Below are 44,815 nucleotides of genomic sequence, written 5' to 3' on the forward strand. Positions count from 1 at the left end.
TTAGTACTGCTGGCCATCATCATTTTCCAGGACCCTACGTTCTTAAGCCTGTTGAACCTGAGTAACATCCTGACCCAATCCTCCGTGCGTATTATCATTGCGCTGGGCGTAGCGGGCCTGATCGTCACCCAGGGGACAGACCTTTCTGCCGGTCGCCAGGTCGGCCTGGCGGCGGTTATCGCGGCAACCCTGCTGCAGTCGATGGAAAACGCCAACAAGGTCTTCCCGGAAATGGCCACCATGCCCATTTTCGTGGTGATCCTGATTGTCTGCGCCATCGGTGCGGTGATTGGTCTGATCAACGGTATTATCATCGCCTACCTGAACGTGACGCCATTTATCACCACGCTGGGTACGATGATCATCGTTTACGGTATCAACTCCCTGTACTACGACTTTGTCGGTGCGTCTCCTATTTCGGGCTTTGACAGCGGCTTCTCAAGCTTTACGCAAGGGTTTATCGCGCTGGGCAGCTTCCGCCTGTCGTATATCACCTTCTATGCCCTGATTGCGGTGGCCTTCGTCTGGATCCTGTGGAACAAAACGCGCTTTGGTAAAAACATCTTCGCTATCGGGGGTAACCCGGAAGCGGCGAAAGTCTCCGGCGTCAACGTTGCCCTGAACCTGCTCATCATCTATGCCCTGTCCGGGGTGTTCTACGCCTTCGGCGGGATGCTGGAAGCGGGCCGTATCGGCTCTGCCACCAACAACCTTGGCTTTATGTACGAGCTGGATGCGATCGCAGCCTGCGTGGTGGGCGGCGTCTCCTTCAGCGGTGGTGTGGGTACCGTACTCGGCGTGGTGACCGGTGTGATCATCTTCACCGTCATCAACTACGGGCTGACCTATATCGGCGTAAACCCGTACTGGCAGTACATCATCAAGGGCGCCATCATCATCTTCGCGGTCGCGCTGGATTCACTGAAATACGCGCGTAAGAAGTAAGCCTCACTCGTCTCCTCTGGCCCGCTCAACGAGCGGGCTTTTTTATGCCCTACGCCAGATTTGACTCCTCCCGGGTCACAATGCGCTCAAACCAGTCGAGTTCTGAGAGCTTGCAGGCAACCCACTGTTCAGAAAAGGCCTCACCCAGGCTGTCGGTGAGATACTGACAGCGGGCGAAGGTCTCAATCGCTTCCTGCTGAAACAGCGGCAGGTCGGGTTGGTCCTGCTGCGGTTCAGCCAACGCCTCCTCGTCGATATTTTCCAGCCCGTACAGCATGCCGGTCAGGAGGGTTGCAACCACCAGATAGGGATTAGCATCAGCTCCGGCCAGACGGTACTCAATGCGACGGTTGCTGTCATCCGAGCAGGGGATCCGCAGGGCGGCGGTACGGGTGTTATAACCCCAGGAGTGAAAGAGGGGCTCCGTCAGGTTTTTACGCAAACGACGAAACGCGTTGACGCCCGGCGCAAGAATGGCGACGGAGGCGGGCATCAGCGCCAGCTGGCCCGCGATACATAAACGCATCATGCTGTTAAGCGCATTCACCGGTGAGGCAAAGAGGTTGTTGCCGCGGCTGTCATTGAGGCTGAAGTGGACGTGAAAACCGCTGCCCGAGAGCTGGCTGAAAGGCTTGGCCATAAAGTTGGCCTGCAGGCCGTGTTTTTCCGCCGCGTATCGGGCCAGGCGGCGCAGCGCCAGCACGTTATCACAGACCTCAACAACGTGATGGCTATGCTTCAGGTTTAATTCGTACTGACCGGGCTCGGCTTCCGCCACGATCCCGGTGAGCGGAATGCGCTGAAGGTGTGCCAGCTGTTCCAGTTCGTCAAACAGCGCCGCGTGCGCGCTCGGGGTATCCATATGAAAGCAGCCCGGATTTTGCGAATCCTGTCGCCCCTGTTCCGTCAGGTAGAACTCGATTTCCGGGGCAATAACCGGGAAGAGCCCGTGCTGGTGGAAGCGGGAAAGTATAGTCTGCAGGATCACACGCGGCTCAAGCGGGCAGGGTTTCTCGTCGCTGTCTTTCATCGTCAGCAGGATCTGCGCGTTGTGCTGTGGATCGTGTGGACAGGGACGCAGGGAGCCGGCGACGGGGACGCAAAGGCGGTCGGGTTCATCAGGCAGCGAAGCGGCGATTTGTCCTTTCTGGTCCATCGAATAGACGGAGAGCGGAAAATAACAGCCGTTTTCCAGCGTCAGCATGCTCTCTACCGAGAGGCGTTTGCCGCGCATCGTGCCGTTGATATCATTCAGATAAACGTCAACGTGCTTCGTCTGCGGGTAGCGTTCCAGGTAATCGGCCACTTCCACGGCAATGTTGTGCTGCAGGGCATCAATTTTTTCATCAAGCCAGAGACCGGAATTCAGCGCGCCGGGGAGTGATAAACCGGGAAAGTTAAAATACGGGCGGAGACTTTTCAGGAAAAACGCATTCATTATCGAGTTCATAGTCATTCTTCAATGAAGCCGTAGCGGCAGTGAACTCAGCGTAAAAGAGCCGGCGTAAAGGCGGGATAAAAAGCGTCACGCCCGGCGTAAAGAAAGTATAAAGGCGGGCTATTTTTTCTCTTTTTTCTGCATATCAAGCAGTTGCTCTGGCGTCACCGCCGGGTAACCCTGAGCGTCTTCAGGCACTTCATGCATCGCCGGAATCGGCACCAGCGGGCCTAAGAAGCGCGGTTCGCGTTTGAAAATATAGAGGTCTGCCAGGGCGCCAAAGCGGGCACCAAATTCGCGAACGCGCACGCTGAGCATATCTTTTGGCGATGGCACCGCGTAGCACTGCGCCTGAATACCCATATGCAGGGCGATAAACAGCGCGCGCTCGCAGTGGAAGCGCTGGGTGATGATGATGAAGTCGTTGGTGTCGAAGACTTTGCGCGTGCGCACGATGGAGTCGAGGGTGCGGAACCCGGCGTAGTCGAGGACGATATCAGCAGGGTCCACCCCCGCGGCAATCAAATCCTTACGCATCGTCACCGGTTCGTTATAGCTTTGCAGGGCGTTATCCCCGCTTAACAGCAGGTAGTTCACTTTGCCGCTGTTGTAGGCGTTCAGCGCGCCCTGAATGCGGTAACGGTAATACTGGTTGATGACGCCGGTGCGGTAATACTTGGCGGTGCCGAGCACCACGCCCACCTGACGGTAAGGCAGGTCCTGCAGGTCATCAAAGATGTAAGGGGCGGTTTTCCAGCTCATCCAGCGGTCGAGACCAAGCACGATCAACAGCAGTATGCCGACCAGGACAGACAGGCTGTAAAACACGCGCTTTAACATGCAGATGGCTCGTACCGAAGATGAAATTTAACTCAGGCTACTTTACCCGCCTGGTTAGCGCAAGAAACAGCGACTCAACTGAGGGGTTTTTCAGCAAACTGGCGGGCATTTCTGCCCGCCGGAAGGAATCAGGCAAGCAGTACGCGGTCAATCGTCGTACAGCCCAGCGCCTTGAGCGTCGCGGCGGTGGCATCCCACTGAATCAGCGGCGCATCGGCTCTCTCTGCCAGAATGGCGCGCTGAATGTCAGGATAGTCATAGCCGTTCAGGCTCAGCAGGTTGAGGGCACCCTGCAGTGGCGGCAGCGTTGGGTTAAACGCCGCGTTCTCCGCATAGCTGCCGCTAAAGATGCGCCCATCGCGGCACTGTAGCGCCACCCCGCTCGGGGACTTGCTGTACGGGGTATGGCTCTTGTTGGCAGCGCGAATGGCCGCCTGGGACAGGTCATCGCCAGACAGGGCGAAACCGTGGTCCTGCTCGTCCATCAATAGCGTTTTGATCTCCAGATCTTTCGGGCCAAACGCGTCTGGCAGGTAATCCGCCAGCGTGTGTGGCGCGCGGCCCGGCAGGTTGATGCGCAGCTGCAGACCGCTGTTCAGCTCGTTCATGAACTGACGGCAGTGACCGCAAGGGGTGTAGTTCACGGTAATGGCGCTCAGCGCTTTTTCACCGCGCAGCCAGGCGTGGCTGATGGCGCTCTGCTCGGCGTGAACGGTTTGCTGCATGGTTGCGCCCAGAAATTCCATATTGCCACCGAAGTACCAGGTACCACTGACCCCACGTGCAATGGCGCCGACGTTGAAGTGGGAAAGATCGGCCCGCGCGCAGGCGGCGGCCAGGGGCAGCAGTGCGAAAGCCAGCGCGTCTTCGTCCAGTCCCGTTGCCTGTTTCAGCATCGTGACCTGCTCCGCCGTCAACAGGGCGGGGAAGTGTGCATCTGCCAGAACGGGAGCCAGGGCTGACTGCAAATTCTCTGCAAGCTGGGCGAAAGCAGCTTGAAAACGTGGGTGCATGGCGTTTGCCTCATAAAGGTTAATGGATCGGTAGTTTACGGAGCCGTTAGGGCTTTATATGTGATCCACTTCTCATTATGTATGCAACTTATGAAATCAAAATGAAATTTGCGCGACGCATCGCAAATTTTAGCCCATCACCGCCAGAATCAGCGGGAAAATGAACGGGGCCAGCAGGGAGGTGATAATCCCGCAGATCACCAGCGCCAGGGAGCTAAACGCCCCTTCCTGATAATCCAGCTCCGCGCAGCGGGCGGTGCCCAGCGCATGCGAGGCGGTACCCATCGACAATCCCCGGGCAGCCTTCGTATGGATACGCATGGCGTTCAGCAGGGTATGACCAAATACCGCGCCAAGAATGCCAACGAAAATCACGCACATTGCGCTGATGGCCGGAATACCGCCGAGGCTGCCGCCAACCGCCATCGCGATAGGCGTGGTCACCGATTTCGGCAGGATAGACGCCGCAATCTGCGGGGAAGCGCCCATCAACAGCGCCACCGATGTCCCTGTAATCATTGCCACCAGGCTGCCGACAAAACAGATGGTGATGATGGATTTCCAGCGAGCGCGGATCTGGTGCAGCTGTTCATATAAAGGAAACGCCAGCGCGACAACGGCGGGCTGCAGCAGGTCGTTGAGGATTTTGCTGCCAGCAAAGTAGCGTTCGTAAGGTATGCCGGTGAGCAGCAGGAACGGGATAATCACCACCATCGCCACCAGCAGCGGGTTCAGCAAGGGCATTTTGAAACGTGCGGCAAGTTTGCGAGCGGCGAAGAACACCACCAGGGTTAACGGCAGCGACCACCAGATATTGGCTATCATTTTTTTGTTTTCTCCCCGATCACGTTGCGTTCACCATGCACCAGATGCGAACTCCAGCTCACCACCAGGAAAACCACCACCGTACTGACCGCGCAGGAGACCACAATCGGGCCGAACTGGGCTTTGAGCAAATCAAAATACTGCATGACCCCGACGCCGATAGGTACGAAAAGCAGCGCCATATAGCGAATAAGGACAAAGCAGCCGGGGTTGACCCACTTTGCGGGCAAAATTTGCAACGCCAGCAAAACAAAGAGGATCAGCATACCGATAATGCTGCCGGGAATAGTGATGGGCAGCAGCGACGCGATGAAAATCCCGGCATACAGGCAGGCGTAAATCAGGACGAATGCGCGCAGATATTGCCAGATAATGTTCAATGATTTACTCATGGTGAAAGTCCTTGCTGAAACGGATTCATCATACAATTAAACCTGAAAATGTGCCACGGATCACATCATGAAATTTGAGCATACCAGACATTCCGGAATGGAACGTCGTGCTTTCCACATACCCGGAGAGCAGATACTATAGCGCGTCTTTTTTTACAGGTACTGCTATGCGTGTCTTACTGGCCCCAATGGAAGGCGTGCTCGACTCCCTCGTGCGCGAGCTTCTGACCGAGGTGAACGATTACGATCTCTGCGTGACGGAGTTTCTGCGCGTGGTCGATATGTTGTTGCCGGTAAAATCCTTCTTCCGCCTGTGCCCCGAGCTGCACAACAACAGCCGGACCTCTTCCGGCACGCTGGTGCGTATTCAACTGCTCGGCCAGTATCCGGAATGGCTGGCGGAAAACGCCGCCCGTGCGGTTGAACTGGGCTCTTACGGCGTGGATCTCAACTGCGGCTGCCCGTCGAAGCTGGTGAACGGCAGCGGCGGCGGAGCGACGTTGCTGAAAGATCCGGAACTGATTTATCGCGGCGCGAAAGCAATGCGTGAGGCCGTGCCTTCGCATTTGCCGGTGACGGTTAAGGTGCGCCTGGGGTGGGACAGCGATGCCCGGCAATTTGAAATCGCCGATGCGGTGCAGCAGGCCGGGGCTACCGAGCTGGTGGTGCATGGCCGCACCAAAGAGGATGGCTATAAAGCCGAGCGCATTAACTGGCAGGCGATTGGTGAGATCCGCAAACGTCTCTCCATTCCGGTGATCGCCAACGGCGAAATCTGGGACTACGAGAGCGCGCAGGCCTGTCTGAACGCCACCGGCTGCGATGCGGTGATGATCGGCCGCGGGGCGCTGAATGTGCCCAACCTCAGCCGGGTGGTAAAATATAACGAGCCGCGTATGCCGTGGGCAGATGTCGTCACGCTGCTGCAAAAATATAGCCGTCTGGAAAAGCAGGGCGACACCGGTTTGTATCACGTGGCGCGAATTAAACAGTGGCTGAGTTATTTACGCAAAGAATATGATGAAGCGCTGGGGTTATTTCAGGAGATCCGGACATTACAAACCTCCGCTGATATTGCCCGGGTTATTCAGTCGAAGTAATTAATTCATTTGATGAATAATTTTCTGTTTATGTAAATGTATAACATTTTACGGATTGCCACGCATTACTAAAAAAACAAATAACATCAAGCGTAATTTGCGCCTTTCTTTTTTGAGTCTATGGCGTAATGAAACGTTCTTTTATTTTATCTCTGAGTGCTCCTCTCGCGTTTGTACTGGTTGCCTGTGCGCCGGAACATGCCACGGTTTCCCCTCTCCAGGCCCGGACGGTAACGGCGTCGGTTAATACGGTTTTGCATCATCAGGACTGGCCGAAAAATGAGTGGTGGAAGGCGTATAACGATCCCCAGCTTAACCGTCTTATTGCAAAAGCATTGAACGATGCGCCGGATATGCAGATTGCCCGCCAGCGTATTACGCTTGCCGAAGCCCAGGCAAAAGCCACGCTGGCTGCCGACGGTCCGCAGATGGATTTTTCAGCGGATGCCGAACGTCAGAAAATGTCCGCCGAAGGGCTGATGGGGCCCTTCGCTATTACTGACCCGGCGGCAGGTACCACCGGGCCGTGGTACACCAATGGCACCTTTGGCCTGACCGCCGGCTGGGATCTCGACCTGTGGGGAAAAAATCGCGCGCAGGTGGAGGCCCGAATAGGCAAAGTCAATGCGCAAAAAGCGGAGCTTGAACAAACCCGTCAGCTGCTGGCCAGCAGCGTGGCGCGGCTCTACTGGGAGTGGCAAACCCAGGCCGCCGCGGAGGATGTACTCGGGCAGATTAAACGCGAACAGGACAATATCATCGGGGCCGACCGCGAGCTGTATCTGCATGGGATTACCTCCTCCGTAGAGGGCGTCGAAACGGATATCAACGCCAGCAAAACCGAAGAGCAGATGGCTGAGGTGAGCGGCAAGATGAAAGCCATAGAGGCGCGTCTGGTCGCGCTGACCAATTCATCCACTTTAACACTTACCCGGCACGCCTTGCCGACGGTGGAGGCCTCGTTACCCTCGACGCTGGGATACGAACTGCTGGCACGCCGTCCGGATCTGCAGGAGGCGCACTGGTACATCGAAGCCTCCATGAGTGAGGTGGAAGCCGCCAGAGCGGCATTTTATCCTGACGTGAACCTGATGGCCTTCTTACAGCAGGATGCCCTCCACCTCAGCGATCTGTTCCGTGCTTCCGCGCAGCAGATGGGCGTGACCGCCGGGCTGACGCTGCCCATTTTCGACAGCGGCAGGCTGAACGCCAGCCTGGATATCGCGCAGGCGCAGAACAATCTCTCGGTGGCGAACTACAACAAAGCGGTGGTGGAGGCGGTTAATCAGGTGGCGCGCACGGCCAGTGACGTCGAAACGCTGACCGCGAAAAACCGTCATCAGCAGCAGGTGGAAAAAGATGCAGCACGGGTGGTGGCGCTGGCGCAGGCGCGTTTTAGCGCGGGAATGATTGCCGGCTCCCGGGTCAGTGAAGCCAGAATCCCGGCGCTTAAAGAGCATCTCGCCGGATTAATGCTGAAAGGTCAGTATGTTGACGCCACGCTGCAGCTGACCTCGGCCCTGGGCGGTGGCTATCATCATGGCTAAAAAAGGCCATTATCTATACTTACCTCTTTGCTGTTTTTCAGGAGGTGAGTATGACCAGAGTAGCGATTGTTACCGCATCGGATTCCGGGATTGGTAAAACCACGGCGCTGATGCTGGCTGAGCGCGGGTTTGATATTGGCGTCACCTGGCACTCAGATGAAAATGGGGCGCTGACCACCTGCCGTGAAATCGAAGCGCAGGGCCAGCGTGCAGAGGCTATCCATCTTGATTTAAGTACTCTGCCGGAAGGCGCTGAGGCGATAGAAACGCTGATTGCGCGTTTTGGTCGACTGGACGTGCTGGTCAATAATGCCGGGGCGATGGCCAAAGCGCCGTTTCTGGATATGCCGTTTGACGACTGGCGGAAAATTTTCACCGTCGACGTTGACGGCGCGTTTCTCTGCTCGCAGATAGCGGCACGTCAGATGGTGAAGCAGAGGGAAGGGGGGCGGATTGTGAATATCACCTCGGTCCATGAGCACACGCCGCTGCCAGAGGCCAGCGCCTATACCGCAGCAAAACATGCGCTGGGAGGGTTAACGAAGTCCATGGCGCTGGAGCTGGTTAAGCACAACATTCTGGTGAATGCCGTCGCGCCGGGGGCGATTGCCACACCCATGAACGACATGGATGACAGCGCGGTGAAAGAAGGTTCATTGCCGGAAATCCCGCTGGCAAGACCGGGGTATACCAAAGAGATCGCAAGCCTCGTGGCGTGGCTGTGCGATGGCGACGCCAGCTATACCACCGGACAATCGTTTATTGTCGACGGGGGTTTTATGCTGGCGAATCCGCAGTTTAAGCCGGAGGGGTAGGTTTCCCCTCACCCTAACCCTCTCCCAAAGGGAGAGGGAACTAAAAACGCCCTCACTCCTCCTCCAGCCTCTTTTCCCGATGCTTCAGCCACAACCTGACCCCAATCACCGCCCCGACCACCAGAATCAACCACGCCCAGTGTTTCAGGTGCTGGTCGAGATTATGCAGCCACGGGCCAATCACTTCGCCCCCCACGTAACCGAGCGTGGTAAAAATCAGCGCCCAGGCAACAGCGCCAACAATATTGAGCGGCAGGAAAATTTTAGGCGGCAGGCGGCTCGCCCCAATCAATATCGGCCCTATGATTCGAAAGCCGTACATAAAGCGGGTGCCAATCACAAACAGGTAAGGGTGGCGCTGGATCAGCCGTTGCGCTCTGCGGATCTTCTTTTGATGCTTAGCAAAACGTTGCAGCAACGCAGGCCCGAAACGCAGCCCCAGAAAATAGAGCAGCTGATCGCCAATCATGCCGCCCAGCGCGACGGCGGCGGCGACCAGCGGGAATTTCAGCAACCCCTGATGTGCGGCGACGCCGCCTAACAGCGTGATGGTTTCACCTTCTGCCACGCTCCCGACCACCAGCGCAGCGTATCCGTATTGTTCAATAAATCCGTTGATATCCATTACGTCAATATCATCTCCCTTAGCATGTCTCGCTTAATCATATACCCCATGAATCAACAGCGGGGAAATCAACGGAAATTTCCCACTGTACATAAAATAATCTAAAGCCTGCATTATACTTAAGGTATCGATGACGGGCCGACAACAAGGGGGCGCTATGAACCATGTCTGGGGACTTTTCTCCCATCCCGATCGTGAAATGCATGTCATTAAAAGTGAGAACGAAACGGTCTCGCATCATTACACGCACCATGTGCTGCTGATGGCTGCGGTGCCGGTAATATGCGCTTTTATTGGAACAACACAAATCGGCTGGAACTTCGGGGACGGCACCGTGGTTCAGCTCTCCTGGTTTACCGGGCTTTATCTGGCCATTCTCTTCTATGGCCTGATGCTGGCGGGTGTGGCGGTGATGGGGCGCGTTATACACTGGATGGCGCGTAACTACCCGCAACGTCCATCGCTGGCCCACTGTATGGTCTTCGCCGGATATGTCGCGACCCCGCTGTTCTTAAGCGGTATTGTTGCGCTCTATCCACTGGTCTGGTTGTGCGCGCTGATCGGTACCATTGCCCTCTTTTACACTGGTTATCTGCTGTATCTGGGGGTCCCAACCTTCCTCAATATCAATAAAGAAGAGGGCCTGAGCTTCTCCAGTTCGACGCTCGCCATCGGCGTGCTGGTCCTGGAGGCGCTACTGGCGCTGACGGTTATTCTTTGGGGTTATGGATACCGTCTCTTCTGAGTTCACTGCATTGCTGGCGTAAATGCCAGCAATGCAGCATCTGTTCACGATTATCCGCTGGCGACAACGCCCGGTGACCGCTATGATGCCGAAGCCAGCCTGTGTTTCTCCGTTGACACAGGCGGTGTACGTCATTACGTGCGTGAATAATTATCAGAAGTCTCACCATGCTGAAATTCCGAGTCTCTTTACTTAGCCTGGCGCTGTTGCTGGGCGCGTCCGCTGCCGTGCCAGCCGTCGCCAAAACGCCCGCGGTGACCACCGCTGCTGCCCAGCCGCAAATTGCCTCCGGCAGCGCGATGATTGTTGATCTCAACACCAATAAGGTGATTTACGCCAGCCATCCGGACCTGGTACGCCCGATCGCCTCGATTACCAAATTAATGACCGCGATGGTGGTGCTTGATGCCCATCTGCCGCTGGACGAAAAGCTGAAAGTGGATATCAGCCACACACCGGAAATGAAAGGGATCTACTCTCGCGTGCGTCTGAACAGTGAAATCAGCCGGAAAAATATGCTGCTGCTGGCGCTGATGTCGTCTGAAAACCGTGCGGCGGCGAGCCTTGCGCATCACTATCCTGGCGGCTATGACGCGTTTATCCGCGCGATGAACGCCAAGGCCAAAGCACTGGGAATGAACAATACGCATTATGTTGAACCGACGGGTCTGTCGATCAACAACGTCTCCACGGCGCGCGATCTGACGAAACTGCTGATTGCCAGCAAACAGTACCCGCTGATTGGACAGCTCAGTACCACCCGTGAAGAGATGGCGACCTTTACAAACCCGGCCTATACGCTGCCGTTCCGCAACACTAACCATCTGGTTTATCGGGATAACTGGAATATTCAGTTAACGAAAACCGGTTTTACCAACGCGGCAGGGCACTGCCTGGTGATGCGCACGGTGTTTAACGGTAAGCCTGTGGCGCTGGTGGTGATGGATGCCTTCGGCAAATATACCCACTTCGCCGACGCGAGCCGTCTGCGCACCTGGATTGAAACGGGAAAAGTTCAGCCTGTGCCGGCTGCGGCATTGACGTATAAAAAGCAGAAAGCGGAACAGATGGCGACGGCGCAGAACGACTGAGCCTCCTGTCAGCGCCGGGTGGCGGCTACGCCTTACCCGGCCTACAAAGGCCTCGACATGTAGGCCCGGTAAGCGAAGCGCCACCGGGCGAAAGCGCCTACTCTGGCAGCGTCCAGTCCCCGTCGTTGAGCGGGCGCTGCATAATCACCGTATCCCGCCAGTCGCCTTTCTTATATCCCACGCTGCGCAGCTGTCCGACAATCTCGAAGCCATGCTTTTTATGCAGGCGCAGTGAGCCGGCATTATTATTGCCGTCTCCCACCACGGCAATCATCTGCCGCCACGGGCCTTGCTCACAGCGTGCAATCAACGCAGACATTAATGCCGAGCCAAAACCGCGCCCGGTGATGCTGGCGTCCACATAAATCGACTCTTCCAGGGTATAGCGGTAAGCGTGTCGCGTCCGGTAAGGGGTGGCGTAGCAATAGCCGACCACAATGCCGCGATACAGCGCGATTAACCACGGTAACCCGTTCTCAGCCACGCTTTTCATGCGATGACGCATTTCATCGATGGTGGGGGGAACTTCTTCAAAGGATGCGCGCCCGTGAAGCACATGCCAGGCATAGATGGCGGCGATGGCATGCACATCATCGGGAAGGGCGTCGCGCACTTCCAGTTCGGTCTCGGATAAAACATCAACAGCCGACATGATGTGCCTGCTCCTCGTGATAGATAGCCGGAGAAACGTTTCTCCGGCGACAGACAGTTACTCTATTACGATTAAGTAGCGCTTAACAATCTCTCAAATTTGGCTGTATGAATTCATCAGACGCTTGCGTTATGCGCTGCTCCGCGTCTGCGCTCTCTTGCCAGTATTTCTTCCGCGTTGTTTTACCGATGCCGGGATTCATGCTGTTTGTAGGGTCATTCTCGCGATAAAACTGCTTAAGTGCGTCCGGAGCTTTATAAAGATGCCCGACGTTGTGTTCCGCAGGATATTGTGCGCCGCGTTCACGCAACAGGGCGAGCATCTGCTCCTTCAGCGCGTGCGCGTCGACCCCTTTTTTGACAATGTAGTCCTGATGGAAGACATAACACATAAAGTGGCCGTAATAGAGTTTGTGCACCAGCTTGCTGTCAATTTCCGGCGGCAGGTGTTCAAACCACTCGGTGTCATTACGGCGCAGAGCGATATCCAGCGCCAGAATATCTTCCACCTCTTCGGAATGTACCGCCTGATAACGGATGGCGGCGCCTGCGGCGGCAAAACGGTGCAGGAACGCTTTGCTGCCCTCTTCAGGCGTACAGGCAAAGAAATCCCCCTCGGCGGTTTTAAAGAATTCGCTCAGCCAGGACTGCGCTTCGGCAATCCCGTCCCCGGCCATTTTTAACAGCAGATGATGCTCGTACTTGTCGCGCCAGGTTTTCATCCGCTCCGGTAAATGTGCCGGGAAAACGTTGCCCAGTTTCTGCATAAAGCGGTCGGTGAAGTGCGGTTTAAACAGGGGCACTTTCTCCAGCATCGCGTCGGTGCGGCCCTTCATGGTGAAGAAGAACGGCATTTTGTCGGTGCCGAGCTTGTCAATCATCAGGAACGTATCTTTGCCGTAACGCTCGGCGATGTCGTAAATGTCCCGGTGCATATACTCGCCCGCCACCGGCAGGTGCGTGAATTCGCCCAGAATGTGGCGGCGGATCGCCGTCAGAACGTCCGGCTGATTAGTCCCGATGTAAAACACCTGCTGCTTTTTCTCGGCCGGGAAGGTGTCGAGACGCACCGCGAACACCGCCAGCTTGCCCGCGCAGCCGGAGGATTCAAACAGGCGATCCGGGTCGGCGTTGTAGCGCGCCGGCGTATCGGCATTGATATCCCGCACGCGGGTCACGTAGTCGTGATCGTGTGCATGACGGCCGTCGTGCTGAACGTCTTCATCCTTCACGCGATCGTCGTCGAGCTTGCTGAGGATCTGCTCCGGCGTGACGCCAAGATCGATACCCAGATGGTTAACCAGCGTCAGCTTGCCGTTTTCATCGATACGGGCAAACAGGGACATCTCGGTATAGGCGGGGCCGCGCTGAACCAGCGAGCCGCCGGAGTTATTGCAGATCCCACCGACCACCGAAGCGCCAATACAGGAGGAGCCGATCACCGAATGTGGTTCGCGGCCCAGCGGCTTAAGCGCTTTTTCGAGGGAGTAGAGCGTCGTGCCGGGGAAGGCGAGCACCTGCTCGCCTTTATCCAGCAGGTGCAGTTTGTCGAGGCGCAGAGTGCTGATGATCACGATGTCACGGTCGTAATCGTTGCCGTTCGGCGTTGAACCTTCAGTCAGGCCGGTGTTCGCCGCCTGCATTAAAATAATCTTGTCGGCAGCGACGCAGGCGCTCAGCACGCGCCACAGCTCCAGCAGCGTGCCGGGGAAAACCACCGCCAGCGCCTCGCCCTGGCCGGAGCGGAAACCCTTACGGTAGCGGGCGGTTTTCGCCGGGTCGGTAAGCAGGTGAGAGGAGCCAACCAGGCGCGACAGTTCGTTAATAAAAGCCGTGTTATCGTTTGTTCGAACAGAAGACATCTTCCACTCCTTGTGGTGGGGCAAATTTCTCGCTGTAAAGCATAGCGCGATTAACTGTTAAGCGGTCGAGTATTCACGAGAAAAATCAGAGAATAACCCTGCAACGTTCAGAGGGTTTGTGGCACACTGCGCTTTTCGCACGGTATGGCCGAGATCGTCCGGCGGTTATTGATGAGAGAGTAAAACGACATGAAATGGCTATGTTCTGTAGGTGTCGCCGTCAGCCTGGCGCTGCAACCTGCGCTGGCAGAGGATTTGTTTGGTAACCATCCGCTCACGCCTGAAGCCCGGGATGCGTTTGTCACGGAATTGCTCAAGAAAATGACGGTCGATGAAAAGATCGGCCAGCTGCGTCTGATCAGCGTCGGTCCGGATAACCCAAAAGAGGCGATCCGCGAAATGATCAAAGACGGGCAGGTTGGCGCCATCTTTAATACCGTTACCCGTCAGGATATCCGCAAGATGCAGGATCAGGTGATGGATCTCAGCCGCCTGAAAATTCCACTGTTCTTCGCCTATGACGTGGTACACGGCCAGCGTACCGTCTTTCCCATCAGCCTTGGCTTAGCCTCCTCGTTTAACCTCGACGCGGTGAAAACCGTGGGGCGCGTATCGGCTTATGAAGCCGCGGACGACGGCCTGAACATGACCTGGGCACCGATGGTGGATGTCTCGCGCGATCCGCGCTGGGGTCGCGGCTCGGAAGGCTTCGGTGAAGATACGTATTTAACTGCCACAATGGGCAAAACCATGGTGGAAGCGATGCAGGGCAAGAGCCCGGCGGATCGCTATTCGGTGATGACCAGCGTCAAGCACTTCGCGGCCTATGGCGCAGTGGAAGGCGGTAAAGAGTACAACACCGTCGACATGAGCCCGCAGCGCCTGTTTAACGACTACATGCCGCCGTACAAGGCAGGGCTCGATGCGGGCAGCGGCGCGGTGATGGTGGCGCTGAACTCACTCAACGGCACGCCAGCGACGTCTGATTCCTGGCTACTGAAAGACGTGCTGCGCGACCAGTGGGGCTTTAAGGGCATCACGGTGTCTGACCACGGCGCGATTAAAGAGCTTATCAAACACGGCACCGCCTCTGACCCGGAAGATGCGGTGCGCGTGGCGCTCAAGTCCGGCATTAACATGAGCATGAGCGACGAGTACTACAGCAAATACCTGCCGGGTCTGGTGAAGAGCGGCAAGGTCACGATGGCGGAGCTGGACGATGCCACGCGTCACGTGCTGAATGTGAAATACGATATGGGGCTGTTTAACGATCCTTACAGTCACCTGGGTCCGAAAGGGTCTGACCCGGCAGATACCAACGCCGAAAGCCGTCTGCACCGCAAAGAAGCGCGTGACGTGGCGCGCGAAAGCCTGGTGCTGCTGAAAAACCGCCTTGAGACGCTGCCGCTGAAAAAATCCGGCACCATTGCCGTGGTAGGCCCGCTGGCCGACAGCAAGCGCGACGTCATGGGCAGCTGGTCTGCCGCGGGCGTGGCTGACCAGTCCGTGACCGTGCTGACCGGGATTAAAAGCGCCGTGGGTGATAACGCGAAAGTGCTGTATGCCAAAGGCGCCAACGTCACCAACGATAAAGACATCGTGACCTTCCTCAACCAGTATGAGGAAGCGGTGAAGGTCGATCCGCGCACGCCGAAGGAGATGATTGACGAGGCGGTGAATACCGCGAAGCAGTCTGACGTTGTTGTTGCGGTCGTGGGCGAAGCGCAGGGGATGGCGCATGAAGCCTCCAGCCGAACGGACATCACCATCCCGCAGAGCCAGCGCGATCTGATCGCTGCCCTGAAAGCCACCGGCAAGCCGCTGGTGCTGGTGCTGATGAACGGTCGTCCGCTGGCGCTGGTGAAAGAGGACCAGCAGGCTGACGCCATTCTGGAAACCTGGTTCGCCGGTACCGAAGGCGGTAATGCCATCGCCGACGTGCTGTTTGGCGATTACAACCCGTCGGGCAAGCTGCCGATGTCCTTCCCGCGCTCTGTCGGGCAGATCCCGGTTTACTACAGCCACCTGAACACCGGTCGTCCTTACAATGCTGACAAACCGAACAAGTACACCTCCCGTTACTTCGACGAAGCTAACGGCCCGCTGTATCCGTTTGGTTACGGTCTGAGCTACACCACCTTCAAGGTCTCTGACGTGAAAATGTCGGCGCCAACCCTGAAGCGTGACGGCAAGGTCACCGCCAGCGTTGACGTGACCAACACCGGCAAGCGCGAAGGGGCGACGGTGATCCAGATGTACGTTCAGGATGTCACGGCCTCCATGAGCCGTCCGGTGAAACAGCTGCGCGGCTTCGAGAAGGTCACTCTGAAACCTGGCGAAACCAAAACCATCAGCTTCCCGATTGACGTGGACGCGCTGAAGTTCTGGAACCAGCAGATGAAATACGATGCGGAACCGGGCAAGTTTAATGTCTTTATCGGCGTGGATTCCGCCCGCGTAAACCAGGGCGAATTCGAGCTGCTGTAACCTTTCCTGCCTTTGCATCCCCCGACTTCCGGGGGATGCGTCTTACCTTATGCTAAAAAGGCATTTTGCCGGGTAAATCCGCCGTTTTAAGCTACGCTTTTCTCTCAAGCCTCTGAAAAAGGCGATAAAAAAATGAGGACAGCGGAATGACGATTAAAACGGGGATGGTAGCTTCTGTGGCGCTACTCGCAGCGCTAAGCCTGCCGCTACAGGCGGCGGAGCCGGTAAAAGTGGGCTCAAAGATCGATACCGAAGGCGCGCTGCTTGGCAATATTATTCTGCAGGTGCTGGAAAGCCACGGCGTGAAAACTGTCAATAAAGTCCAGCTCGGCACCACGCCCGTCGTACGCGGCGCGATTACCTCCGGCGAACTGGATATCTACCCGGAATACACCGGCAACGGGGCATTCTTCTTCAAAGATGAAAACGATCCGGCATGGAAAAACGCCAGCGCCGGGTATGAAAAAGTCAAAAAACTCGACGCGGAACAGAACAAACTGGTCTGGCTGACGCCGGCCCCGGCTAACAATACCTGGACTATCGCCGTGCGTAAGGACGTGGCGGAGAAAGGTAAACTGACCACGCTTGCGGATCTCAGCCGCTACCTGAAAGAGAAGGGCGACTTTAAGCTGGCGGCGTCCGCGGAGTTTATCGAGCGGCCTGACGCGCTGCCGGCGTTTGAAAAAGCCTATAACTTCAAGCTTGACCAGGCGCAGCTGCTCTCGCTGGCGGGCGGCGATACCGCGGTGACCATCAAAGCTGCGGCGCAGCAAACCTCAGGCGTTAACGCCGCAATGGCTTACGGCACCGACGGCCCGGTCGCGGCGCTCGGCCTGCAAACCCTGACCGATCCAAAAGGCGTTCAGCCGATTTACGCCCCAACTCCGGTGGTGCGCGAGGCGGTGCTGAAAGCGTACCCGGACATTGCAGAATGGCTCAAACCGGTCTTCGAAAAGCTGGATGAAAAAACGCTGCAGCAGCTGAATGCCAGCATTGCCGTCGAGGGGCTGGATGCCAAAAAAGTGGCCGCCGACTTCCTGAAACAACAAGGGCTTGTGAAGTAACGGGAAAGGGCTGTGCCGATAAAATGTCATAACCGCGTACTGCTGCTGTTGGCCTGCGTGGCCATCGCGGCAGTCGCGCTACCGTTTGTGAATGTTGCCCCTAACCGCCTGATGTCGGGGGAAGGAAAAGCGCTCTGGCAAATCTGGTCGTTCACGCCGTGGTGTCTGGCGTCGGCGCTCGGCGCGTGGGTGATCCTTTCTCTCTGGCAGGGGCGCACGGCGCAGTGGCTGACGCTGCTCCTCGCTGAAGGGCTGTTTATCATCCTGTTCTGGGGAGCCGGGCTGGCGGCAACGCATATGACGTCGGCGGAAAGTCCGCTGGCGAGAACCACGGTGGGCAGCGGCCTCTGGCTCTGGCTGGCGCTGTGTCTGCTGGCCTGCAGCGACGCCATTCGTCGACTCATCGCAAGTAGCGTCTGGCGCTGGGTACTTAATGCGCAGATATGGTGTATTCCCTTATTTCTGCTTTTCAGCGGTGAGCTGAACAACCTTTCGCTGTTAAAAGAGTACGCTAACCGACAGGAGGTGTTTGATGATGCCCTGGCACAACATCTGACCCTTCTTTTCGGCACGCTCTTTCCGGCGCTCCTGCTCGGGATACCCCTGGGCATGTGGTGCTATCGCCATCCTTCACGTCAGGGCGGTATTTTTGCCGTGCTTAACGTTATCCAGACCATCCCTTCCGTCGCGCTGTTTGGTCTGCTGATTGCCCCGCTGGCCGGGCTGGTGAAGTCGTTTCCCGCGCTGGGAACGCTGGGCATCGCCGGAACGGGGTTAACGCCTGCCCTGATTGCGCTGGTGCTGTATGCGCTGTTGCCACTGGTGCGCGGTGTGGTCGCGGGCTTAAGCCAGGTCGCCCCGGATGTGCTGGAAAGCGCCCATGCGATGGGGATGAGCGCGCGGCAGTGTTTCTGGAAGATCCAGCTGCCGCTGGCGCTGCCCCTGCTGCTGCGCAGTCTGCGGGTGGTGGCGGTACAAACCGTTGGTATGGCGGTCATCGCGGCGCTGATTGGCGCGGGGGGATTTGGTGCGCTGGTCTTCCAGGGGCTGCTGAGCAGTGCTCTGGATCTGGTGCTGTTGGGTGTGGTACCCACGATTGCGCTGGCGGTTGTTGTCGACGCCCTGTTTGCCTTATGGCTCGCGCTGCTCGGGAGAAGAGCCAATGATTGAATTTCTTGATGTCAGTAAAACCTTTGCCGGCCGCCCGGCCGCGAGCCATCTGAACCTGAATTTTGCCGAGGGGGCGTTTTCGGTGCTGATTGGCACCTCCGGGTCGGGAAAATCCACCACGCTGAAGATGATCAACCGGCTGGTTGAGCATGACAGCGGGATGATCCGCTTTGCCGGGGAAGAGATCCGCAGCCTGCCGGTGCTGGAGCTGCGTCGCCGGATGGGCTACGCCATTCAGTCTATCGGCCTGTTTCCGCACTGGACGGTGGCGCAGAACATTGCCACCGTGCTACAGCTGGAGAAATGGTCGCGGGCTAACATCGCCGACCGGGTTGATGAACTGATGGCGCTGCTGGGGCTGGAGCCCGCGCTGCGTGACCGCTATCCGCATCAGCTATCCGGGGGGCAGCAGCAGCGCGTGGGTGTGGCGCGCGCGCTGGCGGCCAATCCGCAGGTACTGCTGATGGATGAACCCTTTGGCGCGCTGGATCCGGTGACGCGCGGGGCGCTGCAGGCAGAGATGACCCGCATTCACCGCATTCTCGGACGCACGATCGTGCTCGTGACGCACGACATTGATGAAGCCCTGCGCCTGGCTGACCATCTGGTGCTGATGGATCATGGCGAGGTGGTGCAGCAGGGCTCGCCGCTTGAGCTATTAACATGGCCGAAGAACGATTTTGTGCGCGAATTTTTTGGCCGCAGCGAGTTGGGTGTCAGGCTGCTCTCCCTGCGGACGGTCAGTGACTATATGCGTCGGGAAGAGATGCCGGTGAGCGGCGAGCCATTACAGGAGCAGATGAGCCTGCGGGATGCCCTCTCCGCGTTTGTCGCGCGCCAGTGCGAGGTATTACCCGTTTCGGATGCACGGGGGGCGCCATGCGGTACCTTACATTTTCGCGATCTGCTGGCAGGGGAGGTGGCGCGTGAAGGCTCTGCGTGATCCGCTCCTCTGGCTGGTAGCGCTTTTTGTCGCCTTACTGTTTCTGATGCCCCACAGCGCGGCGCTGTTTAGTACGCTGTTCCCCGGGCTGCCGCGGCCGGTGTATCAGCAGGAGAGCTTTGTTAATCTCGCCCTGGCGCATCTCTGGCTGGTGGCGCTTTCAAGCGCCATTGCGGTGGTGCTGGGCACCGGGGCCGGTATCGCGGTGACACGGCCTGCGGGGCGGGAGTTTCGTCCGCTGGTGGAGACCATTGCGGCCATAGGACAGACGTTTCCCCCGGTGGCGGTGCTGGCGATAGCGGTCCCGGTGATGGGCTTTGGGCAGCAGCCTGCCATCATTGCGCTGATTCTGTATGGCGTATTGCCGGTGCTGCAGGGCACGCTGGCGGGCCTCGCGGCAGTACCTGCGTCCGTACTGAGCGTGGCGGAAGGAATGGGGATGAGTCGCGGCCAGCGGCTGCGCAAGGTTGAGCTGCCGCTTGCGGCACCGGTTATCATTGCCGGGATCCGCACGTCGGTGATCGTTAACATCGGGACGGCGACCATCGCGTCTACGGTCGGTGCCAGTACGTTGGGAACGCCGATTATTATCGGCTTAAGCGGGTTTAATACGGCCTATATTGTGCAGGGGGCGGTGCTGGTCGCGCTGGCGGCAATCGTCGTCGATCGCGTTTTTGAGCGACTGGCGCAGTACCTCAGCCGACACCGCCACGAACGATAAACGAGTACCCTGCCAGCATCACGCCGCCGATGCCGCTTACGGCCATCAGGACAAAAAGGGTAATAACGGCCAGTTTGGTTGCCTTCATCATCTGCTCCTGTTGTTAACGGAACAATTATACGGTGAAGCGCAGCTGTTAATGAACCATTAAATGCCGTTATGGCTCATCCGGGCCAAGGGAATAAACCGGGTAACCACTCTCACGCCATTGCGCCAGCAGCTGTTGCTGGGTGGCGGACGGCACTTCGCCACACCAGACCAGCAGGGTCTGACCGTCGAAAAACTCAGGTCTGAGCTGTGCCAGGGAGTGCGCCAGGACATCCACGCGCCAGCCTTTCTGGGTGGCAATCCATGCTTCCAGCCACAGGCGGGTGGTGTCGTGTACGTTCCAGCCGACCACCAGCGCATCTTTTCCGGCTTTGTTCTTCGCCGAGGCAAGGCAGACGGCAATGTAGTTGATCAGCACGCCGTCAAGCATACTGAGCAGTGCCTGCAAAGTAGACTGCTGGCACTGCAGGCGTCGACGCAGGGGAATAAACAGATGGGTGATCAGCGTCTGCGCCGGATAATCGCGACCCTGCTCTTTTATCCATCCGCGCAGGCGCTGCAGGTTGCCTGCCTGCAGGAGCCGCAGCAGGGTTTCCTGTTGTTCGCGCCAGCGGTGTTGCGTGTCAGGGTCGTCGTGGCTGAGGAGGGACTTCACTTTCCCGACCTGCACCCCGTTGTCGATCCAGCTTTTGATCTCACGGATCCGATCGATATCGGCGTCATTGAAAAGGCGGTGCCCACCGTCCGTTCTCTGCGGTTTGAGTAATCCATACCGTCGCTGCCACGCCCGTAGGGTAACGGGATTGATATCACAAAGGAGTGCCACTTCACCTATCGTGTAAAGCGCCATATTCGCCCCCTGGCTTACGCGTCCCCAGCTTAACTGTAGACCCAGTTTGCCGAACCAGGAAGAGTTGATTGATTTTTGAACAAACAATGCGAAGCATGCGCGATATTCAGAAAAAGGTGTGATAACGGACACGATTTTGCGCTTTTTTGGGATGCTTCAAAGAAAGTTGAGCCGTACCCGTGTATGTTACGCGTTTTTAGCGTGTGCGGTTTTGAGTATGTACGAGTTTAATCTGGTGCTGCTGTTGCTTCAGCAGATGTGCGTGTTTCTTGTCATTGCGTGGCTGATGAGTAAAACGCGCCTGTTTATCCCGCTGATGCAAGTCACTGTACGCCTGCCGCACAAATTCCTCTGCTATGTCGTATTTTCCATATTCTGCATTATGGGGACCTGGTTTGGCCTCCATATCGAAGACTCTATTGCCAATACGCGCGCTATCGGCGCGGTGATGGGCGGGCTGCTGGGCGGTCCGGTCGTCGGGGGGCTCGTCGGTTTAACCGGCGGGCTGCATCGTTATTCCATGGGCGGGATGACGGCCCTGAGCTGTATGATCTCGACGATCGTGGAAGGGCTGCTCGGCGGCCTGGTCCACAGCTACATGATTAAACGTGGCCGGCCGGATAAAGTCTTTAGCCCCCTGACCGCCGGGGCGATCACCTTTGTGGCTGAAATGGCGCAGATGGCGATCATTCTGCTGATTGCCCGTCCCTTCGACGATGCGCTGCACCTGGTCGGCAGTATTGCCGCCCCGATGATGGTCACCAACACCGTGGGCGCGGCGCTGTTTATGCGTATTCTCCTCGACAAGCGCGCCATGTTTGAGAAGTACACCTCAGCCTTTTCCGCCACGGCGCTGAAGGTTGCCGCCTCGACAGAAGGGATCCTGCGCCAGGGATTTAACGAAGAGAACAGCATGAAGGTGGCGCAGGTGCTCTACAAGGAGCTGGACATCGGCGCGGTGGCCATAACCGACCGTGAGCGGCTGCTGGCCTTTACCGGCACCGGGGACGATCACCATCTGCCGGGTAAACCCATCTCCTCAGCCTATACTCTGCGCGCCATTGAGACCGGCGAGGTGGTGTATGCCGACGGTAACGAGGTGCCGTACCGCTGTTCGCTGCATCCGCAGTGCAAGCTGGGTTCCACCCTGGTCATTCCGCTGCGCGGCGAAAATCAGCGGGTGATGGGCACCATCAAGCTGTATGAGGCGAAAAACCGTCTGTTCAGCTCGATCAACCGCACGCTGGGAGAGGGGATCGCCCAGCTGCTGTCAGCGCAAATCCTCGCCGGGCAATATGAACGGCAGAAGGCCCTGTTAACCCAGTCAGAAATTAAACTGCTGCATGCCCAGGTCAACCCGCATTTCCTGTTTAATGCGCTCAACACGCTCAAAGCGGTGATCCGCCGCGACAGCGATCAGGCCGCGCAGCTGGTACAGTTTCTGTCGACCTTCTTCCGCAAAAACCTGAAACGGCCGTCGGAGATCGTCACCCTCGCCGATGAGATTGAGCACGTTAATGCCTATCTGCAGATCGAGCAGGCGCGTTTCCAGTCGCGCCTGCAGGTGTCGCTCTCCGTTCCGGACGAGCTGGCGTACCAGCATCTCCCGGCGTTTACCCTGCAGCCTATCGTGGAAAACGCCATTAAACACGGTACGTCTCAGCTTTTGGGAACAGGGCAGATAACCATTGCCGCCAGCCGGTTCAATCACCATCTGGTGCTGGACATTGAAGATAATGCCGGGCTTTATCAGCCTTCCGCCTCCGGCGGTTTAGGGATGAGCCTGGTGGATAAACGCCTGCGCGCCCATTTTGGCGATGACTGCGGCATTACCGTCGCCTGCGAGCCTGACCGATTTACCCGTATTACCGTACGACTGCCGCTGGAGGAAAGCGCATGTTAAGAGTGCTGATTGTGGATGACGAGCCGCTGGCACGGGAAAACCTGCGCGTTCTGCTGCAGGAGCAGCCGGATATAGAGATTGTGGGAGAGTGTGCCAACGCCATTGAGGCCATTGGCGCGGTGCACAAGCTGCGCCCGGACGTGCTGTTCCTCGATATTCAGATGCCCCGCATCAGCGGGCTGGAGATGGTCGGCATGCTTGACCCGGAGCATCGTCCCTACATCGTGTTTCTGACGGCGTTCGATGAATATGCCGTCAAAGCCTTTGAGGAGCACGCGTTTGATTATCTGCTCAAGCCGATTGAAGAGAAGCGTCTGGAAAAAACGCTCACGCGTTTACGCCAGGAGCGCACCGCGCAGGATGTCACCGTGCTGCCGGAAAACCAGCAGCCGCTGAAGTTTATCCCCTGCACCGGACACAGCCGGATTTATCTTTTGCAGATGGATGATGTGGCGTTTGTCAGCAGCCGCCTGAGCGGCGTATTTGTCACCAGCGCAGAAGGGAACGAAGGGTTCACCGAACTGACGCTGCGCACGCTGGAGAGCCGCACGCCGCTGATACGCTGCCATCGTCAGTATCTGGTCAATATGGCGCACCTGAAAGAGATCCGGCTGGAAGATAACGGCCAGGCCGAGTTGGTCCTGCGCGCCGGGCAAACCGTTCCGGTCAGCCGCCGCTACCTGAAGAGTTTGAAAGAGGCGATTGGGCTATAAAACTGCTACACTGCGCGCCATTGCATCATCGACATTCGAAGGCTCTATGCTAAGTAACGATATTCTTCGTAGCCTGCGCTACACCCTGAAAGCGAACAATAACGACATGGTGCGCATTCTTGCGCTGTCGGACATGGAATCCACCTCTGCCGGTTTCGACACCTGGATGACCAAAGAAGACGAAGAGGGGTTTGTGCGCTGCCCTGACATTATTCTGTCGGGTTTCCTGAATGGTCTAATCTACGATAAGCGTGGCAAAGATGACTCTGCGCCAGAGCTGGCGCTGGAGCGTCGGGTAAATAACAATACGGTGCTCAAAAAACTGCGCATCGCATTCTCGCTAAAAACGGATGATATTGTGGCGATCATGACGGAGCAAAAATTCCGCGTCTCCGTGCCGGAAGTGACCGCCATGATGCGCGCCCCGGACCACAAAAATTACCGCGAGTGCGGCGACCAGTTTCTGCGTAATTTCCTGCGCGGGCTGACTCAGAGGGTGCATAACCCGAAGGCGTGATTGCGCAATGGGTGCGGCCTGATGCCCTCACCCCGGCCCTCTCCCACAGGGAGAGGGAGAACAAAAAAGCCGGATAATAATCCGGCTTTTTTGTTATTTCACCTGCTGACCCGGCTTCGCGCCTTCGTCAGGGCTTAACAGGAAGATATCTTTCCCGCCAGGGCCTGCGGCCATCACCATCCCCTCAGAGATGCCGAAGCGCATTTTACGTGGTGCCAGGTTGGCGACCATCACGGTCTGACGGCCGATCAGCACCTGCGGATCCGGGTAAGCTGAACGGATGCCGGAGAAGACGTTGCGCTTCTCGCCGCCCAGATCCAGCGTCAGGCGCAGCAGTTTGTCTGAGCCTTCCACAAATTCCGCGTTTTCAATCAGCGCCACGCGCAGGTCGACTTTAGCGAAATCGTCGAAGGTAATGGTTTCCTGAATCGGATCGTCTGCCAGCGGGCCGGTCACCGGTGCCGCAGCCGCCTTCACCTCTTCCTTAGAGGCTTCCACCAGCGCTTCAACCTGTTTCATCTCAATGCGGTTGTACAGCGCTTTGAAGGTGTTCACCTTGTGGCCGAGCAGCGGCTGCTGGATAGCATCCCAGCTCAGTTCGGTGTTCAGGAACGCTTCTGCACGGGCTGCCAGCTGCGGCAGTACCGGCTTCAGCCAGGTCATCAGCACGCGGAACATATTCAGGCCCATGGTGCAGATGGCCTGCAGATCGGCATCACGGCCTTCCTGTTTCGCGACCACCCACGGAGCCTGCTCGTCCACATAGCGGTTGGCAACATCGGCCAGCGCCATGATTTCACGAATCGCTTTACCGAATTCACGGCTTTCCCAGGCTTCGCCAATCGCAGCGGCGGCATCGGTGAAGGTTTTATACAGCTCAGGATCGGCCAGTTCGGCAGAAAGCACGCCGTCAAAACGTTTGGCGATAAATCCTGCGTTACGGGACGCCAGGTTCACCACCTTGTTAACGATGTCCGCGTTCACGCGCTGCACGAAATCTTCCAGGTTAAGGTCGATATCGTCGATGCGCGAAGAGAGCTTCGCGGTGTAGTAATAGCGCAGGCTGTCCGCGTCGAAGTGGTTCAGCCAGGTGCTGGCTTTAATGAATGTCCCGCGGGACTTGGACATCTTCGCGCCGTTGACGGTTACGTAGCCATGCACGAACAGGTTGGTTGGCTTGCGGAAGTTGCTGCCTTCCAGCATGGCCGGCCAGAACAGGCTGTGGAAGTAAACGATGTCTTTGCCGATGAAGTGGTACAACTCGGCCGTGGAATCTTTCTTCCAGTATTCGTCGAAGCTGACGGTGTCGCCACGCTTGTCGCACAGGTTCTTGAAGGAACCCATGTAGCCGATTGGCGCATCCAGCCAGACGTAGAAATACTTGCCCGGTGCGTTCGGGATTTCAAAGCCGAAGTATGGCGCATCACGGGAGATATCCCACTGCTGCAGACCGGATTCGAACCACTCCTGCATCTTGTTCGCCACCTGCTCCTGCAGCGCGCCGCTGCGGGTCCACGCCTGCAGCATTTCGCTGAAGGACGGCAGATCGAAGAAGAAGTGCTCGGAGTCACGCATTACAGGCGTGGCGCCTGAAACCACCGATTTTGGCTCGATAAGCTCGGTCGGGCTGTAGGTCGCGCCGCACACTTCGCAGTTATCGCCGTACTGGTCCGGGGATTTACATTTCGGGCAGGTGCCTTTGACGAAACGGTCCGGCAGGAACATGCCTTTTTCCGGATCGTACAGCTGAGAGATGGTGCGGTTTTTAATAAAACCGTTCTCTTTCAGACGGGTGTAGATAAGCTCCGACAGCTCGCGGTTCTCGTCGCTGTGCGTGGAGTGATAGTTGTCATAGCTGATGTCAAAGCCAGCAAAATCAGTTTGATGCTCCTGACTCATTTCGGCAATCATCTGCTCCGGGGAAATCCCCAGCTGCTGCGCTTTCAGCATGATCGGCGTGCCGTGGGCATCGTCCGCACAGATGAAGTTAACCTCGTGGCCGCGCATTCGCTGGTAACGGACCCAGACATCAGCCTGGATATGCTCCAGCATGTGGCCGAGGTGGATTGAGCCGTTGGCGTACGGCAGTGCGCACGTTACCAGAATTTTCTTCGCGACTTGAGTCATAGTAGGCATTACTTCTTTCAACTGTGAAAAGGGTTTTTGATGTTACCCGAAAGGTAATAACTACGCCAAGTGATAAGGGCATTAATCCATAAATGAATAATTGTTACCTCTGGGGTAAACTTGGTAATTACACGTCTTTTTTCAGAACAACTACAAAGGAGTCGGGATGAGTTCTCAATCCCAGGCCAAATCACCGGAAGCCTTACGAGCAATGGTCGCCGGGACGCTGGCTAACTTTCAGCATCCAACCCTGAAGCACAATCTGACTACGCTGAAAGCGTTACATCACGTTGCCTGGCTGGACGACACGCTGCACATTGAACTGCAGATGCCCTTCGTCTGGACCAGCGCCTTTGACGCGCTGAAAGAGCAAACCAGCGCTGAACTGCTGCGCATTACCGGCGCGAAAGCCATCGACTGGAAGTTGAGCCACAGCATCGCCACCCTCAAGCGGGTGAAAAACCAGCCGGGCGTTAACGGTGTGAAAAACATCATTGCGGTCAGCTCGGGTAAGGGCGGGGTGGGTAAATCCTCCACGGCTGTCAACCTGGCACTGGCGCTGGCAGCGGAAGGAGCGAAGGTCGGTATTCTGGATGCCGATATCTACGGCCCGTCCATTCCTAATATGCTGGGCGCAGAGAATCAGCGTCCAACCTCGCCTGACGGCACCCACATGGCGCCAATTATGGCGCACGGTCTGGCCACGAATTCCATCGGTTATCTGGTCACCGACGACAACGCCATGGTCTGGCGTGGCCCAATGGCCAGCAAAGCGTTGATGCAGATGCTGCAGGAGACGATGTGGCCGGATCTGGATTATCTGGTGCTGGATATGCCGCCGGGGACCGGTGATATTCAGCTGACGCTGGCGCAAAACATCCCGGTTACGGGCGCGGTTGTCGTGACGACTCCGCAGGATATCGCGCTGATCGACGCCAAAAAAGGCATCGTGATGTTTGAAAAAGTGGAGGTGCCGGTGCTCGGTATTGTCGAGAACATGAGCATGCACATCTGCAGCAACTGCGGTCACCACGAGCCTATCTTCGGGACCGGTGGGGCAGAAAAACTGGCCGCGAAGTATCACACCCAACTGCTGGGGCAGATGCCGCTGCACATTACCCTGCGTGAAGATCTGGACAGCGGGAAACCGACGGTCGTCAGCCGTCCGGACAGTGAATTTGCAGAGATGTATCGTCAGCTGGCGGGGCGCGTGGCCGCGCAGCTCTACTGGCAGGGGGAAGTCATCCCTGGCGACATCGCGTTCCGCGCGGTGTAAATCCTCAGCGCGAATGGCCGGGTGGCGCTTCGCTTACCCGGCCTACAAATGGCACCATTACGTAGGTCGGGTAAGGCGAAGCCGCCACCCGACGTTAACGCAAACGGTAATGCATCAGGTAGTACTCTCCCTCCGGAGAATCCCCCGTTGCCTCAATGTGCCAGCCGTGCCGCTGGTAGAACGCGATAGCCCGCGTATTCTTCACCAGACATTTCAGTGACCCCGTACTGGTGAACGTCTTCTGCACATGTTCCAGGAGCACGTGCCCGACCCCAAGACCTTGATACTGCGGGTCAACAAACAGGTTGTGCAGAAAATTATCGTTCGTCCACACTGACGCAAAACCCAGACGATGGCCGTTCTGAGTGGCAACCCAGATCGCTTCGTCACGCGTTGCTGCGTCAAAATCTTCGAGCTGCCAGTCAGTACTGTCCAGCCATGGCCAGGCTTCACGCCGGGCGTGGAGGAAGAGGGTACGCAGGAAAGGGCGGTCGCTTTCCTGCCAGCGACGAATCAGGATCGTATCAGCGATGATAGAAGATATCTCCGTTGTAGGCTTTGTAGATTTTACCGTCTGCATCGCCAATCAGGACGTAGTTTTCACCCATATAGGTCCAGTGGGTACCCGCATCCGGTGCCGGAAGGTTACGCAGTTGATACTGTTTGATGGTGTATTCCGGGGTTTGATACTGCGCGGGCGCCGTGTCGCCAATTTTAAACTTCGTGAAATCAGCAATGAACTCCTGTTCTTCATAAGCTTTGATGCCGCCAGACGCCGACGCGGTTTGCGGGGCTGCTGACGCTGCACTTGCAAGAGACATTACTACACCCAGAAGCAGCCATGTACGCTTAGCCATTTTTTCTCCAGTTATACCGTTACTGATACTCTCAGCCTGCTGAGAGCCTATTTTAAGTATCCCCGCAGGGGCTGTTAGAAAAAAAATGTAACAAAAGTGGACGATTTTGTGTAGCGCCAAAGGTTAATAACATTACTTTTGTGAATGTTATTTGGTGGAATTAATTCAGTGAAATAATATTTATTTTAACGAAATCTGAAAAGGGGAGTTTGCCATAAGAATGTGAGTCACAAGGCATGCTTTTTATTTGAAGGCGTTTTAAACTCATGAAAGGCAACCGGTTTAATTATCAGTCTTACGTTATCCTGGTGTTTCTTTCCTCTATTTTATGATGTTTATTTCTATATTTAATTATTTGAAAACAGTGCGTTATGATATTGGGTGATTCTTTAAAGGGATTGCCTGTTACGCGTTTGGCGCGATCATCAGTGATATTTTAATTTTAATGAAAAACACAATAGCATTCTCTGTAATATTTTTGGCAATAAGTCAGTTGACCGGCTGCATATTTTCTCCCGGGCAAACATTACGTTCATCCGGGAAAAATATTATTGCGTCGGATGAAGAGGGCAATTATTTAGATAAGCGCGTGGATCTTTATCCTCTTACCCCTTCACTGATTGAGAAATTGCGGCCTGCTGTCGCGAAATCTCAGCCAAATCCTAAGCTGGATGAGCAGGTCAGGGAGTGGGAGTACCGCATCGGCGCCGGGGATATTTTAACCGTGACCGTCTGGGATCACCCGGAACTGACAACACCTGCCGGGCAGTATCGCAGTGCCAGTGACACCGGTAACTGGGTGAATGCGGACGGCACGCTCTTTTATCCCTATGTCGGGAAACTGCCGGTGGCAGGAAAAACGGTCTCTGAAGTGAGGGAGGAGATCGCCGCCCGCCTGAATAGCGTGATCGAAAGCCCGCAGGTGGACGTCAGCGTGGCCGCCTTTCGTTCACAAAAAGCCTACGTCACCGGAGAAGTGGTCAAATCTGGTCAGCAGCCCATCACCAATATCCCCCTGACGGTGATGGATGCCGTCAACGCAGCGGGGGGACTCTCCGCCGACGCTGACTGGCGCAATGTGGTGCTCACTCACGAGGGAAAGGATTCTCCTCTCTCCTTGTATGCGCTGATGCAGCACGGCGACCTGACGCAAAATAAGCTTCTCTACTCGGGCGATATCCTGTTTGTTCCGCGTAACGACGCCCTGAAAGTGTTTGTGATGGGCGAAGTTGTCAAGCAGAGCACGCTCAAGATGGACAGAAGCGGCATGACCCTGGCGGAAGCGCTGAGCAATGCGGGGGGATTGAATCAGGACATGGCCGATGCGACGGGCATTTTTGTCATTCGTTCCATGGCTAAAGGCAATGACGCGGGAAAAATAGCCCGTATTTACTAGCTTAATGCGCAGGATGCCTCTGCGATGGTGCTGGGGACCGAATTCCAGCTTGAACCCTACGATATTGTCTATGTCACCACGGCGCCGCTGTCACGCTGGAACCGCGTGATCGCTCAGCTTGTGCCGACCATCTCAGGTGTGCATGACCTGACCGAAACGGTCCGCTACCTCAGGTCGTGGCCGCAATAATGTTTGATTCCATCTTAGTGGTCTGCACGGGCAATATTTGCCGTTCACCGATTGGCGAGCGGCTGTTACGCCGGCAGCTCCCGGGAAAACGGATCACCTCGGCAGGCATATTCGGCCTGGAGGGAAGCCCGGCGGATCTCCGCGCTCAGGACGTGGCCTGGCGTCATGGGATCTCACTGGAGGGTCATCGCGCACGTAAGCTGACCCAACAGCTGATGCGGGAGTCGGATCTTATTCTGGTGATGGAACCCGCCCATCTGCGTTTTATCTCTGCTATGGCCCCGGAACTGCGCGGCAAATCGCTGCTCTTTGGGCAATGGCTGGAGCCGCAGGAGATCCCCGATCCCTATCGCAAGAGTCGTGAAGCATTTGACTATGTTTTCGGGCTGTTAGGCAAAGCCAGTCAGGAATGGGCTCATCGATTGAGTCAAAAAGGAATGAAGCATTAATGTCGTCTTATACAACAGACAGTTACGGTGCAGCGGCACCCGAAAATCAGGAAATTGATCTCCTTCGTCTCCTCAGCGAGATGCTCGATCATCGTGTACTTATTCTCTCAGTGACCTTCATGTTCACCGTCCTGGCGGGGCTATACGCCTTTCTGGCGACGCCTGTTTATCGCGCAGATGCCTTAATCCAGGTGGAAGGAAAACAGGATAACAGCCTGCTCAAAAATTTAAGACAGTTCAGTAATGAGCTCTCTCCCGATGTTGAACCCGAAATTCTGCTGCTTAAATCGCGCATGATCCTCGGGGCCACCGTTGATGAATTAGGCTTAACGCAGAACGTGGCACAGCGGGGGCGTCTGTGGGCGCGGTTGCAGGGCCATAAACCCGCCACGCTAACCCTGGGCTGGCTGCAGCTTTCACCTGTCGAAGGAAAGCCACGCACACTTCTCCTCACGGTGCTGGAAAAGGGCGCATATCGGCTGGAGGGCGACAACTTTTCTGCTGAGGGCAGAGAGGGAAAAGCGCTGGAAAAAGCGGGAGTATCCCTGCTGGTGGTGAACCTTGATGCCCCGCCGGGCACGCAATTCACGCTACAGAGCAGCACTCGTCTGGAGGCCATTAATGCCCTGAGCACCCAGCTTTCCGTGGTTGAATCGGCAAAACAGAGCGGGGTGCTGACGCTAACGCTCACCGGCAGCGATCCGGAGCGGATTGCCCATGTGCTTGACCGGATTGCCAACAACTATCTGCAGCAAAATATTAACCGCCAGGAAGCGCAGGATTCCCGCAGTCTTGCGTTTTTGCAGCAGCAGTTACCTAAAATCCGAAGCGAACTGGATCAGGCCGAAGAGCGGCTGAATCAATATCGCAAACAGCGTGATTCGGTCGATCTCTCTCTCGAAGCGAAATCGGTGCTCGAACAGATTGTGAATATCGAAAACCAGCTCAACGAGCTGACGTTTCGTGAGGCAGAGATCTCTCAGCTGTTTAAGAAAGAGCACCCGAACTACCGTGCATTGCGTGAAAAACGTCACATTCTGGAGCAGGAGAAGATCCACCTGAATCAGCGTGTTGCCGCCATGCCTTCGACTCAGCAGGACATTTTGCGCCTCAGCCGGGATGTGGAGTCAGGCCGCACCATCTACCTGCAGCTGCTTACCCGTCAGCAGGAGCTGAATATTTCACGCTCCAGCGCCATCGGGAACGTGCGAATTATCGACAGCGCGGTGACGCAACCCGATCCCATTAAACCGAACAAGACGCTAATTATGGTGTCGGGCACGCTGTTGGGCCTGATGTGCTCTGTGGGCCTTGTTTTGCTTCGTATTGCATTCCGACGGGGTATCAATACTTCAGAACAACTGGAAGGGTTCGGCGTCCCGGTGATGGCGACCTTACCGCGTTCGATGTGGTTGTGGAAAAAAACGAATCTGCGCCGCAAACGCGTATTGGGTTCGCGCTGGAGGCACAAGATTAACGATGTGCCTTTTCTGCCGGTTGACCGGCCCGCCGATATTTTTGTCGAGGCCGTGCGGGGGCTGCGTACCAGCCTGCATTTCACGTTGCAGGATGCCGCTAACCGCATCGTCCTGATTTCAGGACCCACCCAGGACTGCGGAAAAACGTTGGTCAGCACCTCGCTGGCCGCGATTGAGGCGCAGGCCGGGCTCAGGGTGTTATTTATCGATGCGGATATGCGCGAGGGATACGTCCACAACGTATTTGATTTGAAAAACCACACCGGACTTTCCTGCGTGCTTGAAGAACAGTGCGCCTGTCAGGAGGCGATTCAGCACTATGAGCAAGGCAATATAGATGTGCTGACCTGCGGGCCGGTTCCATCACACCCCTCCGAACTGCTGATGAGCGAACGCTTCAGGGCGGTAATGACCTGGGCGAATGAACAGTATGACCTGGTGATCCTCGACACACCGCCAGTGCTGGCCGTGACCGACGCCGCAGTGGCCGTTCGGGTGGCGGGCACCTCGCTGCTGGTTGCCCGCTTTGGCAAGACCCGCCTGAAAGAGATGGAGAACAGCATCAAGCGTCTGCAACAAACGGGCGCGCGCATCGGCGGTACCGTGCTGAACGACGTGATTAAATCGGCCGCGCAGTATTACCGTGCGGGCTATGATCATTATGAGTATGGCCAAAGCCCGGCCCGGCGACAGCGCAAGGATTAATGCTTCACCAGCGTGGCAAAATAATAGACCAGCGGGATGGCGAGGATCCAAAGGCCAACAGGGATGTCTCGCCATTTTCCTGCAATCGCTTTAATGACAATGTAAAACAGCAGTCCTCCTGCAATGCCTGTCCCGAAGCTGTTGGCGATGAGCGTAATCATTACCATCATCAGTACCGGCAGCCCGTCGGTGAAATTCGCCAGATCCACCTTACGCAGTCCGCTGAACATGTTCAGACCGATCAGGATCAGGGCAGGCGCTGTGGCTTCTTTCGGGATCATCAGCGCTACCGGGGTAAACAGCAGCATCAACAGAAACATGAACGCGGCGGCCAGCGCCGTGATGCCGGTTTTCCCACCTGCTTCCGCGGCCGCAGAGGATTCAATCAGCGCCGTGGCGGCAGGAATGCCGACCCACGGACCTAACGCCGCGGCAATAGAGTCCACCATAAACGGGCGATTGATATTGACCATATTACCCTCGTCATCCAGCAGCCCGGCTTCACCTCCCACCGCCAGCGTGGTACCCATGGTGGAGAAAAACTCCGAGGCGAAGAAGACGAACAGGAAAGGCAGGAAGGCAATATTCAGGGCACCCAGCATGTCGATATGGCCCAGCACCGGCGTGAGCGAATGGGGCATATCGATGAAGCTTGCCGGCAACCGCGTGACCCCCATCGGGATGCCCACGAGGGTGGCGAACAAAATGGCCCACAAGATAGCACCCGGAATACGGCGCGCCTGCAGGGCAATGGCCAGGAACAGGCCGGCGAGCGCCACCAGCGCACCGGGTGAGAGAAAATCCCCCAGCATCAGCGCATTTGTTTTGGCGTTGGCCAGCACCAGCCCGGCATTACGAAAACCGAGTACGGCGACAAACAAGCCGATAGAGGCCGTCAGCCCGAGTTTGATGGACTGCGGTACGGAGCGGGTGACCACTTCCCGCAGGCCAAAGCGGGTCAGCAGAAAGAACAAAATCCCCGACCAGCAGGCAATGCCCAGACCGATTTCCCAGCCGATGCCTTCACTTCCCGCCAGCGTCACGCCAACCAGCACCGAGCCACCAATGCCCGGCCCGACAATAAACGGCAGGTTAGCGTAAAAGGCCATCAGCAGCGTTCCGGCCACAAACACTAAAATGGTGCCGGTCGTCGCCGCGCCTTTGTCCATCCCGCCCACGGCCAGCAGGCCCGGGATGACCACCAGCAAATAGGCGGCGGCGAGAAAACCGGTGAGACCCGCCAGACACTCGGTACGCACGGTACTGCCACGCGTATGCAGTGCAAAACGACGTTCAAGCCAGCTCCCTGGTGCTGGCGAATTAACGGTGTTGTCGGCCATTATCCGGCTCTCCTTCGATATTATTGTGTGGTGTCCGGGGTTTCCCGGTAAGAAATCAGCGGATTAACAATCTGGCGCGTGCTGCCATCGGTCAGTCCAAGATCGGTCAGATGCGGCCCGGCGTTACATGCAAGGCAGGTTCCTTCAATGGCTTTAAAGACCCGGTACGGCGGCTCCCAGTCGGCAATCTGGCTGCTGCGTTCACGCAGCGTGCGAAACTGACGGGCTAGCTCACCCGGGGGAAGTTCCGACAGCATGCCCGCGATCGGCATCGCAACATGCGCGATGACGCTACCGTTTTGGACCAGCGCCATCCCACCGCCGCTCCCGATTAGCGTGTTGGCAGCCAGCGCCATATCGTCGGGATCGCGCCCCAGCACCACCAGATTGTGTGAATCGTGGGAGTAAGTGGTGGCGATGGCTCCCCGCAGCTCTCCCCAGCCTTCCAGCAGGGCGATTTGCGGCGTTGCCGCATGGCGCGCGTGGCGGTGCTGAACCCAGATCAGGCTAAAGCCAGCCAGTATTTCAACGCGCCCGTTACGCACCCGGGCGTCAGTTTCGCCCCAGCGGGTAAAACGTGCGCCGCTGATGTGGCGCAGGCGCGCGACGCCGTGGTTTGCGTTGTCGATACGCAAGTAAAAGTCACTGGCGGCCAGGGGGGACAGGCGCACGGTATCACGCGGTAGCGCCAGCGGCGTATCAACGATCGGCTCAATCATCGCGCCGTCAAGGGCAATGCATTTCCCGGCGACGTACACCCGGCGAGCCGTCAGTTTTTCCAGAGAGTCAAACACCACCAGGTCTGCGCGTCTTCCGGCGGCAATCAGTCCGAGATCGTTGCGCTGAAGACGCAGGGAGGCGTTCAGCGTGGCAAACCGCAGCGCGTCCGTCGCCGGAAGACCGTGTTCAATCAGCATGTTGAGCAGGGCGATAATACCGCCTTTTTCCAGCAGCACGTCAGGGGGAACGTCATCGGTGCAGACCGTGATTTGCGACGAGAGGTGCGGCAGCGTTTTCAGGGCGCTGACAATCTCGGGCAGCAGGTAGGGATGCGAGCCGCGGATCTCCAGCGTCAGCCCGGCGCGCAATTTTTCCAGCGCATCGTCGGCGGAGGTGAGCTCATGGTCAGAGGTGACGCCCGCCGCCAGATACGCCTGTAAATCGGCGCCGCTGAGACCGCGCGCATGGCCTTCAATCAGCTTTCCGCTTTCCAGGCCGGCCTGCAGGATCTCCAGCATACGCTGGCTGCCGTTCAGCACCCCGTGCATGTCCATCACCTCCGCCACGCCGCGCACTTCTGGCCAGCCGAGCAGGGTATTCATCTCTTCGCCCGCAAAATCTGCGCCGGACATCTCCAGCCCCGGCGTGGAAGGTACGCTCGAGGGCGCTGCGACCATCACCTGCAGCGGCAGGCTGCGGCTGGCCGCAATCGCAAAGCGGACGCCTTCAATGCCGAGCACGTTCGCCAGCTCGTGCGGATCCCAGAAGACAGCCGTGGTGCCCTGTGCCAGCACGATCTCCGCGTAGCGTGCGGGCAGCAGATGCGAGCTTTCAAGGTGCACGTGCGTATCCATGAGGCCCGGAGAGAGGAACTGGTTATTCAGGTCGTGCGTTTCAAGCGCATCACTGCGGCTGCCGCGCGGGTGGACGCTGGCGATAAGCGAGCCGACAATCCCCACATCCGCCTCGCGGATCTCACCGGTTGCCATATCGACAATTCGGGTGTGGGTAAGCAGCAGGTCAAAGGGCGTTTCGCCTCGTGCGGCCTGAACGGCGCGGCGTCGGGTTTCGGCAGTCATGCAATTAACAGTTCCAGCATTGAAATATTGACGTTACTCTATGCACCCGGCAAACGTTTGCCCAGCTGATAAAATTTATCGCCCGATAACCCCGGGTTATTCTGTGACGGGTGTAATGGAGAATGATGACGGAACCCTGGCAGCGCTTGCCTGCGCTCTCCCTTCGGCAACTACAGTATTTTGTCACGCTGGCGCAGCTGCGTCATTTTACGGATACCGCGAGTAAACTGGCCATTAGTCAGCCTGCGCTCAGCAGCGCCCTGCGACAAATCGAAACGGTACTCGGCGGCAAACTGGTCAATCGTACCGCGTCGGCGGTTACGCTGACCGAGTTGGGTCACGCCATTTTGCCCCACGCCCAGCGGGTACTCAGCGTAGCGCAAGTGGCGTTTGATGATATGCAGCAGATTGTGCAGGCCGGCGGCGACGGCACGGTGCGTATCGGTCTGGTGCCTTCCGTCAGCTCGCTGCTGTTTCCGCTGCTGCCGCAGATGCTTGCGCAGGCCTTTCCACGCCTTCGGGTGGAGTTTCACGATCAAACCAATGACGCGCTGGTGGCGCAACTGCTGAAAGGGCAGATTGATTTCGGTATCGGGGCGCTGGACAGCTCGGTTCCCGACCAGCTTAACGTGTTCCCGCTGCAGGAAGATCCGTTTGTGGCGGTATTCCATTGCGACGATCCGCTGGGCGCGTCGGCACACGTGCCCTGGAAACAGCTGGTGGGTCGGGATATTGCCGTCTTCTCCAAAGGCAACATCCAGCGGCTGGTCAGTGCGCTTGCCGAAAGTCATCGTCTTTCGCTGCAGACGCGTTATCAGGTGGACTATATTGAGACGCTGTACGGCCTGGTGCGTTCGAAGCTGGCCGTGGCGATATTGCCGCAGCTTTATACCACCCATTTGCAGGATCCCCGGCTTATGGTGGTTCATCTTCAGCAGCCAGCACTGTTCCGCACGGTGGCGCTGATGCGTGCCCCGCAGGCGCTTCCTCCGCTCATTGAATCCTGCTTTACGCTGATGGTCGACACCCTACGAACGAAGTAACGCGACACTTCTTTACAGCGTGACGGCGTGCAGCCCGCTAAGATGACCTCTGTTAAATCAAGAGGTCACAATGGATAACCGTAAATTGAGCCGACTGCGCCGCTGGGCACGGGAAGGGATAATACTTGTTGTGCTGACGCTGGCCGTGGTGTGGGGCGTGGATCAGTATCGAAAACCGACCTTACCCGCCACGTTTAGCGCAACCCCAATGCAGAGCATCGACGGGAAAACGCACGATATCGCGGCGCTCAGCCACGAGCGCCCACTGCTGATTTACGTCTGGGCCACCTGGTGCAGCATCTGCCGTTACACGACGCCTGCGGTGAATCAGCTGGCAGAAGAGGGCGGGAACGTGGTGAGTATCGCCATGCGCTCCGGTGATAACGCTAAGCTTGCTCGCTGGGTTGACAAGAAACAGCTGAAAATGCCGGTGATAAATGATGAAAACGGTGCGCTGTCGCAGGAATGGCAGGTGAGCGTGACGCCGACGCTGGTCATTGTATCGAAGGGGAACGTCGTCAGTACCACGACGGGCTGGACGAGCTACTGGGGATTAAAAATCAGAATGTGGTGGGCAGGGATATAAAAATAAACCCCTCTTCCGCAGAAGAGGGGGGGAGTATTACTTCGCCAGAACTTCCTGCGCGGTGCGCTCAACCAGCGACAGCAGGATTTTGATATCCTCCAGCGTCACGGTTGGGTTCAGCAGCGTCAGCTTCAGGCAGGTCACGCCGTTATGCTCGGTCACGCCGACGTTTGCACGGCCAGACTCCAGCAGCGCATCACCAATTTTCTGGTTCAACAGGGCGATACCTGCGTCATCGGCCTGCACCTGGCCACGGAAGCGGAACAGCACGCTTGCCAGTTGAGGCTGCATTACCAGTTCCAGAGCAGGTTGCTCTTTCACGTAAGCCGCAACCTGCTGCGCCAGCGTCACGCCGTGATCGATAATCGCCGCGTACTGCTCCTGACCCAGCGCTTCCAGGCTCATCCACAGCTTCAGCGCGTCGAAACGACGGGTGGTCTGCAGCGATTTGGACACCAGGTTTGGCACGCCGGCTTCTTCATCGAACTCAGAGTTCAGGTAAGCCGCCTGGTAGCGCATCAGCTCATAGTGGCGCGCTTCTTTCAGCAGGAACGCACCGCAGCTGATGGTCTGGAAGAACTGCTTGTGGAAGTCCAGGGTCACGGAATCCACCAGCTCAATGCCGTCCAGGTAGTGACGATACTGCTCAGACATCAGCAGCGCGCCGCCCCAGGCCGCATCAACGTGTACCCAGATGTTCTGCTTCGCCGCCAGCTCGGCAATGGCACGCAGCGGGTCGATTGCACCGGCATCGGTGGTACCTGCTGTCGCGACAATCGCCAGAATCTGTTCGCCGTTCGCGTTGCACTGTTCAATTTTCGCCGCCAGATCGGTCAGATCCATACGGGAGAATTCATCCGTTTTCACCTGCACCACGGACTGGTAACCCAGACCCATCAGCGCCATGTTTTTCTGCACGGAGAAGTGCGCGTTTTCGGAGCACAGCACGCGGATTTTACGCAGATCGCCTGTTAAACCGTCCTGCTGAACGGAGTGACCCTGACGCGCGAAGAACGCATCACGGGCCAGCATCAGGCCCATCAGGTTGCTCTGGGTGCCGCCGCTGGTGAAGACACCGGCGTCGCCAGCCTGATAACCCACGCGGGTACGCAGCCATTCGATCAGTTTGATCTCGATGATGGTTGCGGACGGGCTTTGATCCCAGGAGTCCATGCTCTGGTTGGTGGCGTTGATCAGCACTTCCGCCGCCTGGCTAACAACCAGGCTTGGGCAGTGCAGGTGCGCCACGCACTGCGGGTGATGAACGGACAGGCTGTCTTTCAGGAAGAACTCCACGGCGCGTTCAATCGCCGCTTCGTTGCCCAGCCCTTTCGGGTTGAAATCCAGCTTAATGCGGTCGCGCAGTTCCGCGACCGTTTTGCCCTGATACATCTCAGGCTGCTTCAGCCACTGCATCACAGCCTGAGTGCTTTGTTCAATCGCCTGCTGGTAAGCTTCAATGCTCTGCGCAGAGGAGAACAAAATTGGGTTTGAATCAGACATCGTAATCAACAACTCCGGTTACGCCGGGCGAACGCCCGCAGCAAGCAGGGCCTGCTCGAATTTATCCAGGAAGACTTTCAGCTCTTCATCGCTGATCAGCAGAGATGGCAGCAGACGCAGAACGATACCGTTACGACCGCCACGCTCCAGAATCAGACCGGCTTCGAAGCACTTCTTCTGAATCAGTGCAGACAGCTCGCCGTCGCCCGGGAAGCAACCCATGTGGTCAGCGGCTTCGTGTGGCTTAACGATCTCGATACCGATCATCATGCCCAGACCGCGAACGTGACCGATAACCGGATAACGTTTCGCCATCTCTTTCAGCTGGCCTTTCAGCCATTCGCCCTGTGCAGCCACTTTGCCTGCGATGTTCTGGTCTTTCAGGATTTTCAGCGTCGTCAGACCGGTTGCCATCGCCAGCTGGTTGCCGCGGAAGGTACCGGTGTGGTGACCTGGGGCCCATGCATCGAACTGCTTTTTGATACCGAGCACGGCCAGCGGCAGACCGCCACCAACAGCTTTAGACATCACGATGATGTCTGGCTCAATGCCAGCGTGTTCGAAGGCGAAGAATTTACCGGTACGGGCAAAGCCCGCCTGAACTTCGTCGAGGATCAGCAGAATGCCGTGTTCCTGAGTCACTTTACGGATACGCTGCAGCCACTCAGCCGGCGCCGGGTTCACGCCGCCTTCGCCCTGAACCGCTTCCAGAATGACGGCAGCAGGTTTGCGCACGCCGCTCTCAACGTCGTTGATCAGGTTTTCGAAGTAGTAAGTCAGCGCTTTCACGCCCGCTTCACCACCGATACCCAGCGGGCAACGGTACTCGTGCGGGTAAGGCATAAACTGCACTTCTGGCATCATACCGTCTACCGCTTCTTTCGGAGACAGGTTGCCGGTCACGGACAGCGCGCCGTGGGTCATGCCGTGGTAACCACCCGAGAAGCTGATGATACCGCTACGGCCGGTCACTTTTTTCGCCAGCTTCAGCGCGGCTTCCACAGCGTCAGCACCGGATGGACCGGTGAACTGTAGGCAGTACTCTTTGCCCTGACCAGGCAGCAGAGAGAGCAGGTATTCGGAAAACGCGTCTTTCAGAGGCGTAGTCAGATCCAGAGTATGTAACGGCAAGCCGCTGGTAATGACATTTTGGATGCTTTTCAGCACATCAGGGTGGTTATGGCCAAGCGCAAGGGTGCCTGCGCCTGCTAAACAGTCAAGGTATTCTTTATTGTCTGCATCGGTTACCCACACGCCTTCTGCTTTAGTGATCGCTAAAGGCAGTTTGCGCGGATAACTCCTGACGTTAGATTCAAACTCGGCCTGACGGGCCAGATAGGTTTCGTTGCTTTTGTGGGCATCTACGGTGTCAATACGGACTTTATCCGTCATCATATCACTCCTACAACCGCCGCTTCGTTATGAGCCACGATTGAATAAAAAGTTAAAAAACAGATGGGGGGCCTGAAAAAAACGCCGCCAATATAGAGCCTTTTGCCACGGGGCTCAATGGTTAATTTGTTTACTGTTTTGTGACACGGCGCACAGGGGGAGGAATATCCCCGTTTTCAGGCGGAAAATTGCAGTTTATGGCAAATAAAAACAGGCGGTTACGTACTTAACGTTCTGGCAGCAAAATCATAAAAAAGAGTGTGACAAATCGTGCCATCCGCGAACTTAACACGCTTATTTCGGCAACAGGGGCAAAACGCGGTGGTCAGGATGGATGCGCAACGGAATTCCGCATCAAAAAAGGACTTTCAACATGCAGGGTTTCCCGGTGGGTTTCACCGTTAATAATATGCAGGGCGCTCAGGCGACCAATTTCATAATGCGGCAGCTGAACGGTTGAAAGCGGGGGGAGAAAGAGCTCTCCAATGCCCACCATATTGTCATAGCCGATAACCGCGATATCTTCAGGGATGCGAAGCCCTTGCGCCAGCAGGGTCTGGTACACCATCAATGCGATACGATCGTTACCGCAGATAACGGAGTCGAACAGGGGAATGCCATTCTGAATGCGCGCCAGCAGCACTGACGGTATGTCACGATAGTGCTCGTCCCCTGACGCCATGTAGCTGTGTTCCAGGGTGTCCGGGTCGAGCCCCGCTTCACGACACGCACGTTCCAGCCCCTGACGGCGCCGGGTTGTGGCCAGATGGTCCGCGGGTAAATGCAGGCACAAAGGCTGCCGGTAGCCCTCGGCGAGTAACGCCTGCACGGCGGCGTACTGCCCCTGTTCATCATCAGGGATATAGCTGGCGACCTGTTCATCGACACTTTCGCAGTTGGCCAGCACACAGGGAAGGGTAAGCAGTTTTGCAGGGAGAGGAACCTGACGTAACCCCATTGTGGTGTAAATAATCCCGTCCGGGCGGTGGGAGAGCAGCAGATCGACGATCGTATCCGGGTTGTCATCGGTAAACATATTCATGACGAAGCTGTTCCAGCCATGCATCCGGGCCGTCTCTTCAATGGACAGCGTAATCTCCACCGAGAAAGGCGTCGTCACCGTATCGAGCGCCAGCACGCCGATGGTTTTCGGCGAGGCATGCGCGCCGCGTATTTTCTTGGCGGAAAGATCGGGTACGTAGCTGGTCTGCTCGATAGCCTGCTGTACGCGCGCCAGCGTTTCCGGCTTAAGGCGCTCCGGGTTGTTAAGCGCGCGTGAGACGGTCATCAGCGATACGTTAGCCATCTTTGCGACGTCCTTCAGGGATGCCATTTTCTTACTCCGTTAATGCTCTGTGTGAAAGGGTATACAACTAAGTCGCTGATGTAAAAGGAAGGCTGATGCACAGGCCAGGCCCTGCTGACCTCAGTGATGAATATTTGATCGCGATCTCGTTCCTTTGATGTTAACGTTAACTTTCGTGATTAACATCTTAAATTCCAGCCAAACCGCATGAGAAAGGATAAATGTTAACGTTACCATTGTGCCATTACTCCAACATGAGAATGTCATGATGAAAACGCATCACTCTCACAGCTACCCTTTATTAAGCGCATTACTGTTTTTCTTTTTTGTCACGTGGTCATCCTCCGGCTCGCTGCTTTCCATCTGGCTCCACCAGGAGGTGGGGCTAAAGGCAGGCGATACGGGAGTCATCTATGCCGTGCTTTCTGTCTCCGCGCTATGCGCGCAAATCTGCTACGGCTTCATTCAGGACAAACTCGGCCTGCGCAAAAACCTGCTCTGGTTTCTGACCAGCCTGCTCATTCTTTCTGGTCCTGCCTTCCTGCTGTTTGGTTATCTGCTGCAGATTAACGTTTTACTCGGCAGTATTTTTGGCGGGATTTATATCGGCCTGACGTTTAACGGCGGGATAGGGGTACTGGAGTCCTATACCGAGCGAGTGGCCCGCCAGAGCCAGTTTGAGTTCGGCAAGGCGAGGATGTGGGGATCGCTTGGCTGGGCGGTGGCAACCTTTTTTGCGGGGCTCCTGTTTAACCTTAATCCGAAGCTCAACTTCGCTGTCGCGAGCTGCGCAGGGCTGGCGTTTTTTGTTTTGCTGGCGCGACTCAGGGTCTCTTCCGCCCCACACGCTATGCAGGAAGCGGTATCCGGCGGTAAGGTCACCCTGGAAGATGCATTGCGCCTGCTGACGCTGCCGCGGTTCTGGGCGCTGGTGTTTTTCGTTATCGGCACCTGTATTTATGGCGTTTACGACCAGCAGTTCCCGGTCTATTTCTCCTCCCAGTTCCCGACATTACAGGAAGGAAACGCCATGTACGGCTATCTCAACTCCTTCCAGGTTTTCCTTGAGGCGGCGGGCATGTTCTGCGCGCCATGGCTGGTGAATCGCCTTGGCGCGAAGAACGGTCTGATTTTCGCCGGAATGGTGATGGCAATGCGTATGGTGGCGTCGGGGCTGGTTGAGGGGCCGGTACTTATTTCCATTACCAAGCTATTGCACGCAGTTGAACTGCCCGTTTTGCTGGTCTCTATCTTTAAATACAACAGTTTACACTTTGATAAGCGGCTCTCTTCCACCCTCTATCTGGTGGGCTTTGCCTGTACAAGCTCGGTGATTGCCTCGGTCCTGTCGCCGCTGGCGGGCTACAGCTATGAGAAATACGGCTTTGCCCAGTCCTATCTCATTATGGGGCTGTTAGTTTTCAGCACCACGTTTATCTCCATCTTCCTGTTGCGCTCGGGTAAGTCCTCTTCTGACCCGCTCATGCCGCAACCTTCCACCATCTGATCGAAAGAGTAGAGAAATGACGTATTCCATTACAAAAGCAGAGCAGGAACTTCAGTCCAGACGCGAAGCGCTTAACCTGCGCTGGTACCCGCGTTACCACCTCGCAGCCCGCGCTGGCTGGATGAACGACCCAAATGGCCTGGTCTGGTTTGACGGCTGGTATCACGCTTTTTATCAGCATCATCCCTACTCGACCCAGTGGGGCCCGATGCACTGGGGCCATGCGCGCAGTAAAGATTTAGTTCACTGGGAACATCTTCCCGTTGCGCTGGCGCCGGAAGGGCCTGAAGACAAGGATGGCTGTTTTTCCGGTTCGGCGGTGGTGGATGGCGATACGCTGGCGCTGATTTACACCGGACATAAATTCCACGGCGATCCGGATGACGAGGCGAATCTCTACCAGGTGCAGTGCCTGGCGACCAGCCGTGACGGCATTCATTTTGCCCGGCAGGGTATGATCGTTGATACGCCGCCTGGCCTGCATCATTTCCGCGACCCAAAAGTGTGGCGTGAAGGAGAGAGCTGGTACATGGTTGTTGGCGCGCGCGACGGCGAGACGGGCCAAGTGCGCGTATATCGTTCTGCCGATCTGCGCGAGTGGCAGGATATGGGCGTGCTTGCGGTGGCTGAAAAAGAGATGGGCTATATGTGGGAATGCCCGGACTTTTTCACTCTCAGCGGTAAACGCGTGCTGATGTTTTCACCACAGGGACTGGCTGCCGAAGGATTCGAAAATCGCAATCTTTTCCAGAGCGGCTATCTGGTGGGCGAGTGGCAGCCCGGGCAGCATTTTGTGCGTGAAGGTGAGTTTGTGGAGATGGATCGCGGGCATGATTTCTATGCTCCACAGAGTTTCCTGACGCCTGATGGGCGCCGCATCGTTATCGGCTGGCTGGATATGTGGGAATCTCCCCTCCCGGAACAGGAGGATGGCTGGGCAGGCATGCTCTCGTTACCGCGCGAACTGACGCTGAGCGCGGATAATCGTCTGCAAATGCGGCCGGCCAGAGAGGTCGAAAGCCTCCGGGGAGCGTGGTTCCCCTGGCCGGTGAGTACGTTGACCAATCAGCAGATAGCGCTGGTGGAACGCTGCGACGCGCTGGAGGTTATTCTGCAGTGGGATTGCGCAAACAGCACGGCGGAACACTACGGCATTCGTCTTGGCACCGGGCTACGCGTCTATGTTGATGCGCAGATGCAGCGCCTGGTGCTGGAGCGATACTACCCGCAGTATGGCCTGTGTGGCTCACGTAGCGTCGCGCTCAATCTGAATAATGCGCTTAATCTGCGCCTGTTCTTTGACAGATCTTCCGTTGAAGTGTTTGTTAATGAGGGAGAAGCGTGCCTCAGCAGCCGCATTTATCCTGATGAAGATTGCCGTGATCTGGCGCTGTTTGCCTGGACGGGGGAGGCATCACTCATCCATGGCGGGGCCTGGCAACTGGAGTAAACACTGACCTGGTGGCGACGGGCATCAGGTCAGCTTAATTTAAAATACTGCCCCATCTTGATGGGGCGACGTAAATATAGAGTCTAAAATGATGATTATTTTTAATC

39 protein-coding genes and 1 pseudogene are annotated in these 44,815 nt (G+C 56.8%); 22 read left to right on the forward strand and 18 right to left on the reverse strand.

Translation table 11 applies throughout. The annotated features are described in order from the left end of the window. Window positions 1-945, forward strand: a 945-nt coding sequence (gene mglC, locus C5687_RS17625; RefSeq protein WP_202911300.1) for a galactose/methyl galactoside ABC transporter permease MglC, incomplete at its 5' end; no start/stop codon positions are given. A gap of 49 nt (window positions 946-994) precedes the next feature. Here mglC and C5687_RS17630 read toward each other — a convergent pair. The 5 genes from C5687_RS17630 to C5687_RS17650 form a co-directional block, all read right to left on the reverse strand. After that, window positions 995-2,383, reverse strand: a complete 1,389-nt coding sequence (locus tag C5687_RS17630; RefSeq protein ID WP_104557469.1) for a glutamine synthetase family protein — start codon at window positions 2,381-2,383, stop codon at window positions 995-997. Window positions 2,384-2,503: 120 nt separating this feature from the next. Then, window positions 2,504-3,223 (reverse strand): outer membrane permeability protein SanA, encoded by a 720-nt coding sequence (gene sanA, locus C5687_RS17635; protein WP_014884561.1) that lies wholly within the window; start codon window positions 3,221-3,223, stop codon window positions 2,504-2,506. 128 nt (window positions 3,224-3,351) lie between these two features. Then, window positions 3,352-4,236, reverse strand: a complete 885-nt coding sequence (gene cdd / locus C5687_RS17640) for a cytidine deaminase (RefSeq protein ID WP_025756258.1) — start codon at window positions 4,234-4,236, stop codon at window positions 3,352-3,354. 129 nt (window positions 4,237-4,365) lie between these two features. After that, window positions 4,366-5,061 carry a CidB/LrgB family autolysis modulator gene (locus tag C5687_RS17645; protein ID WP_025756257.1) on the reverse strand — a complete coding sequence of 232 codons (696 nt, stop codon included), beginning with the start codon at window positions 5,059-5,061 and terminating at the stop codon, window positions 4,366-4,368. Next, window positions 5,058-5,453 carry a CidA/LrgA family protein gene (locus C5687_RS17650; RefSeq protein ID WP_095441370.1) on the reverse strand — a complete coding sequence of 132 codons (396 nt, stop codon included), beginning with the start codon at window positions 5,451-5,453 and terminating at the stop codon, window positions 5,058-5,060. The genes C5687_RS17645 and C5687_RS17650 overlap by 4 nt, the downstream gene beginning before the upstream one ends. 167 nt (window positions 5,454-5,620) lie before the next feature. On the opposite strand from C5687_RS17650, the gene dusC reads away from it, so the two are divergent. From dusC to C5687_RS17665, 3 genes are all read left to right on the forward strand, one after another. Then, window positions 5,621-6,553 carry a tRNA dihydrouridine(16) synthase DusC gene (gene dusC, locus C5687_RS17655; protein WP_025756256.1) on the forward strand — a complete coding sequence of 311 codons (933 nt, stop codon included), beginning with the start codon at window positions 5,621-5,623 and terminating at the stop codon, window positions 6,551-6,553. 128 nt (window positions 6,554-6,681) lie between these two features. After that, window positions 6,682-8,100 (forward strand): multidrug resistance outer membrane protein MdtQ, encoded by a 1,419-nt coding sequence (gene mdtQ / locus C5687_RS17660; RefSeq protein ID WP_104557454.1) that lies wholly within the window; start codon window positions 6,682-6,684, stop codon window positions 8,098-8,100. 50 nt (window positions 8,101-8,150) lie between these two features. After that, window positions 8,151-8,915 carry an SDR family oxidoreductase gene (locus tag C5687_RS17665; protein ID WP_104557455.1) on the forward strand — a complete coding sequence of 255 codons (765 nt, stop codon included), beginning with the start codon at window positions 8,151-8,153 and terminating at the stop codon, window positions 8,913-8,915. A gap of 52 nt (window positions 8,916-8,967) precedes the next feature. Here C5687_RS17665 and C5687_RS17670 read toward each other — a convergent pair whose 3' ends face one another. Then, window positions 8,968-9,540: a DedA family protein gene (locus tag C5687_RS17670; RefSeq protein ID WP_104557456.1), complete on the reverse strand. Its 573-nt coding sequence runs from the start codon at window positions 9,538-9,540 to the stop codon at window positions 8,968-8,970. A 157-nt stretch (window positions 9,541-9,697) separates the two neighbouring features. On the opposite strand from C5687_RS17670, the gene C5687_RS17675 reads away from it, so the two are divergent. Together C5687_RS17675 and pbpG are read left to right on the forward strand one after the other, a co-directional pair. After that, window positions 9,698-10,285 carry a Yip1 family protein gene (locus tag C5687_RS17675; RefSeq protein WP_013097942.1) on the forward strand — a complete coding sequence of 196 codons (588 nt, stop codon included), beginning with the start codon at window positions 9,698-9,700 and terminating at the stop codon, window positions 10,283-10,285. A gap of 167 nt (window positions 10,286-10,452) precedes the next feature. Further along, the gene (gene pbpG, locus C5687_RS17680) at window positions 10,453-11,376 is read left to right on the forward strand and encodes a D-alanyl-D-alanine endopeptidase (protein ID WP_104557457.1); all 924 of its coding nucleotides are present in this window, start codon (window positions 10,453-10,455) and stop codon (window positions 11,374-11,376) included. Between the two features lie 97 nt (window positions 11,377-11,473). Here the strand turns inward: pbpG and C5687_RS17685 are convergent, their stop codons facing one another. Continuing rightward, window positions 11,474-12,028, reverse strand: a complete 555-nt coding sequence (locus C5687_RS17685) for a GNAT family N-acetyltransferase (protein ID WP_104557458.1) — start codon at window positions 12,026-12,028, stop codon at window positions 11,474-11,476. An 82-nt stretch (window positions 12,029-12,110) separates the two neighbouring features. Then, window positions 12,111-13,889: a D-lactate dehydrogenase gene (dld, locus tag C5687_RS17690; protein ID WP_104557459.1), complete on the reverse strand. Its 1,779-nt coding sequence runs from the start codon at window positions 13,887-13,889 to the stop codon at window positions 12,111-12,113. 189 nt (window positions 13,890-14,078) lie between these two features. Here dld and bglX point away from each other — a divergent pair, with 189 nt between their 5' ends. The 5 genes from bglX to C5687_RS17715 all read left to right on the forward strand — a co-directional run bounded on the left by bglX (window position 14,079) and on the right by C5687_RS17715 (window position 20,274). Further along, entirely contained in the window at window positions 14,079-16,376 is a 2,298-nt protein-coding gene (gene bglX, locus C5687_RS17695; RefSeq protein ID WP_095450963.1) for a beta-glucosidase BglX, read from the forward strand. Window positions 16,377-16,522: 146 nt separating this feature from the next. Next, a complete protein-coding gene (gene osmF, locus C5687_RS17700; RefSeq protein ID WP_025760006.1) occupies window positions 16,523-17,440 on the forward strand; it encodes a glycine betaine ABC transporter substrate-binding protein OsmF in 918 nt (305 codons plus the stop codon). A 12-nt stretch (window positions 17,441-17,452) separates the two neighbouring features. Beyond that, window positions 17,453-18,610, forward strand: coding sequence for an ABC transporter permease (locus C5687_RS17705; protein ID WP_045285174.1), 1,158 nt, complete (start codon window positions 17,453-17,455; stop codon window positions 18,608-18,610). Further along, window positions 18,603-19,553 (forward strand): ABC transporter ATP-binding protein, encoded by a 951-nt coding sequence (locus C5687_RS17710; protein ID WP_045285175.1) that lies wholly within the window; start codon window positions 18,603-18,605, stop codon window positions 19,551-19,553. The genes C5687_RS17705 and C5687_RS17710 overlap by 8 nt, the downstream gene beginning before the upstream one ends. Continuing rightward, on the forward strand, window positions 19,537-20,274 hold the full coding sequence (locus tag C5687_RS17715; RefSeq protein ID WP_059386708.1) for an ABC transporter permease: 738 nt from the start codon (window positions 19,537-19,539) through the stop codon (window positions 20,272-20,274). Before C5687_RS17710 ends, C5687_RS17715 begins: the two co-directional genes overlap by 17 nt. Here the strand turns inward: C5687_RS17715 and C5687_RS17720 are convergent. Together C5687_RS17720 and mlrA are read right to left on the reverse strand one after the other, a co-directional pair. Next, the gene (locus C5687_RS17720) at window positions 20,249-20,362 is read right to left on the reverse strand and encodes a protein YohO (RefSeq protein WP_010433613.1); all 114 of its coding nucleotides are present in this window, start codon (window positions 20,360-20,362) and stop codon (window positions 20,249-20,251) included. The two genes, C5687_RS17715 and C5687_RS17720, sit on opposite strands and share 26 nt — an antisense overlap. 69 nt (window positions 20,363-20,431) lie before the next feature. Further along, window positions 20,432-21,172, reverse strand: coding sequence for an HTH-type transcriptional regulator MlrA (gene mlrA, locus C5687_RS17725; RefSeq protein ID WP_025760012.1), 741 nt, complete (start codon window positions 21,170-21,172; stop codon window positions 20,432-20,434). Window positions 21,173-21,389: 217 nt separating this feature from the next. Between mlrA and C5687_RS17730 the strand changes: the two genes are divergently transcribed. The 3 genes from C5687_RS17730 to C5687_RS17740 are packed head-to-tail and all read left to right on the forward strand — an operon-like array spanning window position 21,390 to window position 24,305. Continuing rightward, window positions 21,390-23,075 carry a sensor histidine kinase gene (locus C5687_RS17730; protein ID WP_095441376.1) on the forward strand — a complete coding sequence of 562 codons (1,686 nt, stop codon included), beginning with the start codon at window positions 21,390-21,392 and terminating at the stop codon, window positions 23,073-23,075. Further along, entirely contained in the window at window positions 23,069-23,788 is a 720-nt protein-coding gene (btsR, locus tag C5687_RS17735; protein ID WP_025760014.1) for a two-component system response regulator BtsR, read from the forward strand. The genes C5687_RS17730 and btsR overlap by 7 nt, the downstream gene beginning before the upstream one ends. Before the next feature lie 46 nt (window positions 23,789-23,834). Further along, window positions 23,835-24,305, forward strand: a complete 471-nt coding sequence (locus C5687_RS17740) for a YehS family protein (RefSeq protein ID WP_045285177.1) — start codon at window positions 23,835-23,837, stop codon at window positions 24,303-24,305. A gap of 93 nt (window positions 24,306-24,398) precedes the next feature. On the opposite strand, the gene metG is transcribed toward C5687_RS17740, so the two are convergent. Beyond that, window positions 24,399-26,432 carry a methionine--tRNA ligase gene (gene metG / locus C5687_RS17745; RefSeq protein WP_104557460.1) on the reverse strand — a complete coding sequence of 678 codons (2,034 nt, stop codon included), beginning with the start codon at window positions 26,430-26,432 and terminating at the stop codon, window positions 24,399-24,401. A 166-nt stretch (window positions 26,433-26,598) separates the two neighbouring features. Between metG and apbC the strand changes: the two genes are divergently transcribed. After that, entirely contained in the window at window positions 26,599-27,708 is a 1,110-nt protein-coding gene (gene apbC / locus C5687_RS17750; protein WP_025760017.1) for an iron-sulfur cluster carrier protein ApbC, read from the forward strand. A gap of 94 nt (window positions 27,709-27,802) precedes the next feature. On the opposite strand, the gene C5687_RS17755 is transcribed toward apbC, so the two are convergent. Then, window positions 27,803-28,288 carry a GNAT family N-acetyltransferase gene (locus tag C5687_RS17755; protein WP_047959087.1) on the reverse strand — a complete coding sequence of 162 codons (486 nt, stop codon included), beginning with the start codon at window positions 28,286-28,288 and terminating at the stop codon, window positions 27,803-27,805. Then, window positions 28,233-28,565 (reverse strand): RcnB family protein, encoded by a 333-nt coding sequence (locus C5687_RS17760; RefSeq protein ID WP_025760019.1) that lies wholly within the window; start codon window positions 28,563-28,565, stop codon window positions 28,233-28,235. The genes C5687_RS17755 and C5687_RS17760 overlap by 56 nt, the downstream gene beginning before the upstream one ends. A 445-nt stretch (window positions 28,566-29,010) precedes the next feature. On the opposite strand from C5687_RS17760, the pseudogene C5687_RS17765 reads away from it, so the two are divergent. From C5687_RS17765 to C5687_RS17775, 3 genes and pseudogenes are all read left to right on the forward strand, one after another. Next, window positions 29,011-30,150, forward strand: a pseudogene (locus C5687_RS17765) (polysaccharide export protein). Further along, on the forward strand, window positions 30,150-30,599 hold the full coding sequence (locus C5687_RS17770; protein ID WP_104557461.1) for an arsenate reductase/protein-tyrosine-phosphatase family protein: 450 nt from the start codon (window positions 30,150-30,152) through the stop codon (window positions 30,597-30,599). The pseudogene C5687_RS17765 and the gene C5687_RS17770 overlap by 1 nt, the downstream one beginning before the upstream one ends. Continuing rightward, window positions 30,599-32,782: a polysaccharide biosynthesis tyrosine autokinase gene (locus tag C5687_RS17775; protein WP_104557462.1), complete on the forward strand. Its 2,184-nt coding sequence runs from the start codon at window positions 30,599-30,601 to the stop codon at window positions 32,780-32,782. Before C5687_RS17770 ends, C5687_RS17775 begins: the two co-directional genes overlap by 1 nt. On the opposite strand, the gene C5687_RS17780 is transcribed toward C5687_RS17775, so the two are convergent. After that, window positions 32,779-34,122: an NCS2 family permease gene (locus C5687_RS17780; RefSeq protein WP_025759997.1), complete on the reverse strand. Its 1,344-nt coding sequence runs from the start codon at window positions 34,120-34,122 to the stop codon at window positions 32,779-32,781. The two genes, C5687_RS17775 and C5687_RS17780, sit on opposite strands and share 4 nt — an antisense overlap. Before the next feature lie 20 nt (window positions 34,123-34,142). Then, on the reverse strand, window positions 34,143-35,921 hold the full coding sequence (locus tag C5687_RS17785) for an adenine deaminase (RefSeq protein ID WP_104557463.1): 1,779 nt from the start codon (window positions 35,919-35,921) through the stop codon (window positions 34,143-34,145). A 122-nt stretch (window positions 35,922-36,043) separates the two neighbouring features. Between C5687_RS17785 and C5687_RS17790 the strand changes: the two genes are divergently transcribed. Both C5687_RS17790 and C5687_RS17795 read left to right on the forward strand, forming a co-directional pair. After that, window positions 36,044-36,964, forward strand: a complete 921-nt coding sequence (locus C5687_RS17790; protein WP_162299950.1) for a LysR family transcriptional regulator — start codon at window positions 36,044-36,046, stop codon at window positions 36,962-36,964. Window positions 36,965-37,034: 70 nt separating this feature from the next. After that, entirely contained in the window at window positions 37,035-37,550 is a 516-nt protein-coding gene (locus C5687_RS17795) for a protein disulfide oxidoreductase (RefSeq protein ID WP_059386717.1), read from the forward strand. Window positions 37,551-37,586: 36 nt separating this feature from the next. Here the strand turns inward: C5687_RS17795 and C5687_RS17800 are convergent, their stop codons facing one another. The 3 genes from C5687_RS17800 to C5687_RS17810 all read right to left on the reverse strand — a co-directional run bounded on the left by C5687_RS17800 (window position 37,587) and on the right by C5687_RS17810 (window position 41,778). Continuing rightward, window positions 37,587-39,053, reverse strand: coding sequence for a pyridoxal phosphate-dependent decarboxylase family protein (locus C5687_RS17800; RefSeq protein WP_025759992.1), 1,467 nt, complete (start codon window positions 39,051-39,053; stop codon window positions 37,587-37,589). 18 nt (window positions 39,054-39,071) lie between these two features. Beyond that, a complete protein-coding gene (locus C5687_RS17805) occupies window positions 39,072-40,448 on the reverse strand; it encodes a diaminobutyrate--2-oxoglutarate transaminase (RefSeq protein WP_025759990.1) in 1,377 nt (458 codons plus the stop codon). A gap of 322 nt (window positions 40,449-40,770) precedes the next feature. After that, entirely contained in the window at window positions 40,771-41,778 is a 1,008-nt protein-coding gene (locus tag C5687_RS17810) for a LacI family DNA-binding transcriptional regulator (RefSeq protein WP_104557465.1), read from the reverse strand. Between the two features lie 238 nt (window positions 41,779-42,016). Between C5687_RS17810 and C5687_RS17815 the strand changes: the two genes are divergently transcribed. Next, window positions 42,017-43,258, forward strand: a complete 1,242-nt coding sequence (locus C5687_RS17815) for an MFS transporter (protein WP_104557466.1) — start codon at window positions 42,017-42,019, stop codon at window positions 43,256-43,258. A gap of 16 nt (window positions 43,259-43,274) precedes the next feature. Further along, window positions 43,275-44,708, forward strand: coding sequence for a glycoside hydrolase family 32 protein (locus tag C5687_RS17820; RefSeq protein ID WP_104557467.1), 1,434 nt, complete (start codon window positions 43,275-43,277; stop codon window positions 44,706-44,708). Window positions 44,709-44,815: the final 107 nt, after the last annotated feature.

Source organism: Enterobacter sichuanensis (genome assembly GCF_002939185.1).
Lineage (GTDB): Bacteria > Pseudomonadota > Gammaproteobacteria > Enterobacterales > Enterobacteriaceae > Enterobacter > Enterobacter sichuanensis.

Coding starts and splice junctions, on each gene's coding strand:
- C5687_RS17805 (WP_025759990.1), bottom strand. CDS start 40,448: ATGATGACGGATAAAGTCCGTATTGACACCGTAGATGCCCACAAAAGC.
- bglX (WP_095450963.1), top strand. CDS start 14,079: ATGAAATGGCTATGTTCTGTAGGTGTCGCCGTCAGCCTGGCGCTGCAA.
- C5687_RS17710 (WP_045285175.1), top strand. CDS start 18,603: ATGATTGAATTTCTTGATGTCAGTAAAACCTTTGCCGGCCGCCCGGCC.
- sanA (WP_014884561.1), bottom strand. CDS start 3,223: ATGTTAAAGCGCGTGTTTTACAGCCTGTCTGTCCTGGTCGGCATACTG.
- C5687_RS17755 (WP_047959087.1), bottom strand. CDS start 28,288: ATGCAGACGGTAAAATCTACAAAGCCTACAACGGAGATATCTTCTATC.
- C5687_RS17665 (WP_104557455.1), top strand. CDS start 8,151: ATGACCAGAGTAGCGATTGTTACCGCATCGGATTCCGGGATTGGTAAA.
- dld (WP_104557459.1), bottom strand. CDS start 13,889: ATGTCTTCTGTTCGAACAAACGATAACACGGCTTTTATTAACGAACTG.
- cdd (WP_025756258.1), bottom strand. CDS start 4,236: ATGCACCCACGTTTTCAAGCTGCTTTCGCCCAGCTTGCAGAGAATTTG.
- C5687_RS17740 (WP_045285177.1), top strand. CDS start 23,835: ATGCTAAGTAACGATATTCTTCGTAGCCTGCGCTACACCCTGAAAGCG.
- apbC (WP_025760017.1), top strand. CDS start 26,599: ATGAGTTCTCAATCCCAGGCCAAATCACCGGAAGCCTTACGAGCAATG.
- C5687_RS17645 (WP_025756257.1), bottom strand. CDS start 5,061: ATGATAGCCAATATCTGGTGGTCGCTGCCGTTAACCCTGGTGGTGTTC.
- C5687_RS17810 (WP_104557465.1), bottom strand. CDS start 41,778: ATGGCATCCCTGAAGGACGTCGCAAAGATGGCTAACGTATCGCTGATG.
- C5687_RS17780 (WP_025759997.1), bottom strand. CDS start 34,122: ATGGCCGACAACACCGTTAATTCGCCAGCACCAGGGAGCTGGCTTGAA.
- mlrA (WP_025760012.1), bottom strand. CDS start 21,172: ATGGCGCTTTACACGATAGGTGAAGTGGCACTCCTTTGTGATATCAAT.
- metG (WP_104557460.1), bottom strand. CDS start 26,432: ATGACTCAAGTCGCGAAGAAAATTCTGGTAACGTGCGCACTGCCGTAC.
- C5687_RS17720 (WP_010433613.1), bottom strand. CDS start 20,362: ATGAAGGCAACCAAACTGGCCGTTATTACCCTTTTTGTCCTGATGGCC.
- C5687_RS17815 (WP_104557466.1), top strand. CDS start 42,017: ATGATGAAAACGCATCACTCTCACAGCTACCCTTTATTAAGCGCATTA.
- C5687_RS17790 (WP_162299950.1), top strand. CDS start 36,044: ATGATGACGGAACCCTGGCAGCGCTTGCCTGCGCTCTCCCTTCGGCAA.
- mdtQ (WP_104557454.1), top strand. CDS start 6,682: ATGAAACGTTCTTTTATTTTATCTCTGAGTGCTCCTCTCGCGTTTGTA.
- dusC (WP_025756256.1), top strand. CDS start 5,621: ATGCGTGTCTTACTGGCCCCAATGGAAGGCGTGCTCGACTCCCTCGTG.
- C5687_RS17670 (WP_104557456.1), bottom strand. CDS start 9,540: ATGGATATCAACGGATTTATTGAACAATACGGATACGCTGCGCTGGTG.
- C5687_RS17675 (WP_013097942.1), top strand. CDS start 9,698: ATGAACCATGTCTGGGGACTTTTCTCCCATCCCGATCGTGAAATGCAT.
- C5687_RS17795 (WP_059386717.1), top strand. CDS start 37,035: ATGGATAACCGTAAATTGAGCCGACTGCGCCGCTGGGCACGGGAAGGG.
- C5687_RS17650 (WP_095441370.1), bottom strand. CDS start 5,453: ATGAGTAAATCATTGAACATTATCTGGCAATATCTGCGCGCATTCGTC.
- C5687_RS17820 (WP_104557467.1), top strand. CDS start 43,275: ATGACGTATTCCATTACAAAAGCAGAGCAGGAACTTCAGTCCAGACGC.
- pbpG (WP_104557457.1), top strand. CDS start 10,453: ATGCTGAAATTCCGAGTCTCTTTACTTAGCCTGGCGCTGTTGCTGGGC.
- C5687_RS17630 (WP_104557469.1), bottom strand. CDS start 2,383: ATGAATGCGTTTTTCCTGAAAAGTCTCCGCCCGTATTTTAACTTTCCC.
- C5687_RS17800 (WP_025759992.1), bottom strand. CDS start 39,053: ATGTCTGATTCAAACCCAATTTTGTTCTCCTCTGCGCAGAGCATTGAA.
- C5687_RS17785 (WP_104557463.1), bottom strand. CDS start 35,921: ATGACTGCCGAAACCCGACGCCGCGCCGTTCAGGCCGCACGAGGCGAA.
- btsR (WP_025760014.1), top strand. CDS start 23,069: ATGTTAAGAGTGCTGATTGTGGATGACGAGCCGCTGGCACGGGAAAAC.
- C5687_RS17770 (WP_104557461.1), top strand. CDS start 30,150: ATGTTTGATTCCATCTTAGTGGTCTGCACGGGCAATATTTGCCGTTCA.
- C5687_RS17760 (WP_025760019.1), bottom strand. CDS start 28,565: ATGGCTAAGCGTACATGGCTGCTTCTGGGTGTAGTAATGTCTCTTGCA.
- osmF (WP_025760006.1), top strand. CDS start 16,523: ATGACGATTAAAACGGGGATGGTAGCTTCTGTGGCGCTACTCGCAGCG.
- C5687_RS17730 (WP_095441376.1), top strand. CDS start 21,390: ATGTACGAGTTTAATCTGGTGCTGCTGTTGCTTCAGCAGATGTGCGTG.
- C5687_RS17685 (WP_104557458.1), bottom strand. CDS start 12,028: ATGTCGGCTGTTGATGTTTTATCCGAGACCGAACTGGAAGTGCGCGAC.
- C5687_RS17775 (WP_104557462.1), top strand. CDS start 30,599: ATGTCGTCTTATACAACAGACAGTTACGGTGCAGCGGCACCCGAAAAT.